This is a genomic window from Parasaccharibacter apium (assembly GCF_002917995.1).
Classification (GTDB): Bacteria; Pseudomonadota; Alphaproteobacteria; order Acetobacterales; family Acetobacteraceae; genus Bombella; species Bombella apis.
Map to the genome: position 1 here is coordinate 173,015 of NZ_LMYH01000012.1, position 56,856 is coordinate 229,870.

Below are 56,856 nucleotides of genomic sequence, written 5' to 3' on the forward strand. Positions count from 1 at the left end.
GGACCCTGGATACCGCCTCGTCCGGGCCGCACAGGCAGAAAATATCGCCATCACGTCCCTGCCCGGTGCCAATGCTGCCGTCACGGCTCTGACACTCTCCGGCCTGCCTCCCATTCCCTTCATGTTTCTGGGTTTTCCTCCCCGGGGAGAGGCCCGCCGACACAGCTTTACCGCCCTGCGTGCTGCCGAACAGGCTGGTCTGGCTGCCACGCTCATCTGGTATGAATCACCGCACCGACTTCTGGAAACACTGAAAACACAGCAGCAGGTATTCGGCTCAGACCGCCCTGCGGCCGTAGGGCGTGAACTGACAAAACATTTTGAAGAAATGATCCGGGGCAGTCTTGCCGAACTCATTGCCCATTTTGAAGAAACAGCCCCACGGGGAGAGATCACCCTGCTTCTTGGTCCACCAGCCGCAGACGATACGGGAGCACAGGAACTCGACCAGGCCTTGCAGGATGCCCTGAAAACCCACTCCGTCAAGGATGCCGCAGCGCTGATAGCAGGGATCGTCAACCTGCCCAAGCGCACCGTCTATAACCGGGCACTTGAGCTGGCCAGACAGAAAAAGGGCGGTTAGTCCTCATCCTTTGGCAGGACAAAACTTGAAGACGGAACGCTGATGCCGGTCTGCACGCTGGAAAAATGCACGATCGTCCTGTGCCCTTGGGCATCCAGCACTGTCCAGCCTTTCAGACTGAGCGGACGGGTGGAGAAAAAGAGCGTCATCTCGCCTTCACCCGGATTTTCCGTCCGTGTCACCCGCAACTGGATCTCGCTATTCTGCTGTTCGTACCCCAGAATGGATACATCCCCCGAGAAACGGGGATCCGGCCGCAGAAGAAGACCCAATGGCGTATGATCCAGAGGGATTGTCGTGATCTGACCGATGCTGCGGTCCTGAAACACGACCTTGCCTTCATTGGCCACAAGCAGAAGCGGGCTGGGAGGATCGTAAGAAAACCGCATCTTTCCCGGCCGCTCCAGCAGAACTGTCCCGGTGGATGTCCCGTCATGCTCGGTCACCTGCTCAAACCGGGCCTGAAATGTCTTCGTCGCCGCAAGGCTGGACTCAATTCTGTGAACCCATCCCTGCTGGGCCTGGGTCAGGGAAACGCCTGCCGCCAGTGCCGGATTCCCCAGCAGACCCATCCCCCCCACAGCAAAAGCCACGCCGCAGGCCATGACAAGACGCCGCACCACCATCACCACGCTTCCTTTCCTCACAAGGAAATATCCGCTTCCCGGAAAATGTGCCGGACATCACCCTGCCAGACATCATGGTACCGCTCCAGCCACCGCTCCGCCTGTGTTTTGGCACCATCAGCAATCTCATAGAGCGGAGCAAGATAATACTCCTCCCCATGGCCCCGTTTCTGAAGTCCCTGCTCGGCCAGTGTCAGAATACGCTTTGCCAGATGACGCAGCCCGCCCGGGAAAGGAGCATCCATGGCCTGTTCGACAACAAGCTCCGCCAGAGACTGATAATGCAGCCAAGACTGCTCCTTCACCACCCGTTCGGCTTCAGCCAGCACATCTTCGTCATATAGCAGCCCCACCCAGAACGCAGACTGGGCCACCATCATGTCTGGCCGTCCAGCATCGGCACCACGCATCTCAAGAAACTGCTTGAGCCGAACATCAGGGAACAGTGTCGTCAGATGGTCTTCAAAATCCCCGACCGTTGGGCGCAGGCCTGCCAACGGCTCCTGCTCGACACCATCGAGCCATTTACGGAACGAACAGCCTGCGGCATCAATATTCCGCCCTTCACGATTGACGAAATACATAGGGACATCCAGCGCCCAGTCCACGTAGCGCTCAAACCCGAAGCCTTCCTCAAAAAAGAACGTCGGCTGACCACTGCGCTGATTGTCCGTATCCAGCCAGATATAGGCCCGGTTGGACAGACGCCCTGTCGGCCTGCCATCAGCAAACGGCGAATTGGCCATCAGGGCCGTGATGAGAGGCTGGAGAGCGAGCGACACCCGCATTTTGCGGGCCATGTCTGCCTCGCTGGAAAAATCCAGATTCACCTGCACGGTGCAGGTCCGTGTCATCATGTCCAGCCCACGACGCCCGACCTCTGGCATGTAGCGGCGCATGATGGCATACCGGCTCTTGGGCATCCACGGCATGGCCTCCCGGGGCCAGAGAGGCTGAAAACCAAGAGGCGCAAAACCAAGGCCCAGCTCCTGCGCAGGCCCGGTGATCTGCCTGAAATGGGCAATCATCTCCTGTTCGGTTTCCTGCACCGTCCTGACAGGCGCACCGGAGAGCTCAAACTGTCCCGCAGGTTCCAGAGAGATGGACCGCCCCTTGTGCGGGCCCGCACCTTTCAGGCCTATCAAATGGCCATCATCACGGATGGCCTGCCAGTCCGGCCCTTCCAGAGCGCCAAGCAGGGCACCGATGCCATCCGGCTCATACGCTGGTGGCGCAAACGGCTTTAGCTCTCCTCTGGCCCGTTCTGGCAGACGGAACCCGAACTTTTCATGTTCTGTTCCAATACGCCATTCAGCCTTCGGCTTGCAGCCACGAGCCAGAACCTCGACAAGCTGCGCCCTGCTCTCGATCAGTGTCGTATTGCTTTCACCTGGATTGGACATGCACAAACCCTTATCGGCTAAAATTCACCACGCTATGCCGCAGGACGCTCAGACTGTCCGTAAGCCAGATACCCCCTATACTAGGGGGCATATTTACCTTCATTCAAGAGAACCGACACATATTCGAGCAGCCTCGGGCCGTTCATGCCTGCCGGTTGGCTGCTCCGATCTGGGCCAAGGCAGCACAGGCTGCCGTATCTGCCCGCAATATCCGGGGGCCGAGCGAAAAAGACTGTATGGCCTCATGCCGGGAAAGCCGTTGGACCTCTTCCTCCGCAAAGCCTCCTTCTGGCCCGATGAGCAATGCATCACAGCCAGCGGGAGGCCCTCCCTGCCCATGGCGCTCCAGCGCCACGGCAAGCCTGCGCCGAACCGGCCAGCGGGCCAGAACAGCCGCCAGAGGCTCCAGCGGCATGAGGGTCGGGACATCCAGCCGCTCACACTGTTCGGCAGCTTCCTGTGCGATCAGCCCCAACCGCTCAAGATTCAGGCGATGTGTGTTTGTCCGGGCTGTCAGGACGGGGCGAAAGCGTGTCACACCCAGCTCTGTCCCCATGCGGATGAGCAGCTCCGTCGCATCCCTCTTGAGTGGCGCAAAAAGAAGCTCCACCCCTTCTGTATCCTGCTGGGGCCGCAGACAGGACGTAACGCGCACCGTGGCCTGATTTTTTTTCAGCCCCTCGACAGTCGCCTGCCACTCGCCATCCCGGCCATTGAACAGCACCACACCATCGCCCGGCTGAAGACGCATGACCTTGCCCAGATAATGGGCCTGACCGGCAGACAGGGACACCGTCTCCCCTTCCTGCCAGGGAGACTCTGCATCAACAATAAAAAGGCGTGGATCGGTACGGCTCATGTTTCGGGCATACCGCTTTCCCCACTCACTTTCCAGCATCTGCGATAAAATATTGACCTCATCCTGTTTCTGGCCAATCACTCATCCCATGTCCCAGACCCATCTTCATACCGATATCCGCAGCAATGGCCTGATCGGCCGGCTGCCAGACCCTTGGCGATCCTATGCACTGCTTGCCCGGCTGGACCGTCCCGTTGGTACATGGCTGCTGCTGCTGCCCGGCGTGTTCGGCATCTTTCTTGCCCCACAAGGGCCCCCTCTGGAACGCCGGCTCTTCTATACGGCGCTCTTCGCCATCGGATCGCTGCTCATGCGTTCGGCGGGCTGTGTCATCAACGACATCTGGGATCGCAAAATTGATGCCCAGGTTTCACGTACGGCAGGCAGGCCCCTGGCCAGCGGCGCACTCAACCTGACACAGGGGCTGGCTCTGCTGGCAGTGTTGCTACTCGGAGGGCTGGCCGTATTGCTCGCCCTGCCGCCCATCTGCTGGATGCTGGCACCTCTGGCGCTGATCCTTGTCGCCTTCTACCCGGCCGCAAAAAGACTGACATGGTGGCCCCAGCTTGTCATGGGATTCACCTTCGGCTTCGGCGCTCCCATGGGCTATGCGGCCAGCCAGAACACTCTGGACCTGCCGGGCCTGCTGCTCTACGGCGGCGTCATCATCTGGCAGCTGGGATTCGATACCATCTATGGTTTTCAGGATATGGAGGATGATGCCCGTATCGGGGTCAAATCCACCTCCCGCCTGATGCTGAACCATGCCCGCCTCTTCGTAGGCAGCTGTTACGCCCTAGCCCTCTGCCTGTTTGCACTCTCGGCTCTACAGGCCGGGTTGCACCCACTCTTCTGGCTGCCTTTCCTGCTGGCCTGCCTCCTGCTGGGCCGTCAGACTGTCCGGCTTTCGCCCTATGATGCTCCTCTCTGTCTGCACTTCTTCCGGCAGAACGTCGCAATAGGCTTCGTCCTGGCAGCCGCCTTCATCCTGGGGGCCAGCCCGACATTCTGGCACTAAACCTGATCTGCTCCATGAGCGTGAGAGGGCCGACATGAAAAATCCCCGGGGCAGAACCAGCACCCCGGGGATTTTTCATACAACAGACTGACCTGTATCGAGCGACCTGCTCAGGTCGTACGCCTTCTGAAAAGCGTCCGCCCTGCACTCAATGCTGCTCCACAGAAAGCCACGGCAGCGGCGGCTCCGAGACAGATGAACGCAGGATGAGGGAACAGGGTGAACAGCCCGGCGACCAGCAATGCCCCTGTCGTCTGCCCTGAAAGACGGGCCACGGAGAGCATCCCGCTTGCACCACCCTCCCGGCCGGGAGGGGCTGTCACCATGATGGCCCGGTTGTTCGGTGGCTGGAAAAAGCCAAACCCCATGCCAGCCAGAAGCGTCCGCCAGGCAATGGCCGTGTTATCGGCATCCAACGGCAGGGTACAGAGAAGCACAAAGCCAAGACATGTCACCAGCAGCCCAATGGAAGACAGAAGAGCTGCCGGAAAACGGTCGGCAATCTTTCCGACAATAAAAGACATCACCGCCACGCCCACAGCCCACGGTGCAATCAACAGACCGACTGTGGCCGGATTTTTATGAAAAGCCACTGCCAGCGTGAAAGGCATGGCCACAATATACAGGTTCGAAGCCACAAACCCACAGAAACTGACCAGACAGGCCAGCAGAAAGGGCACACGCTTCAGCAGGTCCAGCGGCACAATAGGCTCCTGCCGCTTTTTCTGCCAGCGCAGGAGAAGCCACCAGCTGACAAGGCTCCAGCCCGTCAACCCGGCACCCCAGCCCAGATCACCATGCATGAGGCTGTCCAGCCCGATCCCCAGCAGCGCGAAAGAGGCCACCGTGAGCAAGGAACCAGGGATATCGACCTTCACGTCGCTCCGCGGCGTTTTGGGCAGAGCCTTGCTGGCTAGAAGGATGGCAATGCCACCCAGCGGCAGATTCACCCAGAAAATCCAGGGCCAGGAGGCAATGGAGAGGATGAAGGAGCCGATGGTCGGCCCCAGCGCCACACCCAGGCCGATGAACAGCCCGTTGAGCGCAATCCCCTTGCCTATGAGCTTGTGCGGATAAATGAAGCGCACAAGCGCAATATTCACACTCATGATGCAGGAGCTGCCAACACCCTGAAGAGCCCGGGCAAGCGTCAGCTCCAGCATGTTCTGCGACATGGCACAGGCCACAGACGCAATGAGAAACAGGACAATTCCCAGCTGGCTCATCCGCCCGAAACCAACCCTGGCCCCAATGGCGGCCAATGGCAGGAGACAGGCCAGATTGGCCAGCTGGTAGGCATTGATGACCCAGATCGCCTGCGAAGCAGAAGAGTGGAGATCCGTTGCGATGGTGGGCAGGGCCACATTCGCAACGGAATAATCCAGGATCGAAAGCATCAATGCCAGAATGACAGATGACATCGCCTTGAAGCGTTGCATCCCGTAAAGGCCTGCGTGCCTCTCCGGGTCGTATTCTCCCTCAAGGCTAGGATCTGCCATCTTACTGCCCATTACCCTCTGGTTCTCCCAATTTACGCAGGGGCACCCCTGCAAAAAGATTCGCTTCGATCCGCTCCAGCGAAGCACCCTTCGTCTCCGGGACAAAACCCAGAGTAATCAGCACGAACAGGCCATTGAACGCTGCAAACAGGATGAAGGTCCAAGACGCACCCATCGCCAGCATCATCAGCGGGAAAATGCTGGAAACAACCCAGTTGGCCACCCAGTTTGTCACCGTGGAACAGCCGATACCAAAGTCACGGCCACGTGTCGGCTGAACCTCGGAGCACAGGGCCCAGACAAGCGGTCCCTCACCAATGGCAAAACCGGCCACAAAGACAAGAATCAGAGCGCAGAGCAGGATGGAAGCGGCCAGGCTGCCACCACCAAAAGCCAGCACTGCACCGACACCAACCAGCGAAGCACCAACGATGACACAGCTCGTCAACAGCAGCGGACGACGGCCCCACCTGTCGGCGTATCGGATGGCCACACCTGTGAAAACCATGTTGGTCAGCCCGACCAGTGTCGTGGCCCACACGGCAGCATTGGTCCCGAAATGGGCAGCTTCGAACACGCGCGGTGCGTAGTAAAGCAGGGCGTTGATTCCGCTCAGCTGCTGCATGATCTGGAGGGTGATACCCAGAAACACGGAACGACGGAAGTTCGGATTGCTGCGAAACAGCCCATATCCGGCATCACTGCTCTTGGAGAGGCGGTCGTTGATATCGGCCAGCTCTGCTTCCGCCACTTCCTCGTCAGAACGCAGCATACGCAGCACCTTGCGGGCACGCTCCGTATCACCACGCATCATCAACCAGCGAGGGCTGTGCGGCAGAATCAGCACTACACCGAGGAACAGGGCCGCCGGAACGCCCATGATCCCGAGCATCCAGCGCCAGTGCCCACCTTCGGACAGGATGCTATCGGACACGAATGCCAGAAAAATCCCGAGCGTAACCATCAGCTGATAGAAAGAAATCATGGCACCACGGGCCGATTCGACCGTGATCTCAGAAATGTAGAGCGGCGCTGCAAATGCTGCCACGCCAACAGCCAGACCAAGCAGGACACGCCCTGTGATGAGCAGGGCCACCCCGGGAGCAAACGCACAGAAAAGCGTACCAACCAGAAAAAGGATCCCAGCGCCCAGCATGGCACCCGGGCGACCAAAAGAAACGGAAATGCGACCAGCAAATGTAGCACCAACAGCAGCACCAGCCATCATGGACGACACGATCCACCCCTGCATGGCAGCACCAGCATGGAAATCAGTCGCAATGAACGGCAAAGCACCAGCGACAACGCCTGTATCCAACCCAAACATCAACCCAGAAAGGGCCGCAAGAATGCCAAGAAACGTAGCACGCCCTGTCGTCTTCTGAGACGAAGAGGCACCGCCCCCACTCCTGGCTGCCGGCGTTACTCCTACCATGATAACTCCTCATTCATAAAGGTCACACACCCCTCCGGCATCGGGGCGTGCGGCGATTATGGACGTTATTGCTCCAAATTCAATAAATTATCGCTCATCCTGCTTCACGAATGGATTACGGCTCCCCCGCAGCAGAAGCCGGATCGGCGTGCCGGGAAGATGGAAGGTCTCCCGCAACCCATTTATGAGGTATCTTTTGTAACTGTCCGGCAGCTGCTCCGCCCTTGTGCCAAACAGCACAAAGGTTGGCGGGCGGCTTTTGGCCTGTGTCATGTAGCGTAACTTCAGTCGGCGCCCATCCACCAGCGGCGGCTGATGACGTTCCACCGCCTCCTCAAACCAGCGGTTAAGATCGCTCGTGCCCACACGGGCGTTCCAGACCTCGCTGGCCCTTCGGACGGCCGGCAGAAGGCGGTGCAGCCCCTCGCCTGTCAGAGCCGAGAATGTCACAACCTCGATCCCACGCATCTGCGCCAGTGAAATTTCGATACGATCAGAAATCGCCTTGCGTGTTGCCTGACGCTCCTTGACGGCATCCCACTTGTTGAGAGCAAGAACACAGGCTCTCCCCTCCCGCTCAATCAGACGGGCAATCTGGAGGTCCTGCTCATCAACACCACGATCTGCATCCAGAACCAGCACAACCACTTCAGCCATTTTCATGGCCTCAATAGAGGCGGAAACAGAGACACGCTCCAGCCCTTCCTGAACACGGGCACGCTTCCGCATTCCAGCCGTGTCAACGATTTCGATCGGCCCGGCCTCGTCCTCGAGCATGACACTGACAGCATCACGTGTCAGGCCAGCTTCTGGCCCCGTGATCATCCTCTCCTCGCCCAGAAGGCTGTTCAGAAGCGTTGATTTTCCAGCATTCGGACGGCCAATGATGGCAAGGCGCAGCGGTTTCTCTCCATCCTGCTCGGCGAGTGTCTCCTCATCCGGCAGAAGGCTGACGATCTCGCTCATCAGGTCGGCCAGTCCCTCACCATGTTCAGCAGACATGGCAAGCGGGGTTCCCAGCCCAAGAGAGAAGGCCTCCATGGCTGCTTCTGCACCGGCCCGGCCTTCGGCCTTGTTGGCAACGAGGAGGACAGGCCGGTTCTGCCGCCGCAACCAGTTGGCAAAATGTGCATCAGCAGGTGTGATGCCAGACCGTGCATCCACGCAGAAAACAACCAGATCAGCCTGTGCGATCCCCTGCTCGGACGAAGCCCGCATACGGCCAAACAACGTCTCGGGAGCTGCTTCCTCCAGCCCTGCCGTATCCACGAGCCGCACACGGCGACCACGCAGCATGGCCACGCCGTCCTTGCGATCCCGCGTCACACCGGGCTCGTCCGACACGATCGCCTGACGCCTCCCGACAAGCCGGTTGAAGATGGTAGACTTCCCCACATTGGGGCGCCCTGCGATAACGACGACAGGCAGCCTGCCTGTCCCAGCGGGATCAACCATAAGCGCGCAGAACACCATCTTCACTCAGAACGAGCAGCTGTCCATCACAGACAATCGGCTGTACCTGGCAGGATGACGGTGTTTCTATCTTTCCTTCTTCCTGGCCCGTCCTGGCATTCACGATCACCATGCCACCACGGTTCATGCTGGAAAGACAGACAAGCCTGTTGTTCAGCATGATCGGTCCCATCCACTGGATGGGACCCTTCTCATGCTCCGGTTTTTTGAAACGGGGCAACTGTTTGACCCACCGTACCTGTCCCGTCACACGGTCCAGGCAGGCCAGCTGCTGGTCCAGGGAGATGAGATACAGCCATTCGCCACAAACACAGAGCGGCGACTGACCACTGACCTCCCGCTCCCACAGACGACGCCCCGAGCGCATGTCGATGGCCACAAGCACACGAGACAAAGATATGGCATAAGCTGTCCCGCCAACAACGACAGGCCCCCCACGCACGCAGGCGAAATCCAACATGGCGCCCAGCCCGTTGCCTCCGCCAAGGCTGTCACTCCAGACAACCTCGCCAGAAGCTGCACGCAGGGCCACCAGATCACCACTGCCGAAACCAGCCACCACAATGTCATTGACAATGGCCGGAGCCCCAGCCCCGAAGAGGGTCGTGCTGACATCGGTCGCCTGATAGGTCCAGCGCTGCTGGCCCGTTGCCGCATCCAGAGCGTACAGGCGGGCATCAATGGTCGTGAAAACCATCAGACCACCGACAACAGTCGGGGCGGAGCGCCCCGGCGTCCCGATATCCACGGCCCATTTCTGTCGACCCGTGGCAGCATCCAGCGCCAGGGCCTGCGCCACGCCATCAACGACATAAAGCGTATTCCCCACCAGGGCGAGGCCACCGCCAATATTGGTAGAACGGGTCTTGCGGGCTGGCTGGAGGTGCCAGAGCTGCCTGCGCTCCGGCCAGCTCCAGGCCCGGATGACGCCCTGGGCATCCACCGTGAACATGCGACCATCGCCAATCACGGGCGGGGACTGCAAGGCCCCTTTGCGATTGGGGACAAACGCCACCATGGAAAGCCAGCCAACCCGATTGACACCGGAGCCAACCGACTCACTCCATAGCTGTCGCGTACCATTCCAGACTGCATTGACCGCTTCATGCGACGCTGTCCGCCCTTCCTGCATCCATGCAGTGACGGGCTGTACGGCAGGCAGGGTGATGGGGGCTGTATCATGCGTGTCCACGGCCAGACCTGCCCCGGTTGACAGAACGTCAATCCGTCTGCCCGGCAGAACCGTTTTCTTCGGATCGTCCGAGAAGGCACCACAACCCGCCAGCCCCGTCATGGCAGCAAATGAACAGGCGCCCTTGAGAATAGAACGACGGGAAGCCTTTACGCCCCCCATCCCCGGCAGTGAAGAAAAATGGCGGTTCATCCAGCCTCTCCCAAAGTCTGCAACAATAATCCGGCCCGACGCCGTAAATCATCCGTGCTGTCCGCTGATGTCTGAACCTCCAGCAGCAGGCGGCGTGCCTCTGCCCGTTCCTCCGGTTTGGCATCGTCCCTCAGGTCCAGCACGGCCAACCCTTCCTTCGCCAGAGGGACCCAGCTTCCCCCTGTCTGAACGAGCGCCTGATAACCACGCCTCAGCTCATCCCTGGGAGCGATACCCATCCGGGCATTCAGGAGGCGATACTGCGCCATCAACGCCAGAGACCTTTCGGAAGCTCGATCATCCACCACCTGCTGCCACAGCTTCAACGCTGTGGAACGGTCATGATCCTGCTCTTTCAGCTCGGCCAGATACATGGCGGCATAGCTGCGTACACCCTGCGGGGCGGACTGGGCCAGATCCGAGAAAATGCCTTCGGCCTTCTGTCGTGCATCACTTTCAGCAGACGGCAGAGCATTCAGATCACCAAGAAGCTTCATGGCCTCGAAATAGCGGTCCGACGCCACGGCCTGAGCCGTATGGAGCCGGTGCTGCTGCCATCCCCATACACCACCGGCAACACCAGCCAGCACCAGAAGAACCACCAGCACGCCGCCCACACGGAGGGCCATGGATCTGAGCCGCAGGAGACGCTGCTCTTCTTCCACTTCCTTAATCAAATCGTCTGACACGCCATATCCTTGCTGGACCAATCATGATAATTCTGACACTCCTATAGCATGACGGACCAGCGGCAAACATCCTCCCCGACAAAAATTACCGCTCCAACCCGCCCCCCCATCGTCAAGGTCATGATGATGCAGAAGGATGAGGGGCCCCGCCTTGCCCGCTGGCTGACCCATTATGCCTGCCTCTTCGGCATGGAAAATCTTCTCATCTTTGATAACGGATCGGAAGAGGTCACCACTCTGGCCCTGCTGGATGAAGCCGAACGATACGGCGCCCATGTCCGGCGGGATCTGGATACGGCGTTTGATTTCCAGAACAAGGGCGGGCATTTCACGAACGTCATACGCTCCCTGAATCAGGATGCAGAGTATGATTTCGCCCTGCCGGTAGATTGCGATGAACTGCTCTGCGTTTTTACGGAGACCGGGCTTTCTCTAGGAAAGGCAGACATTCTGGCCGAGTTTGCACGCCTGAAGCCTTGGGGCTGCCCCTTCCGCATCGAGCTGAGCCTGTTCAACCTGCCTGGGGACGGACATGAAGGCTGGTACGCCCCCAACCGTCATTTTCACAAAGGCTTCGTGCCCGCCTACCACGACGCCACCATCGACAATGGGCACCATGCCCCTGCTCTGGCCAACACCACGGATGTGAAAATGACACGTTTTGTCTATCTCCACAGCCACAACCGGCCCTATCAGGAAATGATCGACCTCTCCCGGGCAAAACTGATGCCCGAAATGGAGAGCCCTGACGATGTATTTGACCGGCAGAAGATTCTTGCTCACCTCTCCAGACCACACTGCCCGGGCAGTCATCTCTGCCACATGCTTCTCCGCTCCCATGACGAGTATGAGACTCTCTACCGGGATGAGGTTCACATCTATTTTCGTGAGGGCCTGCCCCTGATCCGTTCCCGGTCTGGCAGGCTTCATGTCTGGAACAGCCACGCCTATCTGGCCCGTCACCCTGATGTGGCAGGCTATGAATCAGGACCACTGGCCCATTATCTGATGTATGGCTTTCCCGAAGGACGCAGCCTCCACTAACCGGAAAGGGGCCCTCCCGCCGGAAGAGCCCCTCTTTTCTCCCCTCAGGGCTGGAAGCTGATGGGACGCCCCACATTGCTGGTGACGATCTCATCATCCTGCATCACGACCTGCCCCCGGACGATGGTCCCCACGGGCCAGCCCGTGACGGTCTTTCCGTCATAAGGTGTCCAGCCTGCGGGAGAGGCGATCCAGTCATTGGTGATGGTCCGCTGCTTCTTCATGTCCACAAGGGTGATGTCACCATCGAACCCGACGGCCAGACGGCCCTTGTTCGGCAGCCCATAGACCCGGGCCGGACCAGCGGCCATAACGTCCACGAGCCGGGTCAGGCTCAGACGCCCTGCATTGACGTGATCCAGCATCAGCGGAACGATCGTCTGCACGCCCGTCAGGCCGGATGGACATTCCAGCCACGGCAGTTCCTTGGCCTCTTTGGGGTGCGGCGCATGGTCGGAAGACACCACATCCACCCGTCCATCCCGCAGGGCGGCCCAGCCTGCCTCAAAATGACGCCGCTCATTCCGCAGCGGAGGGTTCATCACAGCCTTGCCACCCAGACGCTCATAACAGCCCGGCCCTTCGTTGGTCAGATGATTGACCAGAACCTCCACCGTGGCATGACGGCGGTTTTCGCCCAGAAGAATGAACTCTTCTTCCGTTGAGACATGCAGGATATGGATGGGCCGCCCCGTCTTGCGGGACAGGGCCAGGATACGCTGCGTACCCCGAATGGCACATTCCGCATCCCGCCACTCGGCATGACAGTGGTAGGGCTGCCCCGGCTCGAACAGCTTCCGCCGCTCCCGCAGGCGGTATTCATCCTCCGAGTGGAAGGACACACGGCGATGGCCGGAGCGCAGGACCGCCTCGATCCCCTCATCATCCTCGATCATGAGATCGCCGGTCGAAGACCCCGCAAAAACCTTGACGCCACAGACACCCTCTTCCTGCTCGAACTCGGCCAGAAGGGGCGTGTTCTCCCGGGTCGCACCAATATACATGGCGACGTCAATATTCGCCGTCTCCACGATATGCTGACGCTTCCAGTCCAGCATCTTCCTGTCCGTGATGGTCGGGTTGGTGTTCGGCATGTCAAACACAGCCGTGATGCCACCCAGAGCCGCCGCCCGGGTGCCTGTCTCCAGCGTTTCCGCCTCCGGCTTGCCGGGATCACGCAGATGCACGTGAGAGTCGATCAGCCCGGGCAGGACATGCAGGCCCGTGGCATCAATGACACGGTCAGCCTCATCACTGGCGGAAACAGACAGGGAAGCGATCCGCTGATCACGGATGCCGATGTCGGCCTGTGCCTCACCCCATGGAAATACGCACCGTCCATTACGGATTATGAGATCAAAATGCATGATGTCTCCCTGAAAAATCTGTCATCGTTTCATCACAGTGATGACCGGTTCTTACCCCTCTCTGGACCATTCATAAAGAGAGAGGGCGGCCTGACAGACATCTTCAGCCTTCAGGCCCTCCATGTTTCCGGCACCGGGCGGGCCGGGAGCCTCAACCACAGCCGTCCAGCGGCCAGAAGGCGCATATTCTGCGGCACGGCTGGGACCGAACAGGCCCAGCGTTGGCACGTCCAGAGCTGCTGACAGGTGCATCAGCCCTGAATCACTCCCGACAAACAGGCAGCAGCGGACCAGCAGGGCTGCAACCTGCGCCAGTGAATATGTCCCGCCAAGGTCCAGAGCCTCCGGCATGGCAGCCCGGGCCGGAGCGGCCAGCCTCGCCTCCCGCTCTCCCGGACCGTAGAACAGGACAGGACGCATCCCCTCTGCCCCCAGCCGGTCTGCAAGAGCCGCAAAAGATGAGGCAGGCCAGAGTTTCGTCTCCGTTCCTGCTGTCGGAGCCAGAGCCAGCCAGCGGATGTCACCGGGCAGGAGGCGGGCGGCCATGTCCTGCTCCTCCGGTCCCAGCCAGACATGCGGACGGAAGGGCTGCCTGAAGCCCAGCGACCGGGCCTGCTGCTCCAGCTTCAGCCCTGTCCGCCTGCCCCCCCTGACGACATGACGGGAACGGCTCCATACTCCATAGGCCAGAGGCGATGAACGGAGATCCACCACCACTTCCCAGCGATGGCGCACAACCTGCCACCACAGGGCCAGCCAGTGCCTGTTATGAGGCTTCTTCTCCACCACGATGATCCGCTCGCAGCGGGGCATGTACCGGAACAGGTCCTGCACGGCCGGACCGCAGGCGATGGTGAATCGGGTCTGAGGATGACGCTCCATCATGCCTGCCAGCGCCCCCATGGCAATCACGGCATCACCAAGACGATGCGCCGTGATGAAGAGGATGCGTTTCACTCCTGCAACCAGATCGGGTCTGACAGGGTTGCGAGAAATTCGGCATGACGGGCCAGAGTGGCCTCATCCGGTGGTGGCATGGGGCGGGCCTTGCGACCCGTCACGACCCTGCGCTTCCCCGCCCCACCCGGGCCGGCAGACTGCTGCCGGTCACTGCCCAGACCAAGGCCACGCTGCCGCCCCCCGATCAGCTCCACATACACGTCGGCCAGCAGGCGGCAGTCCAGCAGGGCATTGTGGGTGCCACGCTCGGAGAGGTCGATCCCGAAACGGCGGCAGAGGGCGTCCAGATTGGCAGGCATCCCGGGGAATTTCTTCCGGGCCATGATGACGGTATCAATGGCCCGACTGTCATAATCCAGCACGGGACGTCCGGCCCGCTTCAGCTCCGCATTGATGAACTTGAAGTCGAACGGTGCATTATGGGCGATCATCTTCCCGTCACCGATGAACTCCAGAAACTCATCAGCAATGTCAGCGAAAAGAGGTTTCCCTTCCAGGTCCGCCAGCGTGAAACCATGCACCTTCGTGGCCTCGGGGGGAATGTCCCGTTCGGGATTCACCAGCACATGGAAATAATTCCCCGTCCGCAGGTCATTCACCAGCTCCAGGGCGGCAATTTCGATCACCCTGTCCCCGGTATCCGGGTCCAGCCCTGTCGTCTCGGTATCAAAAAGAATGGAACGGGTCATGTCATCGTCTTTCACGCATCTGCCACAGGGAGGCCAGAATGGCACGGACCTGACGGGCCGCACAGGCACGGGAGAGGCCCGTCCTTATCACGATATCGGCCCGGCGTCGCCGCTCCCTGTCCGGCATCTGCCGGGCCAGCAGGGCTTTCGCATCCGCCTCGCTCATCTGCCCACCCCTCCTGTAACGCCGCCGGATGCGGGACAGACGGACAGACAGCGGAGCCGACACCACCATGACGAGCGTACAGTCCCGATCCGCCCCCGTTTCCCACAGAAGGGGAATGTCCAGAACACAGAACGGCACCTGACGGGACCGGCAACGCCTCAGAAAAGCCTGTCTCTCCTGCCGGACCATCGGATGGATGATGGCTTCCAGCCGGGGCAGGACGGTTGGATCCGCCGCTATGAGACGGCGCAGGGCTGCCCTGTCCAGCACGCCATCATGCACGATGCCGGGAAACGCCTTCTGCAGGGCAGGAACCGCCCGCCCATGAGGGGCCTGAAGCTGACGGACGCAGGCATCGGCATCAAAAACAGGCACACCCGCCCTGCGGAAGAGAGATGCCACCGTACTCTTCCCGGCGGCCATGCCACCCGTCAGCCCCAGAACCTTCACGAACAGGCCCCGACCATCACCATGTCAGGAAAGGCCATGCCGGGCGAGGTCCTGCGCCAGAATGTCAAAACTGGCTTCATCGGCTTCCGGCAGTACACCGAACCATTCCTGAAACCCGGCCCGTGCCTGACAGATCAGCATGCCCAGCCCGTCCACGGTGCGGAAGCCACGCTCCTGCGCTGCCTTCAGCAGAGGTGTCTGCCGAGGCGTATAGACGATGTCCGCCACGCTCAGCCCCTCCTGCCCCTTCTGCAGCAGGCTGGACCATGCCGTGTCATCACGTCCTCCCATGCCCAGTGATGTCGCATTGACGAGCAGATTCATCTCTCCCAGCCTGCTGGGCCAGTCTGTCCAGTCCAGCACGGTTCCAGCCCCCAGGGCCTGCACCAGAGCCTCGGCCCGGGAAGCTGTACGGTTGGAAATGAAGACCTCACAGCCACGATCCTGCAACGCTGCCGCCACGGCCCGGGCGGCTCCCCCCGCCCCGAGGATGAGAGCACGCCCTTCCAGCCTCACGCCATGAGCCAGAAGATTGTCGCAGAAGCCGGTGCCATCAGTGCAGTCGCCAATGACCCGCCCCTCCACAAAACGCAGCGTATTGGCTGCCCCGGCCCGGCGGGCCGTTTCTGTCAGTTCGTCACAGAGGCGGAAAGCCTCCTCCTTGTGTGGAATCGTGACATTCACCCCACGGAACCCCGCTGCCGCCAGCCCCTTCAGAGCCATTTCCAGCTGTCCCGGCTTGACCGGCAGCGGCACATAGGCCCCGTTGACCTGATGCACCCGGCACCAGTGGTTATGCAGCATGGGAGACCGGGAATGATCGACCGGCCAGCCTATCACGCCAGCCAGTCTGGTCCTGCCATCAATCGTCACGCCATCTCCTTCCGTCTTTCCCAGAAGCGGGGCAGCAGACGGGCCAGACGCTCCGCCCATAGCTTCTGCCCCACTTCATCACTGATGAGGTCCTGCCTTATCTCAATCTCAAGGGCTGGCAGATTCCGCCGTCCGGCGTGATAGGGCCCGCTGTATTCATTCTGGCTGTTCAGCACATAGGGCTGGTTGTCCCCCACATGGAGGCCGCCTTCCTCCTCCAGCAATGTCCGCATCAGGCGGGCTGAGTGAGGGTCATGATCGTGCAGCAGCCCGATGTCCCACGGGCGTCTCCGCCCATCCTGCATGGCAGGAGTGAAACTGTGCAGGGACACGAACAACGTCGTTTCCGGCTTCCGTCGGGCCAGATGGCGTTCTATCTCATCGTGATAGGCATGAAGAATGGCCTCTTCCCGCTGCCGTCTCTCCACAGCTGACAGGCCCTGATTCCCCGGCACGGGCGCACCGTCACTGACGGGAGGAATGGAGGTCGGATGCCCGGCGGCCCGGTTGCAGTCGATCACGAGGCGGGAATAGACCTGCTCCACAAGCAGGCAGCCGAGAGCCTGCTGGAGGTGCCTCCCCACTTCCCGGATGCCAATATCATAGGCGATGTGCCTGTCCCATTCATCCACGGGCAGGCCAAGATCACCCAGCCTTTCTGGTACGGCACGGCCCGCATGGTCGCTGATCATGACGAAAGGACTGTCCGTCACCGCTGCATGGACATGATAAGGGCGGGCCTCACTCTCCCCCAGAAGGGGCATGGCCTCAGTCTGCCTGTTCATCACGCCCAGCCTCACTCAACCTGATGAAGAAGGGAGCGGACCGTGCTGGCCGCAGCGGCGTCCTTCCACTCCACGCCGCCATCAGAAATGGCCCGCACCTGCCCCTGGGCATCAATCAGCAGCGTCATGGGCAGCCCGGGCTCCCGAAGACTCTTCAGGAACGGATCCACAGCCTGACGCTCCGCCGTCCAGACGGGCAGGCCCTCGGCATGGAGACGGGGCAGGGCTGCCTGAACACGCTCCGGTGAACCACTGTCCAGAGCAACGGGGATCACGGGCAGATCGGGATTTCTGTCCAGAAAAGCGGCCAGCTGGGGCAGCTCTTCCCGACAGGGTGTGCACCATGTGGCCCAGAGATGCAGCATGTACGGCTTCCCCGCCTTCATGGGCAGGCTTGCCTTCGTGCCGCCCAGCCCCGCAATGGCCAGCGTGACCGGGGCTGACAGGGCCGGTTCCGGCTCCAGCTCCTGCAAACTCTGCAACGCTTCAGCCCGCACACAATTGTGCCACAGGCCCGCAGCCGCTACACTCAGCCAGCCCGCCAGAACGGCGCATGTACGAATCTTTTTCCAGTTTCTGATCATATCGGTCCTCATGACGCACAATAATACCAGCAACGTCTCCCCTGCAAACAGACCCGCCAGCACGGACGCTGCCAACCCCCAGTGGGGTGGCCGTTTCGCCAGCGGTCCGGCAGCCATCATGGAGGAGATCAACGCCTCCATCGGGTTCGACAGAATTCTCTGGCGGCAGGATATCCGTGGCTCCCTCGCCCATGCTGCCATGCTCCGCAAGGTTGGCCTGCTGACAGAACAGGAAGAAGCCGAAATCCAGCAGGGTCTGGCCGATATTGCCACGGAAATCGAAGAAGGCCGCTTCGCTTTCTCCCCGGCACTGGAAGATATTCACATGAATATCGAGTCCCGCCTGTCCGAGCGGATCGGGGAAGCCGGAAAGCGGCTGCACACCGCCCGTTCCCGCAATGACCAGATTGCCACGGACTTCCGCCTCTGGGTCCGGGATTCCATCGACGGCATCGTGGAACAGACGGAAGCCCTGATGCGCACCCTCGCCCGCCGTGCACTGGAATATCATGACACCCCCATGCCGGGTTTCACCCATCTTCAGGTCGCCCAGCCCGTCACCTTCGGTCATCATCTGCTGGCTTATGTGGAAATGCTGGCCCGTGATGCCTCCCGCCTGCGTGATGCCCGCCGCCGGATGAATGAATGCCCGCTGGGGTCTGCCGCCCTGGCAGGCACGTCCTTCCCCATCGACCGGGACATGACGGCGCAGGCCCTCGGTTTCGACCGCCCGACGTCAAACTCGCTGGACGCCGTGTCCGACCGCGACTTTGCGCTGGAATATCTGTCTGTCCTCTCCATGGAGGCCATGCATCTTTCCCGCCTTTCGGAAGAGATCGTGCAGTGGGCCTCTGCGGCCTTCAATTTCGTCCATCTGTCCGACGCCTTCACCACCGGCTCCTCCATCATGCCACAGAAGCGCAACCCGGATGCTGCCGAGCTGGTCCGTGCCAAGGTGGGCCGCATCACCGGCGATCTGATCGGGCTGCTGACGGTCATGAAAGGTCTGCCACTGGCCTATGCGAAGGACACGCAGGAAGACAAGGAACCCGTCTTTGACGCCACGACGGCCATCACCCTGTCCTTGGCCGCCATGGAAGGGATGATCCGGGACCTCAAACCAAACAAGGAACGGATGCGGGAGCTGGCAGGTGCAGGCTTCTCCACCGCCACGGACCTTGCCGACTGGCTGGTGCGGGAGCTGCGTCTGCCCTTCCGCACGGCCCATCATGTCACAGGGCGTCTTGTCAGTCTGGCCGAGCAGAAAGGCTGCGATCTGGCCGACCTTTCACTCGAAGACATGCAGGCCGTGGAATCAGGCATCAACAGGTCCATCTATGACGTCCTGACCGTGGACTCCTCCCTCGCCTCCCGCACCAGCCACGGCGGCACGGCACCAGCCAATGTGCAGGCACAGGCCAAGGGGTGGCTGGAACGGCTTGGACAGGCCTGAACGGAGAGATGATCATGCATCGGCTTCATTCCTCTTTCATGACGCGGGCCGTTCTGGCCCTCATGGGTGGCATTTTCCTGCTGGGACTGAGCGCCTGCGGCCGACCGGGGGCTCCCAAGCCTCCCGGCCCGTCTGAGAAAGTGACGTATCCGCAGATATATCCACCAGAATGAAATGACGTGATTCTTCAGAAATTATGCGAGAGATTATCAAGAAAGGTGAAAGTGGGAGTTCCTGCTTTCACCTTTTCTCATGATTACAGGGCATTGACCGCAAAAACTGGCTATTTACCAATAAGCATGAATGATAACAGATAAAAGATTTTCCTTTCTTCACGCTTTATCAAGATGACCTTCCTAGAGTGACCCTGCAATCTGCCTTGTTCAGGATGGAGTGGTCATGATGGTAACGCTGACAGAAATCATTCTGAAGGATCCAGCCCGTTATGAGTACATGCGGGCTGGCAACACGACTCCCTTCTGGGTCTCTCCTGCCATGAAAACAGAACTTCGCCTGCTCGGCCCGACAGGCAACGTCATACCCTGCCAACACCACCACAGGGGATGGTTCAACTTCCTTCTCCCCGCTGAAACACCTCATGTCTTCCTGGACATGACGGCCACTACCCTGCTGGATCAGACCATCAGAGACGTGATCCTGTTCATGGGGGCTCAGGAATGGTCTCTACCCGTTCCTTCTGCTCTCACCCGTTCTCCCAGACAGAGCAACCAGGCCAGAACTGCCTGGGTCGGCCTCCCTCCCATGCCCCGCTGGGTACGGGGGCTCTTCTGCGTGCATCTTGAACCTGTGGTTCTTGAACGGGACAGATTGAACGCTGCCTGACAGGCAGTCTCCCCCAGTCAGAGGGTCAGGACCAGGCCATCCCGGGCTGGGCGGACGTCTTCGGGCAGGCTTTCGCAGAGCTGGCCGTAATCCATGTCCGGCCCCATGTGGGTCAGGACCGTATGCCGGGGCCGGAACTGCTGCCGCCATTCCATGACACGCCCCAACCAGCCATGAGATGGATGTGCCTCCCGCTGGAAGCACCCGACGACCCAGCAGGACAGGTCATGCAGAACGGCCTGTGATTCTGTGGGGAAACTCTCAACATCCGTGCAGTAGGCAAACGACCCAAGACGCAGGCCGAGACTTGTCGTCCAGCCATGCTTCTGCGGGAAGATGCAGCCTTCCAGCGGGCCGACCTTCAGCGGGCCATGGGTGGGAATTTCCTGCACGTCAAAAGCAGGACGATAGAAGGTGCCTCCCTCCCACGGCCGGAAAGCGTAGTCGAAACGCTGCCGCAGCTCGGCCAGAACCTCTGCCGTGGCCAGAAGCTGGATCGGCCGACCGATCACACGATTGACAGCCCTCAATTCATCCAGCCCACCGATATGGTCACTGTGAGCGTGCGTGTAGAACACGGCATCAATATGGGTCAGCCCGTTTGCCAGCATCTGCTGCCGCAGGTCTGGCCCACTGTCGACCAGAAGACGGAACCCCTCATGCTCGATCACGATGGATGAACGCAGACGGCGATTCCGCCTGTCTGTCGGATCGCACGTACCCCAGAGGCCCGTTCCGGCCCCTTCCTCACCCCCGATCATGGGGACGCCAGCGGAGCCACCACAACCGAGAATCGTGATCTTCATACGGCTACCCGTGTGAAGAGACGCCGTGTGTTGGCTTGCGTAATCTCCACCAGCCGCTCACCCGTCAGACCACGTTCTTCGGCCAGACGAGCCGCCGTATGCACGACATAGCCCGGCGTGTTCGGCTTGCCCCGCTTGGGAACGGGGGCCAGAAAAGGACTGTCTGTTTCCACGAGGATACGGTCCTCCGGCGCATGACGGGCCACGTCCCGGATTTCTTCACACTTCTTGAAGGTCAGAAGCCCGGAAAAGCTCAGGTACCCCCCCAGCTCCAGAGCGGCTCCGGCCAGCTTCGGACCGGAGGCAAAGCAATGGATCAGAAAAGGGAAAGCCCCCTTCTCATGCTCATCCCGCAGAATGGCGATGGTGTCATCATCCGCCTGTCTCGTATGGATGACCAGCGGCAGACCCGTCACACGGGCTGCCTCGATATGACGGCGGAAGGATGCATGCTGGACTGGTTTCACCTCCTCCGTGCCATGAAAATAATCAAGGCCAGACTCTCCGATGGCCGCTACCTGCGGAGTCTCAAGCTCTGCCAGCATGTCATCAAGACTGGGAAGAACCTCCTCATGGGCATGATCGGGATGTGTGCCCAACGCACACCAGATACGCAGGTCCGGACTGTCATGCTCCGTCAGGGCCTTCTGCCTGGCCCGTTCTGACCAGCGTGTCCCGATCGTGACCATTCCCGCCAGACCAGCCTGCCGGGCAAAATCCAGACTGGCAGGGAGGTCTTCCAGACGGTCCAGATGGCAGTGCGTGTCAATCAGCCCCTTCATGCGTCCTTCTCTTCCTCCACGAAACGGGGGAACAGACCTTGTGGCTTGGGCAGGGTACGCCCACCGGGCAGTGGTGTTTCCAGCGCAGCGATATGACGCTCGCCCTTCTCCACACCCAGCTGGTCCAGCATCTTCTCCATCGTATCTGGCATATAGGGCTGGAGGAGCGTCGCCACGGTACGGATCACATCCACCAGAACCCGCAGCACATCCGCCATGCGGGCCGGATTTTCCTTCTTCAGCACCCAGGGGGCCTGCCGGTCGATATAGGCATTGGCCTCCCGGATGAGCTTCCAGATATCTTCCAGCGCATCACTGATGGCCAGACGCTCGATATGCGTGCGTGTGAGAGACGGCAGCAGGGTGGCCTGGGCCAGAATCTTCTCATCATCCTCTGTCAGGGCACCACGTTCCGGCAGGACACCCTGAAGATTGCGGGCCACCTGACTGAGCGTCCGCTGGGCAAGATTGCCAAGGTCGTTGGCCAGTTCGACATTCATCCGTGTGATGAGGGAACGGCGGCTGAAATTGGAATCCCCACCAAAGGGCACTTCCCGCATCAGGAAGAAGCGCAGCTGGTCCAGCCCGAACTCATCGGCCAGAGCCTTGGGGTCCAGCACGTTGCCGAGAGACTTGCTCATCTTCTCACCCTCGACCGTCCACCAGCCATGAGCGAAAACCCGTTTCGGCAGCGGCAGACCGGCCGCCATAAGGAAGGCCGGCCAGTAGATGCAGTGGAAGCGGATGATCTCCTTGCCCACCACATGCACGTCGGCGGGCCAGTGAACATGCCGGGGATCCTTCATGTCCGGGTAACCAACGGCTGTCAGATAATTCGCCAGCGCATCGAACCAGACATACATGACATGGTCCGGGTCACCCGGCACCTCCACGCCCCAGCGGAAGCTGGTCCGGCTGATGGAGAGGTCCCGCAGCCCCTGCTTCACGAAGCTGACCACCTCCCGTTTCGGACCATGCGGGCCGATGAAATCGGGATTTTCTTCATACAGCTTCAGCAGCCTGTCCTGAAAATCGGAAAGGCGGAAAAAGTAGGATGGTTCCCGCACCCACTCCAGCGGCGCACCGGAAGGTGCCGTCCGGCTGCCGTCGGGATGCCGGGTGATCTCATCCTCACCGACAAACATCTCATCCCGGGTGGAGTACCAGCCTTCATAGGCATCGAGATAGATATGACCATTTTCGGCAACCTTCTCCCAAAGGGTCTGGGCTGCCTTCTTGTGTCGGGCTTCTGTCGTGCGGATGAACTCATCCGTCTGGACCGCCATGTCCTTCTGCATCTGGCGGAAGCTCTGGGAGATGCGGTCCGCAAAATCCTGCGGAGGAACATTCTGCGCCTTTGCGCTCTGCTCCACCTTCTGTCCATGCTCGTCCGTCCCGCTGACGAACAGAACATCGTTGCCATCCAGCCGATGGAAACGGGCGATCACATCACAGGCGATGGAGGTATAAGCGTGGCCGATATGCGGCGCACCATTCACATAGAAAATGGGAGTCGTGATGGTGAAATGCCGCTTCATGATCTATCTGTCCTGTCGTCCAAATTTTACCAAAACCCACAACCGGGCCTGCTACCCCTGGCGGGCCAGAGCAAGGACTTCCCGGATGGCCTCGGCCCTGTCAAGGCTGAAGCGCTCACTCTGCATCCGCATCTGCCCCAACCGCCCGGCCCGATCCGCCATGAGAGCTGCCCGGGGCAGATCTCCCGCAAAGGCGGCATCCCGTGCCTGACCGGCCAGTGCCTCGCCTAGCAGATCGCACACTAACGCAAAACCCTCTGCTTCACGAGCGATCTGGCTGACGATCACCCAATTTTCATGATCCAGCTCTTCACCAGCCAGTGCCCGCTCCACCAGCCCGGCACAGATGCCGTCCCGGTCCTGTGCCAGAAACAGGGCACGACCGGGAGACCCATGGGCACGATGCAGGACATCATCCGGCACGTCAGGCAGAACGGCCTTCATGTCAGCCTCATCCAGCCCGGCCAGGGCCAGCACACGGCAACGGCTCCGCAATGTCGGCAGCAATGTGCCCGGTGAAGAGGTCGTCAGGAAGAGAGCGGTCTTCGGCGGAGGTTCCTCAAGAATCTTCAGCAGCGCATTGGCGGCAAAACGGTTCAGACTTTCCAGCCCGTCCACGACCACGACCCGCCAGCCACCCTCCGTGGCCGTGTGATGCAGAAAATTCTGGATGGGCTGGACATCAGCAACCGTGATCTCCCCCTTCAGCTGTCCCTTGCGGGGGTCCATCTTCCGGGCAATCGTCAACAGATCTCCATGCGTCCCCGCAGAGATGCGCCGTCCAGCAGGACTTTCCAGATCGCTGCCCCCCAGCAGCCTGCGGGCCAGATGGAACGCCAATGTCACCTTGCCTACACCGGACGGGCCAGAAATCAGCCACGCATGATGCAGCCTGCCAGACGCAAAAGACTCTTCAAACTGCTGTATGGCTGCCTGATGCCCATACACATGGGCTGCCAGACGTGGTTCAGGCGGAGGCCCCCTCACGCAGCGCCCTCTCCAGCCATATGCTGCCGCACGAGAGCGTATAGGTGCGCCTGCACCTCTTCCAGCGACTGGCTGGCATCAACCCGCCGGATGCGGGCAGGATCCTTCTCGGCAATATCCTGAAAACCAGCCCGCACACGCTGATGAAACTGCATCTGCTGTCCCTCGTACCGGTCCAGCTTTCCACCCCGCCGGGAAATACGCTGACGGGCCACTTCGCAGGGCAGGTCCAGCCATAACGTTACATCAGGCTCTCCTCCCACGACCTGCCGCAGGGAGCGGATATACTCCAGAACCTCTGCCCGGCCCTCTCCGATTCCATACCCTTGATAGGCCCATGTGGAATCATGGAACCGATCACAGAGGACGATTTTCCCTTCTGCCAGAGCCGGTCGGATTGCCTTGGCGAGGTGATCCGCCCGGGCCGCCATATGAAGCATGATCTCCGCCTGCCAGCAGAAACTCTCCTCCCCAAAAAGGAGCAGGTTCCGCAACGCCTCGGCTGCTGGCGTCCCACCGGGCTCTCTCGTCTGGAAAACCGGGAAACCAGCGCCTTCCAGCTGCTCGGAAAGGCGGGCCAGCTGCGTGCTTTTGCCCGCACCTTCCCCCCCTTCCAATGTAATGAACACTCCCCCGGTCTTACTGCGGAGCATGACCGAACCGTGACAGGATCCGCCCTGCAAAGCCAAGCTCACCGACCGGGGACACCGTATAAAGTGGTGAATAGACCCTAGGCTGACCTGGCAGGCCAACGGAAACATGACCAGACTTCTGCCCTGCTGCCACCGGTGCCGGAATGGGGGACGGATAATCCACGCTGATCTGCACTTTCGAGGACCAGCCGACAGGGATGGTCAGGCTGACATCCTCCGCAACAGCCAGACCAACCGTGCGATGCTCCCCATTCCACACGGCAGCGGCCGGCTCCACAACCTGCCCCTTGTGCAGCAACTGAACCGTCTCAAAACTGGAGAATGCCCAGCTCATCAGCCGTTCACCCTCATGAGCACGCTCATTGGTAGAGGCAGTCCCATTGATGACGACAATGACACGGTTGCCGTTCCGTTCTGAACTGGCACACAGGCCAAACCCCCCTGCATCGGTATGGCCAGTCTTCAGACCATCAGCCAGCCCCTTGTCGACCAGCACATTGCGGTTCCCCTGACGGATATGGTTGAAGGTGAATTCCTTCTCCCCGAAGAACCCGTAATAACGGGGGAAATCACGAATGAGATGCTGCGCCAGCATGGCCACATCCTGAGCGCACATGTAATGGCTGGCATCCGGCAGACCGGTCACGTTCATAAAATGAGAGTTGCGTAAGCCAATGCGCTGGGCTGCCTCGTTCATCAAGGCCACGAAACGCTCTTCAGACCCCGCAATCCCCTCCGCCAGCACGACACAGGCATCATTGCCGGACTGGATGAGCATGCCACGGATCAGATTCTCCACGCTGACAGAACTGCCAAGCGGGACAAACATGCGGGAACCTTCCATCTTCCAGGCCCTGGAGCTGACAGGGAATTCCTGCTCCAGCCGGATACGCCCGGAGGCCAGAAAAGCAAAAACGACATAGGCCGTCATCATCTTGGTAAGGGATGATGGCGGCATCCGCTCTTCCGCATTGCGACTCAGCAACACCGTCCCCGTCGTGCTGTCGAGAATATAGGCCCAACGGGCAGAGGTCGGCATGGGGCCCATTGGAGTCACGGCATCCCCCACGACCGAATCGGTGGCCGGACCTGCTTCCTTCACCTGCCCTGCCGGACGCCCCCGCCCCTGCCTGTGCAGCCCGGCGGCCTGCCCGGCCCGTGATGATGCCAGCAGGGAACATGCCGTAAAACCGGCAACTCCCCCCATGAGAGAACGTCTTGTCTGCACGTCAATCCCCGCACTGCATGCCCGCCATACCGGCGGGGCCTTCATGAAAAAACCTGCGATGCCCGCCATGCGGGCCACCCGGCACCATGCCGGACGGCGTGATTATCGGGTCATCCTATCGCCCAGAATCCCGACCGCCAATGCATAATAATCGGAAGGATTGTAGGCCCGTATCGCACGGAAATTATGATAAACGAGGAAGGCCTGTCCACCAGGTCCATCCGGCTGGAGCAGGCTGCCCGTGGCCTGCGGTGCCAGGAACCCGGAAGACTGGACCGGCCTCACCCCCATAGCCTGCCACGTGCTGACAGGATGCACGGGGGCATGGCGGGATTTCGTGGCAGCCAGAGCCGTGAACTGCCCATTGCTCCCCAGCGGGACCACAACCTCTTCTCCCCAGGGTTCACCACGCCGCCAGCCCGACCGTCCCAGGTAATTGGCAATGGAGGCAAAAACATCCGCTTCGGAACTCCAGATATTCGCCTTTCCATCACCATCACCATCCGCCGCAAAACGCAGATAGGCACTCGGCATGAACTGAGGCTGCCCCATGGCACCGGCATAGCTGCCCAGCATGCTGGCCGGACTGATGACCCCTTGAGCCAATATCTGCATGGCCTTGATCAGCTCGCTACGGAAAAAGGCAGCCCGCCTGCCATCAAAGGCCAGAGTGGCCAAGGCCTCGATGACATTAAAACGGCCCTGATGCTCTCCAAACCCTGATTCCAGCCCCCATATGCCCATGATGGCGTTGTCATCACAGCCCAGCGTCTGCCCCAAAGGCGACAGTGTCCCCCGCACCCTCTGCCAGGCCTGCCGCCCTTTTTCTTCCCGGGCAGACGAGATCACACGTGCACGGTACTGCGCCCATGTCAGGGTAAATTCCGGCTGGTGCCGGTCCAGCCGCAAAACCTCCTGATTGGGGGCCTGAGCCAGCGCAAGGGACTGCTCCACAATAGCCGACGGCACACCAGCCGACAGGGCCTGCTGCCGCACACCTCCCAGGAACGCTGCATAATCGGCCGTCCCCCGAGAGGCCACCGCCCGACCACCTGCCCAGGCAGGCAGACCGCCCATCATCAACCCTCCCGCCGTGGCAGCCAGAAAATGACGCCTCTTCATCATTCCACTTCCCATCACGCCTGATCTCCCCTTCATCATCCAAAGGAACGCCCCGATATACCCGGCACTGCCGATTGCGGACAGACGCATTTCATGGCACAGTCCCGCCAACCACAGCCAGGACCGTTCTTTGTGATCCGTATCAGCGCTATCATGGCGTCCCAGCCTGTCTGGCTGAAAGCCTTTTCTGTCATCCTTGGTACCTTTATCCTGGAAGATGTTGCAACCGTCCTGGCGGCCATTGCGTCCAAAGGAAACCAGATTTCCATCCCTCTGGCACTTGGCAGCCTTTATGCCGGGGTGGCCCTGGGTGACATGGGCCTTTATGCCCTCGGTCTGGCAGGAAGCCGATGGACGTTCCTGCGCCGTTTCCTGACCCTCCCCAGCGAGGAGCAGGCAAAACGGTGGTTCTCCCGCAACATCATAGGGGTTGTGGCCATTTCCCGCTTTGTTCCAGGCAGCCGCCTGCCGCTCTATACGGCCTGCGGTTTCTTCCGTGCGCCCTTTCTGGCCTTCGCCCTGACGGCCATCGGCGCAACGCTGGTCTGGACAAGCCTGCTCTTCCTGCTGGCACTGCATGTTGGCGGGTGGCTTCTGGCGCATCAGGGTGGCTGGCGCTGGGCGGGAATCATCGGCTTCATCCTCTGCATTTTCCTGATGGGACGTTTCATCAGCCACCTGCAACGTAGGAACACATAGTCCATGACAGCACCTTCCTCCCATCACAAGACGCTGTCCCTCTTCGAGTTCTGGCCCGACAGCATTTTCTATACCCCCATCGTCATCTACTGGATTCTCATGGGGTTACGTCATGGAGACCTCAGCATCTCCACGGCTGCCAATCCCCGTATCGAAACAGGTGGCCTCTGTGGCGAGAGCAAAAGCTCCATTCTGGACATGGCCGGCCCCACGGCCCGAGAGGCCATTGCCCCGTATCGGATCATTCATAACGGAGCTGATGCAGCCCGGGATGTGCTGGCCGCCATGAAGGAAATGGGGATCGACTTCCCGGTCGTGCTCAAGCCTGACATCGGCTGTAACGGTACGGGAGTGAGGCTGATCACCTCCCTGGCCATGCTCCACGAGGTGCTGCCACTCTTCCCGGCGGGTGTGGCCCTGATGGTGCAGCAGCTCATCACCTACCCGATGGAAGCAGGCATCTTCTATATCCGTCATCCTGATGAGCCTGTCGGCCGCATCACCTCCCTCACTTACAAGGAGGCCCCTGTCCTGACCGGCAATGGTCGCTCCACACTCAAGGAGCTCATCATGGCCGACCCCCGGATGCGACAGGTGCCACAGCTCTATCTGCCCCGTATCAGTGGCCGTGAAACCGAGATTCTGCCCGCCGGAGAAACGCTGTCACTGGTTTTTGCCGGAAATCACTGCAAGGGGTCCATCTTCCGGAATGGGAGGCCGGACATCACTCCGGCACTCACGGAACGCATCAACGCCATCATGCTGGACATACCGGACTTCCATTTCGGCCGGATCGACCTCAAGATGGCTTCACCAGAAGCTCTGAAGCGTGGGGAAGACTTCCAGATCATCGAGATCAATGGGGTCGGGTCAGAGGCCATCCATATCTGGGACCGGCGCACGACTCTGATAGAAGCCTACCGCACCCAGATCTACCATTACCGGCAGGCCTTCCTCATCGGTGCTGCAAAAAAGAAAGAAGGCTGGAAAAGTTCCGGCATTCTGGGGATGCTCCGCTCCTGGCTGAAGCAGCGGCGCCTGCTGGCGTCCTACCCGACCAACGACTGAGGCAGGCAACAACCGGGACAGACCCCGCCGGTCCTTTGCCGCCCGGCGGGAAAACACAGCCTAAAGCCTGCCCGCACCAAATATGTAATTGCTGATCTGCTGCTCCAGAGACAGCAGGGGGTGGGCATCCAGAATGGTGGCACCAGCCGGCAATGTCTGCCCTGCCTTGCCGGGCAGCAGCTGAAGGGCATTGTCCCCGCCAATGGTCGGTGCCGCAATGGCCACAGCCGTATCCTGCGGGAGCTTCAGATCATCCCGTACGGCAAACTGCACGTCCACGATGGCGGTTTCCGGATTCAGCGTGATGGAACGCACACGCCCCACGGTTACACCGCCAAGGTCCACGTCAGCCCCCTCATCCAGACCATTCGCGGAACTGAATGTCGCATGATAGCCTGTCATGTGGCGATCCGGCCCCTCCAGCAGGCCCAGCCCATAGGCAACGAACCCGCCGGCTGCCAGAAGAACACAGCTGCTGGCAATGAATGCTCCGCCACGCCCTTTAAGGATCGCCCACATAGATACCTCGAAATTCACGCCCCAGTCTGCTAGCCTTGCGACCGGAGAAGCTGATTTCATGAAAAACAACAGAACGTTACTGCTACCATAGATGGGACTTTCCCACCAGCATCCGTCACGGCTTTTCCTCAATCTCCCCCACCTCCAGACAGACCATGGTTCCGCATGACAGATCTCCAGGCCTTCATCCTCGCCATCATCCAGGGCATCACGGAACCCTTCCCTGTCAGCAGCCTTGGCCATGCCGTCCTTCTGCCCGGAATCCTTCACTGGTCGCTGGATGAACACAGCCCGACCTTCCTGCCCTTTCTGACCATGCTGCATGTCGGCACGCTGGTGGCTCTGGCGCATGTCTTCTGGGGGGACTGGCGGGCTATCCTGCTCGGCCTCTTCTCCCCCCGCAGGACAGCCAGAACCCGCAACAAGGCGATCCACCTGTGCAGCCTGCTTGTCGTGGCCACAATACCAGCCGTCATCATGGGCGGACTGTTTGAGCATCACCTGCGGCTCGTTTTTGCCAATCCGCTCATGGTGGCAGGATTCCTGACCCTCAACGGCCTGCTGCTCATCCTGACGGAGATCATGCGCCGCCGGGCCCTCCGGCATGAACAGGACAATGCCTACCAGACACAGGAACTCTCCTGGAAAGATGCCCTCATCATCGGCCTCTGGCAATGTCTAGCCCTGTTCCCCGGGCTATCACGCTCCGGTGCCACCATTAATGGTGGGCTGATGCGGGGACTGGACCATCTGACAGCGACACGCTTTTCCCTGCTCATGGCCCAGCCGATCATTCTGGCAGCCACGGCCAAAGAGGCCTGGCAGCTCCGCCATGTCCATCTCTCCAGCAGCATGATCACGCAGTCCCTCATTGGCGCTGTCGTGGCTGGCGTAACGGCCCTCATCTGCTCCCGGCTCCTGCTGCGCTTCTTCCATGATGACAACCGGCACACCCTGACAGGATTCGGCATTTACTGCATCCTTGCAGGCCTTGGCAGCGCCTGCCTTCTCCATTTTCACCCCTGAGCACAGAAAAACTCCGCAAGCATAATTTACAAAGGCTTTCCAAGGAGTCATGAATAAAAACATTCCGGTATCATACCGTTCCAGCCCCGTTATGCAGGAATCGTGACACTCATGCCCCAGCTGACCACGCCATGAACAAGGCGCGCCGCAAGACCCTCTCCCAGATACAGTCCGCTGGTGAACAGCATAACTTCAAGCGCAGCCTTGGCGCCACGCAGCTCCTGCTCATGGGCGTGGGGACCGCCATTGGAGCGGGCGTGTACGTCATCACGGGGACGGCGGCAGCAGAGTATGCCGGGCCTTCCGTCCTTCTCTCTTTCCTGATTGCCGCTGCGGCGTGCCTGTTCACGGCACTCTGTTATGGGGAGCTGGCCTCCACCTTCCCTGTCTCCGGGTCAGCCTATGCTTATGCCTATCTCTCCATGGGCGAGAAAATGGCATGGGTGACCGGCTGGCTGCTCATACTGGAATATGGCATTGCCGGTACCGCCGTGGCGGCCGGCTTTTCGGGCTACCTGACATCCCTGCTCAGTGGGTTCGGCATCCATCTTCCGGCTGTCATTTCCCAGACAACCTTTCAGTCCATCCCTCATTCAAGTACCGGCCTGCTGGCCTTTCATCCCAGCTTCAACCTGATCGGCCTGGTTGTCATGCTGTTCATCAGCCTGGTCCTGACCCGTGGGATTGAGGTCGCAGCACGGTTCAACACGGCCTTCGTCAGCATCAAGATCGGCGTGCTGGCACTGTTTGTCGGGGTGGGCCTGTTCTATCTCCATCCTGCCTACTGGCACCCATTCATCCCGCCTTCGGAAGGGAATTTCCATTTCGGCGTGGCTGGCATCTTCCGGGCTGCCTCGATCATCTTCTTTGCCTATGGTGGTTTCGAAACCGTCTCCACCGCAGCGGCAGAAGCCCGCAACCCCACCAGGGATGTGCCCATAGGCATCATCGGCAGTCTCATCATCTGTACGTTGGTTTATGTCACCGTGGCGGCCGTACTGCTGGGCATTGCGCCCTATCAGATGCTGGATGTGCCAGACCCTCTGGCCATCGCAACGGGCCTCATGAATCAGCCGTGGATGGCCTTTCTCATCAATGCAGGGGCCACGGTCGGGCTGTTCTCCGTTCTTATCGGTCTGCTTTATGCAATTTCCCGCATGGTCCACGCCATCAGCCATGACGGACTTCTACCGGGCATCTTCAGCGTCGTGCATCCACGCTTCAGGACACCATGGCTGGCCACGCTGCTGCTGGGCCTCATCCTGGGGCTGATGAGCGCCACCATGCCCATCGCACTGCTGGGGGATCTGCTCTGCATTGGCACCACACTGGCCTTCAGCATCGTCTGCTTCACTGTCATCTGGCAACGCAACAGGGCACCGGAGACACACCGGCCCTTCCAGGTGCCACTCGGAGGAATCCGCATCCGGGGGGTCTGGCTGGGCATCACGCCCATGCTGGGCATTTTCTTCTGCCTCTGCATGATTGTCCCCCTGGGGCTGAACATACTGCACGTCACCCTGCAGGGTAACATCATCCCGCTGGCCTTCTTCATCCTCTATACAGGGCTGGGTTTTGCGACCTATCTGTTCTATGGACGGCATAACTCGACCATGAAGCAGCCTCCATCCTGAAGGGCGCAGGCTGCTGCATGGTTTCCATTTCCGATTACGAGGCGAGGATGGCCGCAGGGGCAACCTGCCCATCCATCAAGTCCGCTGTCTATTTCTGGATGATCCACCCTCTTTATGCGTAAACGTTCCTCCTCCTCCGCCAGGCGTCGTGATCCACGGCGCAAGACCATGAGCCAGATCACGGCAGAAAATGATTCCGTCACGCTCAAAAGAAGTCTGACAGCCACGCAGCTTCTGCTCATGGGGGTCGGAACGACCGTTGGGGCGGGCGTCTATGTCATGACGGGTACGGCGGCGGCTGAATATGCCGGACCTGCCGTGCTGCTCTCCTTCCTTGTAGCGGCGGCAGCCTGTCTCTTCACGGCTTTCTGTTATGGGGAGCTCTCTTCCACCTTCCCGGTATCCGGCTCCTCCTACTCCTATGCCTACATCTCCATGGGAGAACGGGCAGCATGGAATGTCAGCTGGCTGATGCTGCTTGAATACGGCATATCCTGCACCGCTGTAGCGGCTGGTCTTTCGGGCTACATGAACTCCCTGCTGGGCATTTTCAACATCCATCTGCCAGTCTGGCTGACACAGACAAGCCTTCAGCCGGTGCCCGGCTCCGAAGGAACAGCGCTGACAGCCGGATTCCGGCTGGACCTGATCGGCTTCATCTCCGTGTTGCTGGTAACCGCCCTGCTGGCACGTGGTGTTGAAGAATCCGCCCGCTTCAACTCTCTCGTTGTCGCCCTGAAAATTGGTGTCCTGTTCCTCTTCCTCATCATCGGTGTCAGTTACATCACCCCGGCCAACTGGTTCCCCTTCATTCCACCGGCCCAGGCCCATTTCCACTTTGGTGTGGCTGGCATCTTCCGGGCAGCCTCCATCATATTCTTTGCCTATGGAGGGTTCGAAGCCGTTTCCACTGCTTCATCAGAGGCCCGCAATCCAACACGTGACATTCCCATCGGCATCATTGGCAGCCTGCTGATCTGCACGCTGATCTATGTTGCCGTAGCAGCCGTACTGCTGGGAATCGTGCCCTACAGCAAGCTGAATGTGGCTGACCCCCTGGCCGTTGCCACACAGGCCATGGGCAAACCGTGGCTGGCCCTGCTGGTGAATGGCGGCGCCACCATCGGCCTTTCCTCCGTCCTGCTGGGCCTGATGTATGGTCAGTCCCGCATCCTGCTGACCACCGGGCGGGACGGGCTCATCCCGTCCGTCTTTAGCAGGATCCACAAGCGCTACCGCACACCAGCCCGTGGGACATTCATCATGGGGACCATCATTGCCCTGATGACAGCCACCCTGCCCATCGACATCATCAGCGATCTCGTTTCCCTCGGGACAGCACTGGCCTTCGCCATGGTCTGCTTTACGGTCATCTGGCAGCGCAATTATGCTGCCGATACCCGGCGCCCCTTCAGCGTGCCACTGGGAGGAATCCGTATCCGGGGATTCTGGATTGGCCTTACGCCTGTTCTGGGGATCATTTTCTGCCTGATCATGATCCTGCCACTGATCTTCAACATGATCCACGCCCTGCTGGGCGGCAATCCTGTTCCCGTCATTCTGCTGGTCACCTACTTCCTGATCGGTGCGCTGACCTATCGCTTCTACGGGTATCACAACTCCCGCATGGCCAATCCGTCAGCCTCAGCAGAATAATACCGCCCCCATCAGTCCTGACTTGCCCGAGACTGATGGGGGACCCTCCTTCGCCACACTATCTGCGCCCATCGGCCCTGCTACCGGGCCCCATGTAACTGCCCGGTGGCGGGCGATGTACTGGAGGAGACAAAAGGGTATCCGGGTCTGTCACATCCAGTTTTGCCCCTGTTTCCGGCGAAACGAACGCAACACGCCGCCGTGGCAACGCCTGCGGGAACTCCGCCCGGATGCGGGCAATGGCTTTTTCCCGAATGTCACAACGCAGATCCCAGCTCTGCATGGCATTGCGGGCACTGGCAATGATACGGACCGACATGGCCTGATCTGTGCAGTCCGACACTTGGGCATCGAACACCTTGCCATCCCAGAGCGGGCAGCTTCGCACGATCTCCCTCAGCATATCCCGGATTTCATCCATTGGGGCATCATAATCAAGCCAGAGAAACACGACGCCGGTTATGGCGGCCGAGTTGTGCGTCCAATTTTCAAAGCGATTTTCAAGAAAATAGGAAATGGGCACGATATGGCGTCGCCAGTCCCAGACACGCAGCACGACATACGTTGCCGTGATTTCCTCCACCCAACACCAGTCACCATTGATGACGACCAGATCCTCCATCCGGATGGGCTGGGTGATGGCGATCTGCACCCCCGCTATCAGGTTCGTCAGAAGTCCCCGCGCCGAGAGACCGACAATCAGCGAGGCCGCTCCGGCAGAAGCAAAAAGGGACACACCATACTGTTTGACAGACGGAAAAAGCATCAGGGCCGAAGCAACCGTCACAAGGCCAATGAGAATCTCTCCAAGCCGCCGCAGCACCTTGATCTGTGTCTGATGAGCACGGGCCATGATGTCATCCGCATAATCCAACCGTGCCAGACGATTCAGATATGCCTCTGACATCAGGCGGAACATGCTGATGAGAGAAAAGCCGAAAACCAGAATCAGCAGAAAGAAAAAGAACAGCCTGAGATTCTGCTCCTCCTCATATGAAAAGCCCGTGGCCGCTGGCAGCGCTGCCAGAAGGACCAGCAATGTAACCATGACCTGCATGGGCCGACGCAACACGCTGACGGTGTTGCGGATCATCGCCCCGCTGCGTGTACCAGGAATACGCAGGATCAGCGCACTCGCCCCATGTCCGGCATAAAACGCTGTCAGACCAACGATCACGAGCATCAGGATCGATACGATCGCAGGTGGCAACCAGGAAAGCGCATTGCTGAACGCAAAGAGGATGTTTGTGAAATGCTGGGACAAAAGGAAAAGCCCTCTGACTGAAGGTGTAACAGGCTGTCAGCGAAAAATGACAGCCTCGCCTCAGGAAGTGAATAGAAAAGAACAAAAAAACATGATGATAGCCCACCTCCCTGTTGACTTCCTCATCTGCCTGCCATAAAAGCACCTTCATCGGAAGGCAGATGCCTCCTGAAGGACATGATGGCGGCGTAGCTCAGCGGTAGAGCAGGGGAATCATAATCCCTTGGTCGGCGGTTCAAATCCGTCCGCCGCTACCATCTTCCCTTCTCCCATCCCCTGAAAATTTGTTGAATGAGCCGTTGCGGATGCCGTGCATCTGGTGCTGGCAGGTATCTTCCCCATAATTTCAGAACACTGACAGCCTCATAAAAAGAAAGCAGGTTGACCTGAGCCAACCCGCCCTCTCTTGGTGCCGTACGGTCGGGAAAGTGGCCTCAGTCCTCGCTGTCCTGCTCGGCCTCTTCATCACGCTTTTCAGCACGACGACGACGCTCGGACGGACGACGCTCACTCGCCGGGGCCGGAGCTGCCGCCTCGTCCTCATGCTCCTGACGTTCCCGGCGCTCCTGACGTGTCTGCTCATAATTGCGCTGCCGTTCGGCACGCTCCTGCTGGGCCGCCTGAGCTGCCTGATTCATGGCATTGAGCATACGGAAATAATGCTCGGCATGCTGGAAATAGGCTTCCGCCTGCACCCGGTCCCCGGTACCGGTGGCATCACGACCCAGCTGAAGATATTTTTCGAACAGCTGCTGGGCAGTGCCACGAATGCGCAGATCAGGCCCGTTGCTCTCAAAAACATGGTTCCGGTTCAGAGGAATCTGACCATTATTGCCACGGGATGCTCCTCCACCGCCGCCTGAACGATGATGACGGTTCCTCATTCGCTTCATATTTTCAAACCTGCAATCTTGTCACAATGGCGCCTTCAGCAGCCAATCTGCCGTTTCTTCCCATATTGTCCGAAGAAACATCACTCCCAGAGGAAACGACACTTTACCGCCTGACCGACAGCCATCACCGTAACGCTGTCCATCCCCTGTATCTTCCTGCGGCAATCTATCAGGCATCAGCCCATAAGCCAACTGCTTTCCTAAGAAAAGGCAAGCACCAGGGCACGCTCCACACCTCCCAGGTCCTTCCGGCACTCCAGCACCGCAAGTCCTTCCGCCTCGGCCAGTTCTGTGACAGCATCTGCCTGTCCCATCCCCAGCTCCAGCACGGCACACCCGTTCGGCATAAGCAGATGTGGCAGGCTCCGGCACAGGATGCGATAGGCCACCAAGCCATCATCTCCCCCATCCAGAGCCCGATGCGGTTCATATGCCGCAACATCAGGCATCAGATGGGCCATGTCCGCATGTTCAATATAGGGAGGATTGGACAACACGACATCAAAACGCCCTCCCACCGCAGCAGCCCAGTCTCCCGCCATAAAAGCCACCCGGTCCGACAGGCCATTGCGGCCTGCATTCCGTCGGGCAAGGGCGGCGGCGGCGGGAGCAATATCCACACCCAACCCCCAGGCTCGTGGATATTCACTCAGAGCAGACAGAAGCAGGCAGCCTGTGCCCGTTCCAAGGTCCAGAATGGATCTGACAGACTGACGATCCGGCTTATGGTCCAGCAGCGCTTCCAGCAGGGTCTCACTATCGCCCCGGGGGATCAATGTCTCCGGTGAGACGTGAAAATCCAGTGTCCAGAAGCCCTGCTCCCCGGTAATGAAGGCAACCGGCTCCCGCTGGCTGCGGCGCTGAATGGCACGCTGGAAGCGGTCCACACCCTCGGCCGGAATCCCGTCATGCTGCATCAGCTCCATCCGGGTCCACCCGCAGGCCCAGCAGAGCAGCAAGCGAGCCTCGAATGCTGCCTCTTCAATCCCGGCCTGAAAAAGCCTCTCCCCGGCCTGCTGCAAAAGGTCTATTTTACGCATGAATTTCATTCCCTGACCTGTTGCCTCCCATCATCCAGGAAAACCAGACGATGACCATAGCCCGTTTCCTGCGCTCCCTGCCTGTTTCACTCTGCCTCGGCATCCTGATGCTGCCAGCCGCAAAGGGTGAAACTGTCGGGCCCATGCCGGATGGACCAACGGGGGGCAGTTTCACCGTTCATGACGGACGTGCGCCCGATGAGGTGTCAGAGTCGACACGCCTCTATCTCAATGGTCATCTGGCAGCGATATTCCACCTTGACCTCGCCCATGCTGATGATAGTGCCGTGATCCCTCTGCCTCTGGGCCGTGTTGATATTCCCTATACTCTTTGCGGCACCGTTACCGTCATGCATGATGGCAAGGCCGAAACACGGGACGTGAGCGGAGATGGTGTCCTCCATAATCCGGACGGCCATTATTTCGAAGCCGTGGGTAGCGAAAATTTCCGAGATTTCTTCCTGATGGATGAAAACGATCCGGCTGCTACCGATCACCACAACGGCAACTCCTCCCGCTGCCTCTCCTCCAACAGCTGATCACCCTGCCCAGGGGACTTGTCAGGAACTGCCGATTTCCGCCGCCAGCAGGGCCATCTGCTCATGGTGGGTCAGGGCGCTGACAATCTCGTCAAACTCGCCACCCATGACCTGATCAATCTTGTACAGAGTAAGATTGATGCGGTGATCTGTCACCCGCCCCTGGGGGAAGTTGTAGGTTCTTATCCGTTCAGACCGGTCTCCTGTACCAACCTGGGATCTACGGTCGGCTGCCCTGCTGTCATGCGCCTTCTGCCGTTCCGCCTCATACAGGCGGGCCCGCAGAATCTGCATGGCCTTGGCCTTGTTGCGGTGCTGACTTTTTTCTTCCTGCATGGCCACGACAACACCTGTCGGCAGATGCGTGATACGGACAGCACTCTCCGTCTTGTTCACATGCTGTCCCCCTGCACCGGAGGCCCGGAACACATCAATCCGCAGGTCTTCTTCATTTACCTGCACATCAACCTCTTCCGCTTCCGGCAGCACAGCAACGGTAACGGTAGATGTATGGATGCGTCCCTGGCTTTCTGTCGCCGGGACACGCTGGACACGATGCACGCCGGACTCATATTTGAAACGGGCAAACACGCCTCGCCCTGTAATGGTGGCCATGCCTTCCCGGATGCCAGAAAGCTCACTTTCCGTCAGGGACATGACCTCGAAACGCCAGCCATTGCTCTCGGCAAACCGACGATAGGCCTCGAAGAGTTCTGCCGCAAACAGCGCTGCTTCATCCCCACCGGCAGCGGGGCGGACCTCCAGAATGGCGCTCCGTTCATCAGCATCATCCCGAGGCAGAAGCGCCAGCTGCATGGCCTGCTCCAGAGCGGGCATCACGGCCTCGACCTCTTCCAGCTCAAGCTGGGCAAGCTCCTTCATCTCCGGGTCCTGCACCAGAGCCTGCGCCTCTTTCTGACGCTTCTGAGCAGCCTGCCACGCCCGGATGGCTGCCACAGGTTTTTCCATGGCAGCATAGTCCCGGGAAAGACGGGCAAACTCGTCTCCACTGGCCTCACCGGAGGCCATCATTGCCTGCATTTCCTCAAAGCGGGCAATGATCTGCTCCAGCTTATGCTCCATAGCCGCACTCATGAGGCTCGGGCACGCTCCAGGATAACAAGGATGTCCGTCACGGGCACTTCTTCCTGTTCCCGTGATGCCAGATGACGCAGCTGCACGACATCCCGTGCCAGATCATCATCCCCCAGGAAGAGCGCATGTGTCGCCCCGGACTGCACAACACGGTCCATGCGTTTCTTCATGTTGCCCCGTGTCTCGATCGAGACAGCCAGACCACCATCCCGCAACGCCCGGGAAATGGAAGCGGCCTTGAGCAGGGCAGCTTCCCCCATCGGCAGGATGGCCACATCACTGACCTCCTCAGCCGGAGCATCAATCAGAGCGGCGAGACGTTCAACACCAGCGGCCCAGCCGATGCAGGGCACGGCAGGGCCGCCCATTTCTTCAACCAGCCCCTCATACCGGCCACCGGCCAGAACGGTCCCCTGCGCACCAAGCTTGTCCGTAACAAACTCGAATACGGTATGGCTGTAGTAATCCAGCCCACGAACAATTCGGGGATTCTCCACGAAAGAGACGCCGAAAGCCTCCAGACCAGCCTTCAGCTCCTCCCAGAATGTACGGGATTCCTCATTGAGATAGTCATCAAAAGCTGGTGCATCGGCCAGAAGGGCCCTGTCCTGCTCTGCCTTGCTGTCCAGAATCCGCAGCGGGTTGATTTCAAGCCGTGACCGGCTGTCCTCGGAAAGGCGATCCTCATGCTGGCGGAAATAGGCCACCAGAGCCTCCCGCCATGCCATGCGGCTGGCCTTGTCACCCAGCGTGTTCAGCTCCAGACGCAGATCATCCGCCAGACCAAGCGAGACCAGAAAGTCCCGGGCCATGGCGATGATCTCGGCATCACGGAAGGCACTTTCCGCACCGATCAGCTCCGCACCGATCTGATGGAACTGACGGAAGCGCCCTTTCTGCGGCCGTTCATAGCGGAACATTGGGCCCGTATAGAAAATCTTCTGTGGCAGGGCCTGTGTCAGCGCATTGGAAACCAGCGCACGAGCCACACCCGCCGTTCCCTCCGGACGCAGGGTCAGACTCTCCCCTCCCCGATCCTCGAACGTATACATTTCCTTGGAAACAACATCCGAGCTTTCCCCCAGAGAGCGGGCAAAAACATGGGTGTCCTCAAAAATGGGGGTGGCCCACTGGCTGAAACCATAACGGCGGAAGACCGTCCTGCCCGTACCAACAACATGCTGGTGGCGACGCATCTCCTCGCCCAGCAGATCCCTCGTCCCCCGTGGCGGCTGAAACCGTGCCATCAGTGCGCTGCCTTCTCGGCCGTTCCGGCCTCAATGGCAGCCACACGGGCTTCCACCAGCTCCACGATATGGTCGATCATGTTCTCAGCCGGCATGGTATGGTCCTGCTTGCCCGCTGCATAGACCATGTGCCGACCAGACCCGCCACCTGTCACACCGATGTCCGTCATCAGCGCCTCACCAGGCCCGTTAACCACACAACCGATGATGGAAAGTGTCAGCGGTGTCTTGATGTGCTGAAGACGGTCCTCCAGCGTCTGGACCGTATCCACCACATTGAAACCCTGACGGGCACAGGACGGACAGGAAATGATCTTCACACCACGGTGACGCAGGCCGAGCGATTTGAGAATGTCCCAGCCCACCAGCACCTCTTCTTCTGGAGGAGCAGAGAGGGAAACGCGCATCGTGTCACCTACACCAGCCCAGAGCAGATTGCCCAGCCCGAGGGCAGACTTCACCGTCCCCGCCCGCTTGGAGCCAGCCTCCGTAATGCCGATATGCAGCGGATGGTCACAGCATTCTGCCAGCTGCTTGTAGGCCGCCACGGCCATGAAAACGTCAGAAGCCTTCACGCTTATCTTGAATTCATGGAAGTCATGATCTTCCAGAATCTTCGCATGTTCCAGCGCACTTTCCACCAGTGCTTCCGGCTTCGGCTCGCCATATTTCTCCAGCAGATGCCGCTCCAGAGACCCAGCATTGACGCCAATACGGATGGAGCAGCCATGATCACGCGCTGCCTTGACGACCTCACGCACACGATCGGCACTGCCAATGTTACCCGGATTGATGCGCAGGCAGGCCGCACCGGCCGCCGCTGCCTCGATAGCCCGTTTGTAATGGAAGTGAATGTCCGCCACGATCGGCGCATTGACTTCTTCCACAATGGTTTTCAGGGCCTTCGTGCTGGCCTCATCGGGACAGGATACACGGACGATATCCACACCGGCCATTTCGGCCTTGCGGATCTGAGCAATCGTTCCTTCGATATCCGTTGTCAGCGTGTTGGTCATGGTCTGCACCGAAACAGGTGCATCGCCACCAACGGCAACATTACCAACATAGATCTTCCGTGATTTACGGCGTTCAATATGCTGATAGGGACGTAAACTGCTCATCAATAACCTCTCCGGGTCCTGACTGGACTGACCCATGATAAACGTGACCGCCTCATGGACGGTCACAGAATTTTATTGGCTGCGCTTGTCCGCCGGTCCCGGCACCTCACCGGCCCCGGTGGCCAGGGAACCGTAACCATAATGGCCCTGCTCCACAGATGCTGCATCGACCGTCACGTTACGGACAACCCTGCCACGCAGCCCTAGGGGAGCGCTTACAACATTCCCCGCCTGAAAAACAACACCCCCGGCATTGCCGCTCGTCACACGATAGGTTTCACCAGCAGTCCCCTGCCAGCTCTCTCCCTTCTTCAGCACACGAACCAGCAGAACCTTGCCAGAGGCATCCGTAACCTGCACCCAGCTGTCTTCCCGGGCCAGTATTGCAACTCTGTCAGCTGCTTCCTGACTCGGAGCAGGAGCCTGCTGCGCTGGCGTCGGCTGCGGGGACTGGGCCTTCGATGTCTCCATGGCAGACGGGGCATTCCCCGTCACACTGTCACCAGAAGACGAACCGGCCTGGTGATCACCCTCATTGCGGGGCACCTCATTACCCGCTGCATCAACAGTAGAAGGCATGGCCGTAGCAGCAGGAGAAACAGCCTCCGGCGCTGGCGGCAGATCAGGCGTATCTTTCGGAGTATCCCCTGCCCCCGTGGCCGCCCCTTGGGCACCAGAAGACAGAACCGGTGCTGTGGGCTGCGCCGTGGCAGACTGCCCGGCTGCTGGAGACGGAACAGTCGGCTGTGTGGCAACAGGCGGTACCGCAGCCGCTGGCGTTTCACCAGTCTCTGCCAGATGGGACGGCAGAACGGACGAAGCCAGCTGCCCATGGGAAGAGAAGTGATACCACCCGGCATATCCCCCGGCGATCACCACCAGACCAACAGCCAACAACACCCAGAGACCGGCTGAACGTCCTTCCTGGGGGCCGGGAAGAACCAGATGGACGCTCTGACGTGGCGGCGCAAGAGACGACAGCTCCTGCCTGGCCTGCTGCATGAACTCCTCGCTCTCCATCCCCAGGAGACGGGCATAGCTCTTGATGAAACCAAGGGCATAGACCTTGTCTGGCAGCTCGGCATAACGCCCGCCTTCAATGGCCTGAAGTGTTGCGAGCCTTACCTTCAGGTAAGCCTCGACATCCTCAAGCCTCCAGCCCAACTCCTTGCGTCGGGCCATCAGGCGAGCTCCCAGAGTGGCCGATGACTGACCGGCCATATTCTGCCCTGCTTTATCGTCCATCACGTCACCCCTCTTCCTCATCTGACCAGAGCTCCAGTCCGAACACAGCGCTGTCTGTCCAGTATCCTGCCGTTACCGTGCAACCGCCGCATGGAGGCGCTTCTCACGCTTCTGGAGGGCTTCTACAGCCTGATCCACCAGCGTGGTGATGATATCCGCTACCGGGCGGATCTCCTTGACCATGCCGACAGACTGCCCGGCCATCATGGATCCGTTTTCCACGTCACCTTCAATGACGGCCCGGCGCAGAGCCCCAGCCCAGAAATGTTCGATTTCCAGCTGGGCAGCTTCCCGCTCGATCTCTCCTTTGCGGAAACGCTCGATCACATCCGCCTGATGGGTCATGAAATGGCGCGTAGCTGCATTGGCCAAGCCACGCACGGGAATGACAGGAAAGCGCTCATCCAGCTGCACGGACATCACGGCATCACGGGCATTACCCCGACGGAAGGCCTCCTTGAAACGCTCATGGGCGATGCTTTCCCGGGAGGCTGCAAACACTGTCCCGAACTGGCCACCGGCTGCCCCCTGCTCCAGATAGGACAGGACGGCATCACCACGGCCAAGGCCACCCGCAACGAAAACGGGCACTTCCGTGATGTTGGGCAGGATTTCCTGCGCCAGAACATTCAGGGAAACCGGGCCGACATGACCGCCCGCCTCGGATCCCTCAATGACCAGAGCCTCAATCCCCAGCTTCACGAGCCGCTTGCCCAGAGCCAGCGCCGGAGCAAACCCCATGACCCTGGCGCCGCCATCCCGCACCCGGCGGATGGTCGCACCGGTCGGAACACCACCAGCCAGCACGACGTGGGTCACCTTGTGGGCCAGACAGACATCCACCAGCGCATCCAGCTTCGGATGCATGGTGATGAGATTGACGCCAAAAGGCTTGTCTGTCAGCGCCTGCGTGGCAACGATCTCTTCCTCAAGCCGCTCTGGCTCCATCGCACCGCAGGCAATCACACCAAAGCCGCCTGCGTTGGAAATGGCCGATACCAGATTCCGTTCACTGACCCAGGACATGGCCCCGCCCAGAATGGCATACCGACTGCCCAGGAAATCACATCCCGGTTTCCAGAGCTGGTCCAGCGTCTCGCGTGCGTTTGCTTCCCCGCTCATGCCTGTGCTCCCTCGGAGGCATCAAGCCCATAGGCGGTGTGCAGCGCCCGCATGGCCAGCTCCATATATTCTGCATCGATCAGAACGGAAATCTTGATCTCGCTGGTGGAAATGACCTGAATGTTGATCCCTTTCTCAGCGAGTGTCCGGAACATGGTGGTGGCCACGCCCGTATTGGACCGCATCCCCACGCCGACCACGCTGATCTTCACGACATTCTGGGATGTGCTCAACCCGCCAAAACCGATCTCGGCACGCATTGCCTCCAAAATCTGGCAGGCCCGGCTCTCATCCCCCTTGCTGACCGTGAAAGTCATGTTCGTGCTGCGATCCGCACCGATGCTCTGGACGATCATGTCCACATTCAGCCCTGCAGCGGAAAGAGGTTCGAAGATTCTTGCCGCAATGCCCGGCTCGTCAGGTACCTGTCGGATGGTGATCTTCGCATCATCCATGGAATACGCAATACCGGTCACCAGCTTCTTTTCCACGCTTTCGTCCTCATCCACTACAATGGTTCCGCTGCTGTCATCCGTCTCCACAAAAGAGGACAGGACACGCACATGCACCTTTTCCCGCATGGCCAGCCCCACGCTGCGGGTCTGGAGAACCTTGGCACCTACGGATGCCAGCTCCAGCATTTCCTCATAAGTGATCCGCTCGAGACGGCGGGCCTGCTTAACAATCCTTGGGTCGGTCGTGTAAATGCCATCCACATCCGTATAGATGTCACACTGGTCCGCCCTGATGGCAGCCGCCAGCGCAACGGCGGACGTATCGGAGCCACCACGGCCCAGTGTTGCAATACGGCCTCTGGCATCCACCCCCTGGAACCCGGCGATCACGGGCACGATACCTTCATCCATGCATTCCCGCAGGGCACGCCCATCTACATCCTCGATGGCGGCGCAGCCATGGGCTTCATCCGTCAGCAAGGGAATCTGCCACCCCTGGAAAGAACGGGCCGGCACACCCAGCGCCCCCAAAGCAATGGCAAGCAGACCGCTCGTCACCTGCTCGCCAGACGCCACAACAGCGTCATATTCCGCCGGATCAGCCTGTGCATCCAGCGAGCGGCAATAATCCACCATCTGGTTGGTCACGCCCGACATGGCAGAGACGACAACCGCAATGCGCTGTCCTCTGGCTCTCTCCTTCCGGACCTTCTCAGCCACGATGCGGATGCGCTCCAGATCCTTGACGGACGTCCCGCCAAATTTCATCACGACCGTGCGGGGCGCAGACCGTGTTACATCATCCGAACAGTCGTGTATGGACATCGGGGAGAAAGCTCCAACAATAAGGCTAGCATCACATAAATATCCGTTCCACATAGCTCTCCTGCCCTTTCGCGTCTAGCCACAACATGGCAGAAAAGCACCATGAAAGCCGGGAGGACCGCCAAGAATGTCTGTTTCATCACCATCATCATCCAACGGAGCAGGTAACGGAACATCATCTGTTATCAATGATGAAATAATTCAGTTCAGTGCACTGGCCAAAGACTGGTGGAACCCGAAAGGACCCATGGCCCCGCTCCATGCCATGAACCCTCTGCGCACCTCCTGGATTGTCCGGCATCTGCCTGCCTCGCTTTTCCATCTCCCCGAACTGCCAACCCTGCTGGATATTGGCTGCGGTGCCGGACTGGCGAGTGAGCGCTTCGCCACGCTTGGTTTTGATACTCTGGGCGTTGATGCCAGCGAAGACGGCATACAGGCCGCCCGGGCACACGTCGCCCTTCACCCCCTGCCGCCGCAGGCCGCCCCCCTGCACTACCTATGCAGCAGTGCCGAAACCCTTCTTGAGGAAGGTCGGCAATTTGACGTGATCTCTGCCCTGGAGATCATTGAACATGTACGGGACCCGCAAGTCTTTCTCTCCCTGCTATCAGGCCTGGCAAAGCCGGGCGGGTATGTCGCCATTTCCACCATGGACCGCAGTCTGCGCTCATTCCTCATGGCCAAGCTGGGGGCGGAATATGTGCTGCGCCTTCTCCCTGTCGGTACCCATGACTGGAAAAAATTCATCCGTCCGACAGAACTGGACAGCATGGCCCGGCAGGTCGGGCTACGCCTGCTGGACCTCAAGGGGCTGTCCTTCCGGCCGCCACACTGGCAGGAGAGCCACGATACCAGCATCAATTACATCGCCCTCTTCCAGAAAGACTGACACTACCAAAAGAAAAGGCGCCACAAACAGGCGCCTTTTCTACTCCACGAGGGAAGAGACCTCTCAGGAATCCGCCACCATGAAGGCAAACGTCGTCGGGCTGCCGACGGCGGTAAAGTGGTTCATGAAGACAGGCTTGCCGGTCTCACGATCCACACGGAAAGCCGTGACGGAGTCAGAGCGCTGGTTGGCACAGAACAGGAATGAGCCGCTCGGGTCGAACATCATGGCACGGCCATAGTCGGCATGCATCCAGACCTCATCCTCCAGCGTCAGCGTGCCATCCATGCCAACGGAGAAGACCGCCAGGGAGTCACCCAGACGGTTGGAAACATAGACAAACCGCCCGCTCTCAGCGATCAGGATTTCCGCAGCCAGCGTGGACCCGCGGAAGTGGGAGGTCACGGTGCTGACGGACTGAATCTGCGTGATGGCGCCTGTCTGCGGATCAAACTTGGACACCACGACCTTGGAGTTCTGCTCACAGAGGTTGTACAGCACACGGCCCGAATGATCGAACACGAAGTGACGGGGGGCAGAACCCGGTTCCATGTCGTAGAACGGCTTCTGTGCCGGGATGAGCTTGCCTGTGGCCAGGTCCAGCTTCCAGACATAGACACGGTCCAGCCCGGCATCATCCACCAGAACGAACGCACCGCTCGGATCGGTCGCAATCATGTGCGGATGGGCACTGGAATGATCGGAAATGGCAAAATTGCCTTCCGGATTGTCTGCCGCCCGTTCCGGCTGCTTCGGCCCGCTGTTGTGGACCACATCCGTAGCCTTGCCCAGTGACCCATCAGCATGGATGGGCAGGACAGCCACACTGCCACCCATGTAATTGGCAACGAGCAGATACTTCCCGGATGGATGGACACTCAGATGGGCCGGGACAGCACCACCGGAGCTGACAGTGTTGATCTTGGCCAGTGTCCCATTGCGGGTATCCACGGAGAATGCCGTCACAGAGCCACTGCCAGCCTTGTCGTAATCATTGATCTCGCTGAGAGCGTACAGGAACTTCCGGTTGCGGCTCAACGTAATGAAGGATGGGCTGGGAATGTCCATGAACGTGGCAACCGGTGTCAGAAACCCGGTATCACGGTCCATCTCGAAGACAGAGATTCCCTTGCCGTTACCAGCTCCCCCCGGAGGACCATGCTCCGTATAACCACCAACAAAGCACAGGATACGGGGCAACGGCCCCTTCTGGGCCTGGGCTGCCCGCAGAGGCGACAGGGCCGTGGCGGCCCCTAATCCAGCAAGCGCCAGAGTAAACCGGCGCCGGGAAAGACTCTGTGACATAACGTATTACTCTCCTTCAACTTTGCCCCTACGGGAAGAACGGGCCAACGCTACCAAAAAAGGCCTCTCTCCATAAGAGCCATTCATCATAGGAAGAAAAATGACTGGAAAATCAATCAGTTTATCTTCATGCGGCACTGCCTGCCGATCACCGGGGCCGCAATGCGGCTCCATGTCTGCGTTTCACCAAACAGACTCAGCCCTACATAGCCACGCAGCTTGAGAGTATCTCCCTTCCCCTGCCACATGATCGCCTGGTAGGTCCGCCCGCTCCTCGGGTCCAGAATCGTCCCATGCCACTGTCCATTCTTGCGGCGCTTCATGTTGCTGATGATCTCGAGCCCACATTCCGAACGTCCCCAGACATCCTTTTCCGGCTCGGCCTCCGTATAATCCATGCCCACCAGCCAGCCGCAGAGACGGCTGGCATCCGACGGACAGGGCGCAATACTGAAAATGCCGTCTTTTTCCTCTACCAGCCATGTCCCGACCAGACTGGATGCCGCCTGAGCCTGCGCACGGGATACCGTGACCATCACACCCCCAGCAAGAACAAGAACAGCGGCGAACAACGCCCTAGCCGCGGCCCAGCAAGGCATCAAGCTGTCCATCCTGCTCCAGCTGCATGAGCTCACTGCACCCTCCTACCGCTTTGCCGCCAATGAAAATCTGCGGCACTGTCGTCCCTCCTCCTGAACGTTCCCGGGCTGTTTCCCGCTCCGCAGAACCACGAGGGGCATGGATTTCCTCAAAGGGAACATCCTTGGACTGAAGCAGGCTGATGGCCCGGACACAGTAAGGGCACCCTGGCTGCGTGTAGATTTCAACTTTTGGCATGTAACAATCCTTTCTGGTCTCAAAGCCGGATGTCATGCCAGTGTCACCCGGGCTGCCACAAGAATATCCACGGAAAGGCAGCCATGCTCAAGCAATGCTTTTACACAGACCTCTGCCGTAGCCCCTGTTGTCAGGATATCATCAACCAGCACGACCCGGCGCCCACGCAACAAACTCCAGTAACGGGGCCGCAGCGTGACAGCTCCCGCCATCTGCCTCCGCCTCCCCTGCCGGGAGAGCCCTGCGAGAGATGCAGTCCTGAACCGCCGTTGCAGCGCATCTGGATAGCAGGCAAGCCCTTCCCGTCGGGCAAGGGCCATGGCCATCAGGGCCGCCTGATTATATCCACGCTGCCACAAACGCCCACGATGCACAGGAACAGGCACAAGCACCACATCCGGTCCTATCAGGTCCCCCCCTGCCCGAGCCATGAAATGGGCCAGAGCTGCAGCATGTTCTGTCCGGCTTCCATATTTCAGTCCCATGACAAGGCTGCGGGCCTGTCCTTCATACAGAAAAGCCGCCCGTGCCCTGTGCCATGGCGGTGGAGACCTTTCACAGTCTGCACAAAGCATCCCACGCTCGGCCATCTCCTCCTGCGTGATGGGCAGGGCACAGGCATCACAGAAGGGAGAATGGACAAACCGGAGCCCAGCAAAACAGCGCCCACACAGAAAGCCACCACCCGACGCCACTTCCTCCCCGCATGAAACGCAATTGGGCGGAATGAGCCAGTCCAGCACATTCCGCCCAAGCCATTTACTTCTGCAAAGCCAGTCCACCTTTTCTCAGAGCACCGCCATCCTCAGAAACGAGATGGCGGTGCTTCCCCCGAGGTCTCAGTGTCCGGCAGCGGCAGCGTCAAAATCCGGCGCCTGAAGCCCAGAGGCCTCCAGCTGACTGACAAACGCCTTCTTCAGGCGAGCCAGCCCCTCATGAGACTGCGCCTCAATACGCCCGACAAGAACCGCCTGCGTATTGGAAGCACGAAGCAGCCACCAGCCATCAGGCGTATTCACACGCACGCCATCCACGGAAGACACATCCGCCCCTTCCTTCTTCAGGCGCTCGGCCACTTCCTTGATGACATCAAACTTGCGGGTGTCATCACAAGGGAAGCGCAGCTCCGGCGTGTTGACCATCTGTGGCAGGGCCTCCCGCATGTCTGCCAGAGTGCCGGGCAGACGGGCGACGATCCCAAGAACACGGATCGCCCCATAGAGGGCATCATCGAATCCATACCACTTATCGGCAAAAAAGATATGCCCGGACATCTCACCCGCCAGAGGGGACGACGTCTCGGCCATCTTGCTCTTGATGAGGGAGTGCCCGGTCCGCCACATCAGAGGCTCACCACCAGCCTTGCCAACTTCATCAAACAGCACCTGACTGGCCTTGACGTCTGCAATGATGGTCGCTCCCGGGTGTTTCTTCAGCACGTCACGGGCCAGCAGAACGAGAATCTGATCCCCCCAGAGAATCTCTCCCTTGCCATCCACGACGCCAACCCGGTCGGCATCGCCATCAAAGGCCACGCCAATATCCGCTTTTTTCTCACGGACGGTCCTGATCAGATCCTGCAGGTTCCCCTCGACGGTCGGGTCTGGATGATGATTTGGAAAGGTCCCATCAATTTCAGGGTACAGGACCGTATGCTCACCAGGCAGCTTCTTCACCAGGCGGGTCAGCACCTCACCAGCAGCGGAGTTGCCATTGTCCCACACGACCTTCAGCGGCCGCTCCCCGTCATAATCCTTGAGAAGACGCTCAATATAGGCTTCAGAAGGATCAATCGTCTCGACCTTCCCTTCTGCCTTGGGCACGACGTCACCCGCTGCGGCCAGACGGCCAACCTCACGGATTTGCTCGCCAAAAAACGGCTTGCCCTTCAACATCATCTTGAAGCCATTATGATCCGGTGGATTGTGGCTGCCCGTCACCATGATGGCACCGTCAGACTCCCCCGTGACAGCCGCATAATACAGCATCGGGGTCGGCCCACGCCCGACACGGCGCACCGTCACACCGGAATCCACGGCACCACGGACCAGTGCCTCCTCCAGTTCCGGCGATGACAGGCGGCCATCATAGCCCACCGTCACCACGCTCCCACCGTCCCGGCGGATCATGCTCGCAAAAACACGGCCCAGCGCATAGGCATCCTCGGCATGAAGGGTTTTCCCCACAATGCCGCGAATATCGTATTCCCGCAGGCTGGTCGGCTCAAAATGATGCTTGAATCCCGTCATGAGCTCACATCCTCTCAGGCATATTTCTTCAGGAAGGCACGCACGTCATCTTCCAGATCTTCACGCTGGAGCGCCAGAGCAACCTGCGCCTCGAGGAAGCCCAGCTTGCTGCCACAGTCAAACCGCGTGCCTTCATAACGCAGACCATGGAACGGCACCTTGCCGATCATCTCGGCCATGGCATCCGTCAGCTGCACTTCACCACCCACGCCGGTTTTCAGAGCGGACAGTGGCTTGAGCACGTCAGCTGTCAGGACATACCGGCCAATGATGGCAAGATTGGAAGGAGCATCTGCCGGAGCGGGCTTTTCAACCAGTCCCTTGACCTCCACCTTGCGCCCATCATCCTCGCCAATTTTCAGAATACCGTAGCGGTCCGTCCACTCCCGGGGGACCTCATCCACAGCAACCACATTTCCCCCTGTCTGATGGTAGACATCAGCCAGCTGGGCCACACAGCTGCGCCCACCCTGGACGATGTCATCCGGCAGAAGAATGGCGAATGGGTCATTCCCGATGAAGTTGCGGGCGCACCAGATGGCATGACCAAGCCCCAGAGGATTCTGCTGGCGCACAGCCACCAGTGAACCAGCCTCCACACTGCTGCTTTCCAGAGCCTTGATGGCAGATATCTTCTTCCGCTCCCTCAGAGTGCTCTCAAGTTCGTAGGCAATATCAAAATAATCAATCAGATTGTCCTTGCCACGGGCCGTAACCAGACAGAACTCCTCAATGCCGGCAGCACGGGCCTCATCGATGGCATACTGGATAAGCGGCTTGTCCACGACGGGCAGCATCTCTTTCGGCATGGCCTTCGTCGCCGGCAGGAAGCGTGTTCCCAGACCTGCGACAGGCAGAACGGCTTTTTTCAATGGCTTGATCATCTCGGCTCTCTCTCGGTCTGTCTGCCCTGCCTTCCATAATCCGACAGAGCACTCATCCATCAATCTCGGCACAAGGCAGCTGCTCACAGGTAAACAGGCCGCCACGCAAGATGTAACCTAAAGTACATCTTCGATACAGGGGCCATCCCGATGCCAACAATCAGTTTTTCATGAAAAAGACGTAACACGGTGGAACCCATGTTACGGACCATATCCTCAAATTGCAGAAGAAATATGGTGCGGCCGAGAAGACTCGAACTTCCACGGGGTTTCCCCCACAAGCACCTCAAGCTTGCGCGTCTACCATTCCGCCACGGCCGCTCCGTGATCAGCAGTCCCGTTTTCCCTCGTCTGAGGCGTGACCGCTTCGGTGAAATGGCCTATAGCCCATCAGAACAGGGAGGGCAATGGTCATGACACGGTTTTATAAAGAAATTATCTGGCAGGCGGATAAAAAAATCTGCCCATATCCCGAAGCCCTGTCCTTCATGCGCCAGCAGGTAGAGGCCATCCACCATCAGCAGACCCCCCAACGTATCTGGCTGACAGAACACCCCCCCCTCTATACCGCCGGAACCTCTGCCAGGGCTGAAGACCTCATCAACTCTCAGGGCTATCCAACGTTCGAAGCCGGACGGGGTGGCCAGTGGACCTATCACGGTCCCGGACAACGCATCGCCTATGTCATGCTGGACCTCACGCAGCCGCACGGCCCCCTCCCCGCACGGGACATACGGGCCTTCGTCCAGCTGCTGGAACGCTGGCTCATCATGAGCCTTCAGGAGCTGGGAATTGACGCCTTCACCCGGGAAGGCCGTATCGGCGTCTGGTGTTTCGATAGGGAAAGCGGGCTGGAAACCAAGATCGCCGCTCTGGGAATCCGTGTCACACGCTGGGTCAGCTGGCACGGAATTTCACTGAATGTCTCGCCACGACTCAGTGACTTTGACGGGATCATCCCCTGCGGCATCCGGGACTATGGCGTGACCAGCCTGCAACGCTTCAACCCAGCCCTACAGATGGAAGATGCCGACAGGGCCCTGCTGAAAAGCTGGACGGCCCTGTTCGGCCCTGTGATCCATCCAGCTGCTACTCCGGCAGACTGAAGCTGCTTTCGGAAACAGGCTGGTTCTCCTGCACGTCGAACAGGGAGAGACCAAAATGATGGTGACGGGCATCCACCCCCTGTATGCCAACAAGGGTCAGATGGCCACGCACGTCAGAAAACTGGAGGGTCAGCAGCCCCTGGGAAGGATTGTCAGCCTCTGCCACGGAAAGCTGGAGCGATTCTGTCCCACGGGAGACATTCGTCACCTGAACATCCCTGTCAAAACTGACAGGATGACGGAGCAGAAGTCCGAGCGGATTCCGCTTGAGAGAGAGGTGCGTCACGGCACCATTATCAGCATTCCGGAGGACAAACCGACCATCACGGGCCACGGCCCTCATGGCATGAGGAACCTCATACACCATCTCGAACCGTCCGGGCACATAGGTGAAATGTCCATCCCCCTGCTGCTGGGCCGGGCCATCCTGCACAAATGACGCCTGAAGGGACGACAACCCGTTGAGATAGGTCTCCACCCGACGGATATCGTGCCTGTCATTCGTGACAAGATGATCATAGCCTGATGTGGCACACCCCGTGAGACCAGAAACAGCCAACGGAGCCGCCACCATGCCGGCCCAGAACAGCAGGCTGCCTGCCATCATGCGCTTCATGGCTGGCTCTCCCCTTCCAGAGACAGGGAGAGGGCATGAAGGCCCGTCTGGAACTCCCCGGCCAGCAGGTCATTCACAAGCCTGTGTCGGGCCAGGGTCTTCATCCCGTCAAACCGGCGGCTGACGACATGCAGATGATAATGCGTCTCGCCCACCTGCTCCGGCCCCCGGCTTTCCTGGGCCTGGGTACGCATGGCTGCATGATGCCGGTGGCGTGCACTGTCATCCCGTATCTCCAGTATGGACGGGCTCAGGGCCTCCTCCAGTACTGCCCTCATGCGGTCGACTCTTTTCATCGGTTTTCTTCCACGCTCATCCACGGAGTTACAGGTTCCATCTGTCCTGCCCATAACAGGAATCTTTCCCCACCAGGAAAAGGATGCTTGCATCCATGCCAGACCTCTCCCCATATCGTCCATCATGCAATGCAAACCATCCAGACACAAAGCCTTCGCACCGGACCCGGACGCCCCCCAGCAATGCTGCGACCACCCGGACTGTGACAGGCCGGCAGGGTACCGGGCCCCCCGGGGGCGGGACAACCTGCGCAGCTATTACTGGTTCTGCCTGGAGCATGTCCGCCAGTACAATGCCAGCTGGGACTATTACCGGGGCATGACGCCAGGGCAGATCGAACGCCACCTGCGGGAAGATACCTCCTGGCAGCGCCCTTCATGGAAGATGGGCACGCCAGGCAACGATTCGGCACGGGCTTCCTTCACACTGGATGATCTGCATGACCCCCTGGACATCCTGAACCGGCACCGTCGCCCTTCCCGGGCAACCGAAACGAGACGGCAGGCCCCGCCAGCCCTACGTGAGCCCCTGGCCCAGCTTGATCTTGAATGGCCGACCACGCTTGAAATCATCAAGACCCGCTACCGTGTCCTGGCCCGCCGTTATCACCCTGATGCCAACAGGGACGACCCAAGAGCGGAAGAACGCTTCAAGGTCATCGGAACGGCCTACGCCACATTGCGGGACCATTTTGCCAACAGCACTGAGCAGGCAACAGCCGGAGCCGGATAGCTGCCTTGCCTTCCCTGCATCTTTTCATGACCGGGTGATTGTGTAATCGTACCTGTAGAGTCCTTAATAGGATAGACACTCATTCGGTCTTCCATGTACCACCCTACTTAGTGACAGGAATCATGTCATGGCTCTCCCTTCAGCACAGTCCCTCTCCGAGACACTGCCCCAGACACCTGACAGCCTGAAATCCGCCCGGGAGCTGTTTGGGCTCGACCTTGATCTCGAAGTCCCTGTCTGGTCACAGAAGACAGACCATGTCCCCGAGATCGACTCCGCCTACCAGTTCGACCGGGACACGACCCGGGCCATTCTGGCCGGTTTCATGCATAACCGCCGTGTTCTGGTGCAGGGCTTTCACGGGACCGGAAAATCCTCCCATATCGACCAGATCGCCGCACGGCTGAACTGGCCCTGCGTCCGCATCAATCTCGACAGTCACATCTCCCGCATCGACCTCATCGGCAAGGACGCCATCACGCTGGAAGATGGCAAGCAGGTCACGGAATTCCGTGAAGGTCTGCTGCCATGGTGTCTCCAGAATCCATGCAGCCTGATCTTTGACGAATATGATGCCGGCCGGCCCGACGTGATGTTCGTCATCCAGCGCGTGCTGGAAGCCAACGGGGCCCTGACCCTGCTGGACCAGAACCGCGTCATCCACCCACATCCGTCTTTCCGCCTTTTCGCCACGGCCAACACGGTCGGGCTGGGCGATACAACAGGGCTGTATCACGGCACCCAGCAGATCAACCAGGGCCAGATGGACCGCTGGAACATTGTCACCTCCCTGAATTACCTGCCCAAGGAACAGGAAATCCGCATCATCAAGGCCAAGATGGGCGATGCTCTGGAAGAGACCCTCATCGGCCAGATGGTGGAACTGGCCGACCTGAGCCGTGCCGGTTTCATGAACGGAGACATCTCCACCGTCATCTCCCCCCGGACGGTCCTCTCCTGGGCAGAAAACATCACGATCTTCAATGATGTTCCCTTCGCGTTCCGCCTGAGTTTCCTCAACAAATGTGATGAAGCCGAACGCAGCATCGTGGCTGAATATTATCAGCGCTGCTTCAACGCCTCGCCGCTGGGTTAAGTCTCATGTCCGATCCGCACGAACTCTTCCGCAAGGCAACTTTTGCCACGCAGCGCGCCCTGAGTGGTCATCAGGATGTTCCCATGACACCCGCTCTGGCTTCTCTGGAGCGTGCGGCTCTCACTCCCGAGGACAAGACCTATATCCGGGGGGCCACCGATGCCGTGGCCCTGCGCCAGCGTCACCACGACCCGGAAAAACGCATCACCATCCCCGATGCCCAGACCCAGACCATCACCGATGGCATGGAGCAGGCCCGTTGTGAGGTCTATGGGGCCCGCCACATGGCCGGGGTGCAGGCCAATCTGGAAGACTATCTGGGGCGGCGGCTTCATGCCCTCAACAGCGCAAAAATGATTGTGCAGGACGACATGCCCATGCCGCTCGCACTGGAACTGCTGACACGGGAGGCCCTCTCTGGCCGCAAACTGCCGGAAAGCATGACCGGGCCGGCATTGGCCGCATGGCGCCAGTCCCTTACCCCCAGGGCCCGTGAGGCTCTGGCCCGTCTGGCTGACGTGCAGAACGACCAGACACTCTTCAATGAAGCCTCCCAGCGTTTCGTGCATGTTCTTACCTTGAAGGAGACAGACGAAGCCGAAGAAGAGCCGGACCCTTCAAAATCCCGTGGGCAGAGCCAGGACGACCAGACAGAAAGTGGCGAATCCTCTGCCCCTGACCCGGACGGGCAGGAAGAAGAAGACAGCACGGCTGAAGATGCCCCGGCAGCCCTGAGCGACGATTCCGACGAATCAGCAAACCCGGAAGGTCTGTCCTCTGATGAGATGGAAACCATCCTGACAGAGGGTGAAAATGGATACGAACAGCCAGCAGGTCCTTCTGCCCAGCCGGAAGAGGAACGGCCCTGTCCCGTAAAGGGGCTTGGGGGCTATCAGGCCTATACGCAGGAATTTGACGAAGAGGTCCATGCGAGCGATCTCTGCGACCCGGCCGAGCTGGACCTGCTCCGTGAAAGACTGGATGAGCAGCTCCAGCAGACGCAAGGTTTTGTTTCCCGTCTGGCCCATCGGCTGCAACGGAAGCTGCTGGCCCAGCAGCAGCGTCGCTGGCATTTCGATCAGGAAGACGGCATCCTTGATGCAGCCCGTCTGCCCCGCATCATCAGCAACCCCTCCCTGCCACTCTCCTACAAGCAGGAAGGCAAGATCGACTTCCGGGACACGACCGTCACACTGCTGATCGACAATTCAGGCTCCATGCGGGGCCGTCCCATCACGACAGCGGCCATCTGTGGGGACATTCTGGCCCGCACGCTGGAACGTTGCGGCATCAAGGTCGAGGTTCTCGGGTTCACCACACGGACATGGAAGGGCGGAGAAAGCCGTGTGAAATGGACACAGGACGGCAGGCCACCAAAACCGGGACGGTTGAATGATCTACGCCATATCATCTACAAATCGGCAGACACGCCATGGCGGCGGGCACGCCGCAACATCGGCCTCATGCTGCGGGAAGGCCTGCTGAAAGAGAACATCGACGGCGAGGCCCTTCTCTGGGCATGGAAACGCCTGAAACACCGTCCGGAACATCGTCGTATCCTCATGGTGATTTCCGATGGCGCACCAGTCGATGACAGTACCTCCTCCGCCAATGGGCCAGAATATCTGGACCTGCATCTGCACCGTGTCATCCATCAGCTGGAAAATGATCCATCCGGGGAACTGCTGGCCATTGGCATCGGTCATGACGTCACACGATATTACGCCAACAGCGTAACCATCAGTTCAGCCGAAGACCTGGGGGACACCATGGTAGCCCAGCTGACAGCCCTTTTTGCCCCACGCTCTGCCCGGCAGGGACGGAGAGGATAATTTTCCTCTCCCCCATTGTCAGGCGCCCCGGACTCCGCCACTCTCAAAAACATCATGCGACATCATCCTGCCCGTCCTTTCCGCACGCTGGCCGCTGCAGCCGGCCTCTCCCTGCTGGCATTGAGCAGCCAGTCCCTCCTGCCCACGGCAGCGGCCGATACGCTGCCGCACCTTTCGGCGGACTGTTTTACCTACTCTCCCGGCCAGGTCATCAGGACCGGCCATGGCGTAACCATCCAGGGCATGAAGGCCGAGCTGACAGG

Annotated in this window: 57 protein-coding genes and 2 tRNA genes (2 of these 59 only partly in view); 18 read left to right on the forward strand and 41 right to left on the reverse strand. The window is 59.7% G+C overall.

The window, feature by feature from the left end:
* Positions 1–583, forward strand: the 3' portion of a protein-coding gene (gene rsmI, locus ASO19_RS05455) for a 16S rRNA (cytidine(1402)-2'-O)-methyltransferase (RefSeq protein ID WP_181005206.1). The gene continues 317 nt to the left of window position 1, outside the view; the window shows 583 of its 900 coding nt (coding positions 318–900); its start codon lies off the left edge, out of view; the stop codon is at positions 581–583.
* Here rsmI and ASO19_RS05460 read toward each other — a convergent pair.
* From ASO19_RS05460 to ASO19_RS05470, 3 genes are all read right to left on the reverse strand, one after another.
* Positions 580–1,209 carry a LolA family protein gene (locus ASO19_RS05460; protein ID WP_103765568.1) on the reverse strand — a complete coding sequence of 210 codons (630 nt, stop codon included), beginning with the start codon at positions 1,207–1,209 and terminating at the stop codon, positions 580–582. The two genes, rsmI and ASO19_RS05460, sit on opposite strands and share 4 nt — an antisense overlap.
* Before the next feature lie 17 nt (positions 1,210–1,226).
* Positions 1,227–2,612: a glutamate--cysteine ligase gene (locus ASO19_RS05465; RefSeq protein ID WP_103765569.1), complete on the reverse strand. Its 1,386-nt coding sequence runs from the start codon at positions 2,610–2,612 to the stop codon at positions 1,227–1,229.
* A gap of 142 nt (positions 2,613–2,754) precedes the next feature.
* Entirely contained in the window at positions 2,755–3,471 is a 717-nt protein-coding gene (locus ASO19_RS05470) for a 16S rRNA (uracil(1498)-N(3))-methyltransferase (RefSeq protein ID WP_103765607.1), read from the reverse strand.
* 88 nt (positions 3,472–3,559) lie between these two features.
* Here ASO19_RS05470 and ubiA point away from each other — a divergent pair, with 88 nt between their 5' ends.
* Positions 3,560–4,489 (forward strand): 4-hydroxybenzoate octaprenyltransferase, encoded by a 930-nt coding sequence (gene ubiA / locus ASO19_RS05475; protein WP_081563198.1) that lies wholly within the window; start codon positions 3,560–3,562, stop codon positions 4,487–4,489.
* A 110-nt stretch (positions 4,490–4,599) separates the two neighbouring features.
* Here ubiA and ASO19_RS05480 read toward each other — a convergent pair whose 3' ends face one another.
* The 5 genes from ASO19_RS05480 to ASO19_RS05500 form a co-directional block, all read right to left on the reverse strand.
* Entirely contained in the window at positions 4,600–5,988 is a 1,389-nt protein-coding gene (locus ASO19_RS05480; RefSeq protein ID WP_043561164.1) for an MFS transporter, read from the reverse strand.
* 1 nt (position 5,989) lies between these two features.
* Positions 5,990–7,423, reverse strand: coding sequence for a sugar porter family MFS transporter (locus ASO19_RS05485; RefSeq protein ID WP_043560006.1), 1,434 nt, complete (start codon positions 7,421–7,423; stop codon positions 5,990–5,992).
* An 87-nt stretch (positions 7,424–7,510) separates the two neighbouring features.
* A complete protein-coding gene (der, locus tag ASO19_RS05490; protein WP_043560004.1) occupies positions 7,511–8,878 on the reverse strand; it encodes a ribosome biogenesis GTPase Der in 1,368 nt (455 codons plus the stop codon).
* On the reverse strand, positions 8,871–10,280 hold the full coding sequence (locus ASO19_RS05495) for a PQQ-binding-like beta-propeller repeat protein (RefSeq protein WP_258036093.1): 1,410 nt from the start codon (positions 10,278–10,280) through the stop codon (positions 8,871–8,873). The genes der and ASO19_RS05495 overlap by 8 nt, the downstream gene beginning before the upstream one ends.
* Positions 10,277–10,969, reverse strand: a complete 693-nt coding sequence (locus ASO19_RS05500; protein ID WP_143539930.1) for a tetratricopeptide repeat protein — start codon at positions 10,967–10,969, stop codon at positions 10,277–10,279. Before ASO19_RS05500 ends, ASO19_RS05495 begins: the two co-directional genes overlap by 4 nt.
* Positions 10,970–11,089: 120 nt before the next feature.
* On the opposite strand from ASO19_RS05500, the gene ASO19_RS05505 reads away from it, so the two are divergent.
* Entirely contained in the window at positions 11,090–12,013 is a 924-nt protein-coding gene (locus ASO19_RS05505; protein ID WP_181005207.1) for a glycosyltransferase family 2 protein, read from the forward strand.
* A gap of 44 nt (positions 12,014–12,057) precedes the next feature.
* Here ASO19_RS05505 and ASO19_RS05510 read toward each other — a convergent pair whose 3' ends face one another.
* From ASO19_RS05510 to ASO19_RS05540, 7 genes are read right to left on the reverse strand one after another with little or no spacing between them, the layout of a single operon-like run.
* On the reverse strand, positions 12,058–13,380 hold the full coding sequence (locus ASO19_RS05510; protein ID WP_081563482.1) for a dihydroorotase: 1,323 nt from the start codon (positions 13,378–13,380) through the stop codon (positions 12,058–12,060).
* Between the two features lie 51 nt (positions 13,381–13,431).
* Complete coding sequence (locus ASO19_RS05515) at positions 13,432–14,337, reverse strand: glycosyltransferase family 9 protein (RefSeq protein ID WP_258036094.1); 906 nt, start codon at positions 14,335–14,337, stop codon at positions 13,432–13,434.
* Positions 14,334–15,029 carry a DNA polymerase III subunit epsilon gene (dnaQ, locus tag ASO19_RS05520; RefSeq protein ID WP_103765571.1) on the reverse strand — a complete coding sequence of 232 codons (696 nt, stop codon included), beginning with the start codon at positions 15,027–15,029 and terminating at the stop codon, positions 14,334–14,336. The genes ASO19_RS05515 and dnaQ overlap by 4 nt, the downstream gene beginning before the upstream one ends.
* 1 nt (position 15,030) lies before the next feature.
* Entirely contained in the window at positions 15,031–15,645 is a 615-nt protein-coding gene (gene coaE, locus ASO19_RS05525; protein WP_081563202.1) for a dephospho-CoA kinase, read from the reverse strand.
* A 24-nt stretch (positions 15,646–15,669) separates the two neighbouring features.
* On the reverse strand, positions 15,670–16,578 hold the full coding sequence (locus tag ASO19_RS05530; protein WP_103765572.1) for a shikimate dehydrogenase: 909 nt from the start codon (positions 16,576–16,578) through the stop codon (positions 15,670–15,672).
* A complete protein-coding gene (locus tag ASO19_RS05535) occupies positions 16,515–17,303 on the reverse strand; it encodes an N-formylglutamate amidohydrolase (RefSeq protein WP_181005208.1) in 789 nt (262 codons plus the stop codon). Before ASO19_RS05535 ends, ASO19_RS05530 begins: the two co-directional genes overlap by 64 nt.
* Positions 17,304–17,314: 11 nt before the next feature.
* Positions 17,315–17,899, reverse strand: coding sequence for a TlpA disulfide reductase family protein (locus ASO19_RS05540; RefSeq protein WP_181005209.1), 585 nt, complete (start codon positions 17,897–17,899; stop codon positions 17,315–17,317).
* Here ASO19_RS05540 and argH point away from each other — a divergent pair.
* Together argH and ASO19_RS05550 are read left to right on the forward strand one after the other, a co-directional pair.
* Positions 17,898–19,340 (forward strand): argininosuccinate lyase, encoded by a 1,443-nt coding sequence (argH, locus tag ASO19_RS05545; RefSeq protein WP_103765612.1) that lies wholly within the window; start codon positions 17,898–17,900, stop codon positions 19,338–19,340. The two genes, ASO19_RS05540 and argH, sit on opposite strands and share 2 nt — an antisense overlap.
* A 399-nt stretch (positions 19,341–19,739) precedes the next feature.
* Positions 19,740–20,183, forward strand: coding sequence for a hypothetical protein (locus ASO19_RS05550; protein WP_043559988.1), 444 nt, complete (start codon positions 19,740–19,742; stop codon positions 20,181–20,183).
* Between the two features lie 17 nt (positions 20,184–20,200).
* Here ASO19_RS05550 and ASO19_RS05555 read toward each other — a convergent pair whose 3' ends face one another.
* The 7 genes from ASO19_RS05555 to ASO19_RS05585 are packed head-to-tail and all read right to left on the reverse strand — an operon-like array spanning position 20,201 to position 27,302.
* A complete protein-coding gene (locus ASO19_RS05555; RefSeq protein ID WP_043559986.1) occupies positions 20,201–20,989 on the reverse strand; it encodes an MBL fold metallo-hydrolase in 789 nt (262 codons plus the stop codon).
* Positions 20,986–21,771: a TatD family hydrolase gene (locus tag ASO19_RS05560; RefSeq protein WP_103765573.1), complete on the reverse strand. Its 786-nt coding sequence runs from the start codon at positions 21,769–21,771 to the stop codon at positions 20,986–20,988. Before ASO19_RS05560 ends, ASO19_RS05555 begins: the two co-directional genes overlap by 4 nt.
* A complete protein-coding gene (gene metG, locus ASO19_RS05565; protein WP_043559982.1) occupies positions 21,768–23,309 on the reverse strand; it encodes a methionine--tRNA ligase in 1,542 nt (513 codons plus the stop codon). Before metG ends, ASO19_RS05560 begins: the two co-directional genes overlap by 4 nt.
* Positions 23,310–23,360: 51 nt before the next feature.
* On the reverse strand, positions 23,361–24,296 hold the full coding sequence (locus ASO19_RS05570; RefSeq protein ID WP_181005210.1) for a DNA polymerase III subunit delta': 936 nt from the start codon (positions 24,294–24,296) through the stop codon (positions 23,361–23,363).
* Positions 24,293–24,949, reverse strand: a complete 657-nt coding sequence (gene tmk, locus ASO19_RS05575) for a dTMP kinase (protein WP_043559977.1) — start codon at positions 24,947–24,949, stop codon at positions 24,293–24,295. Before tmk ends, ASO19_RS05570 begins: the two co-directional genes overlap by 4 nt.
* Positions 24,936–26,222 (reverse strand): D-alanyl-D-alanine carboxypeptidase family protein, encoded by a 1,287-nt coding sequence (locus ASO19_RS05580; RefSeq protein ID WP_043561153.1) that lies wholly within the window; start codon positions 26,220–26,222, stop codon positions 24,936–24,938. The genes tmk and ASO19_RS05580 overlap by 14 nt, the downstream gene beginning before the upstream one ends.
* A gap of 57 nt (positions 26,223–26,279) precedes the next feature.
* Positions 26,280–27,302: a lytic murein transglycosylase gene (locus tag ASO19_RS05585; protein WP_043559976.1), complete on the reverse strand. Its 1,023-nt coding sequence runs from the start codon at positions 27,300–27,302 to the stop codon at positions 26,280–26,282.
* Between the two features lie 150 nt (positions 27,303–27,452).
* On the opposite strand from ASO19_RS05585, the gene ASO19_RS05590 reads away from it, so the two are divergent.
* Together ASO19_RS05590 and ASO19_RS05595 are read left to right on the forward strand one after the other, a co-directional pair.
* Entirely contained in the window at positions 27,453–27,998 is a 546-nt protein-coding gene (locus ASO19_RS05590; protein ID WP_086431524.1) for a DedA family protein, read from the forward strand.
* Positions 27,999–28,001: 3 nt separating this feature from the next.
* A complete protein-coding gene (locus ASO19_RS05595; protein ID WP_103765574.1) occupies positions 28,002–29,066 on the forward strand; it encodes an ATP-grasp domain-containing protein in 1,065 nt (354 codons plus the stop codon).
* Between the two features lie 60 nt (positions 29,067–29,126).
* On the opposite strand, the gene ASO19_RS05600 is transcribed toward ASO19_RS05595, so the two are convergent.
* Positions 29,127–29,585 (reverse strand): MlaD family protein, encoded by a 459-nt coding sequence (locus ASO19_RS05600; protein ID WP_043559972.1) that lies wholly within the window; start codon positions 29,583–29,585, stop codon positions 29,127–29,129.
* A gap of 165 nt (positions 29,586–29,750) precedes the next feature.
* On the opposite strand from ASO19_RS05600, the gene ASO19_RS05605 reads away from it, so the two are divergent.
* The 3 genes from ASO19_RS05605 to ASO19_RS05615 all read left to right on the forward strand — a co-directional run bounded on the left by ASO19_RS05605 (position 29,751) and on the right by ASO19_RS05615 (position 33,901).
* Entirely contained in the window at positions 29,751–30,611 is an 861-nt protein-coding gene (locus ASO19_RS05605) for an undecaprenyl-diphosphate phosphatase (protein ID WP_043559970.1), read from the forward strand.
* 131 nt (positions 30,612–30,742) lie between these two features.
* Positions 30,743–32,245, forward strand: a complete 1,503-nt coding sequence (locus ASO19_RS05610; RefSeq protein ID WP_086431440.1) for an APC family permease — start codon at positions 30,743–30,745, stop codon at positions 32,243–32,245.
* Positions 32,246–32,359: 114 nt separating this feature from the next.
* Positions 32,360–33,901: an APC family permease gene (locus ASO19_RS05615; RefSeq protein ID WP_081563209.1), complete on the forward strand. Its 1,542-nt coding sequence runs from the start codon at positions 32,360–32,362 to the stop codon at positions 33,899–33,901.
* Between the two features lie 58 nt (positions 33,902–33,959).
* On the opposite strand, the gene ASO19_RS05620 is transcribed toward ASO19_RS05615, so the two are convergent.
* Positions 33,960–35,165, reverse strand: a complete 1,206-nt coding sequence (locus ASO19_RS05620; protein WP_103765575.1) for a mechanosensitive ion channel family protein — start codon at positions 35,163–35,165, stop codon at positions 33,960–33,962.
* Positions 35,166–35,347: 182 nt separating this feature from the next.
* Between ASO19_RS05620 and ASO19_RS05625 the strand changes: the two genes are divergently transcribed.
* Positions 35,348–35,422, forward strand: a tRNA-Met gene (locus tag ASO19_RS05625).
* A 177-nt stretch (positions 35,423–35,599) separates the two neighbouring features.
* Here ASO19_RS05625 and ASO19_RS05630 read toward each other — a convergent pair.
* Both ASO19_RS05630 and prmC read right to left on the reverse strand, forming a co-directional pair.
* Positions 35,600–36,058, reverse strand: coding sequence for a DUF4167 domain-containing protein (locus ASO19_RS05630; RefSeq protein WP_043559964.1), 459 nt, complete (start codon positions 36,056–36,058; stop codon positions 35,600–35,602).
* A 200-nt stretch (positions 36,059–36,258) separates the two neighbouring features.
* Positions 36,259–37,098: a peptide chain release factor N(5)-glutamine methyltransferase gene (gene prmC / locus ASO19_RS05635; protein WP_052349186.1), complete on the reverse strand. Its 840-nt coding sequence runs from the start codon at positions 37,096–37,098 to the stop codon at positions 36,259–36,261.
* Between the two features lie 50 nt (positions 37,099–37,148).
* Here prmC and ASO19_RS05640 point away from each other — a divergent pair, with 50 nt between their 5' ends.
* The gene (locus ASO19_RS05640) at positions 37,149–37,637 is read left to right on the forward strand and encodes a hypothetical protein (RefSeq protein ID WP_081563212.1); all 489 of its coding nucleotides are present in this window, start codon (positions 37,149–37,151) and stop codon (positions 37,635–37,637) included.
* 21 nt (positions 37,638–37,658) lie between these two features.
* On the opposite strand, the gene prfA is transcribed toward ASO19_RS05640, so the two are convergent.
* The 6 genes from prfA to ASO19_RS05670 all read right to left on the reverse strand — a co-directional run bounded on the left by prfA (position 37,659) and on the right by ASO19_RS05670 (position 44,747).
* The gene (gene prfA, locus ASO19_RS05645) at positions 37,659–38,732 is read right to left on the reverse strand and encodes a peptide chain release factor 1 (RefSeq protein ID WP_043559958.1); all 1,074 of its coding nucleotides are present in this window, start codon (positions 38,730–38,732) and stop codon (positions 37,659–37,661) included.
* Positions 38,729–39,979 carry a histidine--tRNA ligase gene (gene hisS, locus ASO19_RS05650; RefSeq protein WP_043559956.1) on the reverse strand — a complete coding sequence of 417 codons (1,251 nt, stop codon included), beginning with the start codon at positions 39,977–39,979 and terminating at the stop codon, positions 38,729–38,731. The genes prfA and hisS overlap by 4 nt, the downstream gene beginning before the upstream one ends.
* A complete protein-coding gene (gene ispG, locus ASO19_RS05655) occupies positions 39,979–41,100 on the reverse strand; it encodes a flavodoxin-dependent (E)-4-hydroxy-3-methylbut-2-enyl-diphosphate synthase (protein WP_043559955.1) in 1,122 nt (373 codons plus the stop codon). Before ispG ends, hisS begins: the two co-directional genes overlap by 1 nt.
* Before the next feature lie 72 nt (positions 41,101–41,172).
* Positions 41,173–42,345, reverse strand: a complete 1,173-nt coding sequence (locus tag ASO19_RS05660; protein WP_043559953.1) for a helix-turn-helix domain-containing protein — start codon at positions 42,343–42,345, stop codon at positions 41,173–41,175.
* 72 nt (positions 42,346–42,417) lie between these two features.
* Positions 42,418–43,467 (reverse strand): NAD(P)H-dependent flavin oxidoreductase, encoded by a 1,050-nt coding sequence (locus ASO19_RS05665; protein ID WP_043559951.1) that lies wholly within the window; start codon positions 43,465–43,467, stop codon positions 42,418–42,420.
* The gene (locus ASO19_RS05670) at positions 43,464–44,747 is read right to left on the reverse strand and encodes an aspartate kinase (protein WP_043559949.1); all 1,284 of its coding nucleotides are present in this window, start codon (positions 44,745–44,747) and stop codon (positions 43,464–43,466) included. The genes ASO19_RS05665 and ASO19_RS05670 overlap by 4 nt, the downstream gene beginning before the upstream one ends.
* A 127-nt stretch (positions 44,748–44,874) precedes the next feature.
* On the opposite strand from ASO19_RS05670, the gene ubiG reads away from it, so the two are divergent.
* On the forward strand, positions 44,875–45,639 hold the full coding sequence (gene ubiG, locus ASO19_RS05675) for a bifunctional 2-polyprenyl-6-hydroxyphenol methylase/3-demethylubiquinol 3-O-methyltransferase UbiG (protein ID WP_043559948.1): 765 nt from the start codon (positions 44,875–44,877) through the stop codon (positions 45,637–45,639).
* Between the two features lie 63 nt (positions 45,640–45,702).
* On the opposite strand, the gene ASO19_RS05680 is transcribed toward ubiG, so the two are convergent.
* The 7 genes from ASO19_RS05680 to ASO19_RS05710 all read right to left on the reverse strand — a co-directional run bounded on the left by ASO19_RS05680 (position 45,703) and on the right by ASO19_RS05710 (position 51,235).
* Positions 45,703–46,944 carry a lactonase family protein gene (locus ASO19_RS05680; RefSeq protein ID WP_043559946.1) on the reverse strand — a complete coding sequence of 414 codons (1,242 nt, stop codon included), beginning with the start codon at positions 46,942–46,944 and terminating at the stop codon, positions 45,703–45,705.
* Positions 46,945–47,060: 116 nt separating this feature from the next.
* Positions 47,061–47,543, reverse strand: a complete 483-nt coding sequence (locus ASO19_RS05685; protein WP_166651602.1) for a DUF2147 domain-containing protein — start codon at positions 47,541–47,543, stop codon at positions 47,061–47,063.
* Positions 47,521–47,781 carry a glutaredoxin 3 gene (gene grxC, locus ASO19_RS05690; protein WP_081563490.1) on the reverse strand — a complete coding sequence of 87 codons (261 nt, stop codon included), beginning with the start codon at positions 47,779–47,781 and terminating at the stop codon, positions 47,521–47,523. Before grxC ends, ASO19_RS05685 begins: the two co-directional genes overlap by 23 nt.
* A 32-nt stretch (positions 47,782–47,813) precedes the next feature.
* Positions 47,814–48,563: a ComF family protein gene (locus ASO19_RS05695; RefSeq protein ID WP_086431446.1), complete on the reverse strand. Its 750-nt coding sequence runs from the start codon at positions 48,561–48,563 to the stop codon at positions 47,814–47,816.
* 57 nt (positions 48,564–48,620) lie between these two features.
* Entirely contained in the window at positions 48,621–50,030 is a 1,410-nt protein-coding gene (gene pgmG, locus ASO19_RS05700; protein WP_043559940.1) for a phosphoglucomutase/phosphomannomutase PgmG, read from the reverse strand.
* Between the two features lie 14 nt (positions 50,031–50,044).
* On the reverse strand, positions 50,045–50,914 hold the full coding sequence (galU, locus tag ASO19_RS05705) for a UTP--glucose-1-phosphate uridylyltransferase GalU (protein WP_081563219.1): 870 nt from the start codon (positions 50,912–50,914) through the stop codon (positions 50,045–50,047).
* Between the two features lie 235 nt (positions 50,915–51,149).
* Positions 51,150–51,235, reverse strand: a tRNA-Leu gene (locus ASO19_RS05710).
* A 92-nt stretch (positions 51,236–51,327) separates the two neighbouring features.
* Here ASO19_RS05710 and lipB point away from each other — a divergent pair.
* On the forward strand, positions 51,328–52,020 hold the full coding sequence (lipB, locus tag ASO19_RS05715) for a lipoyl(octanoyl) transferase LipB (RefSeq protein WP_103765614.1): 693 nt from the start codon (positions 51,328–51,330) through the stop codon (positions 52,018–52,020).
* Here lipB and ASO19_RS05720 read toward each other — a convergent pair.
* The gene (locus ASO19_RS05720) at positions 52,004–52,636 is read right to left on the reverse strand and encodes a LolA family protein (protein ID WP_227449710.1); all 633 of its coding nucleotides are present in this window, start codon (positions 52,634–52,636) and stop codon (positions 52,004–52,006) included. The genes lipB and ASO19_RS05720 overlap by 17 nt on opposite strands.
* The gene (locus tag ASO19_RS05725; protein ID WP_227431452.1) at positions 52,633–52,914 is read right to left on the reverse strand and encodes a BolA family protein; all 282 of its coding nucleotides are present in this window, start codon (positions 52,912–52,914) and stop codon (positions 52,633–52,635) included. Before ASO19_RS05725 ends, ASO19_RS05720 begins: the two co-directional genes overlap by 4 nt.
* Before the next feature lie 142 nt (positions 52,915–53,056).
* On the opposite strand from ASO19_RS05725, the gene ASO19_RS05730 reads away from it, so the two are divergent.
* The 4 genes from ASO19_RS05730 to ASO19_RS05745 all read left to right on the forward strand — a co-directional run.
* Positions 53,057–53,665, forward strand: a complete 609-nt coding sequence (locus ASO19_RS05730) for a J domain-containing protein (protein WP_043561138.1) — start codon at positions 53,057–53,059, stop codon at positions 53,663–53,665.
* A gap of 127 nt (positions 53,666–53,792) precedes the next feature.
* Positions 53,793–54,761 carry an AAA family ATPase gene (locus tag ASO19_RS05735; RefSeq protein WP_043559934.1) on the forward strand — a complete coding sequence of 323 codons (969 nt, stop codon included), beginning with the start codon at positions 53,793–53,795 and terminating at the stop codon, positions 54,759–54,761.
* 5 nt (positions 54,762–54,766) lie between these two features.
* Complete coding sequence (locus ASO19_RS05740; RefSeq protein WP_103765576.1) at positions 54,767–56,593, forward strand: cobaltochelatase CobT-related protein; 1,827 nt, start codon at positions 54,767–54,769, stop codon at positions 56,591–56,593.
* Between the two features lie 54 nt (positions 56,594–56,647).
* Positions 56,648–56,856: the start of a hypothetical protein gene (locus ASO19_RS05745; RefSeq protein WP_103791304.1), read on the forward strand. Its footprint extends 688 nt past the window's final position; the window shows 209 of its 897 coding nt (coding positions 1–209); the start codon lies at positions 56,648–56,650; the stop codon falls past the right edge of the window.

Coding starts and splice junctions, on each gene's coding strand:
- ASO19_RS05460 (WP_103765568.1), bottom strand. CDS start 1,209: ATGGTGGTGCGGCGTCTTGTCATGGCCTGCGGCGTGGCTTTTGCTGTG.
- ASO19_RS05465 (WP_103765569.1), bottom strand. CDS start 2,612: ATGTCCAATCCAGGTGAAAGCAATACGACACTGATCGAGAGCAGGGCG.
- ASO19_RS05470 (WP_103765607.1), bottom strand. CDS start 3,471: ATGAGCCGTACCGATCCACGCCTTTTTATTGTTGATGCAGAGTCTCCC.
- ubiA (WP_081563198.1), top strand. CDS start 3,560: ATGTCCCAGACCCATCTTCATACCGATATCCGCAGCAATGGCCTGATC.
- ASO19_RS05480 (WP_043561164.1), bottom strand. CDS start 5,988: ATGGCAGATCCTAGCCTTGAGGGAGAATACGACCCGGAGAGGCACGCA.
- ASO19_RS05485 (WP_043560006.1), bottom strand. CDS start 7,423: ATGGTAGGAGTAACGCCGGCAGCCAGGAGTGGGGGCGGTGCCTCTTCG.
- der (WP_043560004.1), bottom strand. CDS start 8,878: ATGGTTGATCCCGCTGGGACAGGCAGGCTGCCTGTCGTCGTTATCGCA.
- ASO19_RS05495 (WP_258036093.1), bottom strand. CDS start 10,280: ATGAACCGCCATTTTTCTTCACTGCCGGGGATGGGGGGCGTAAAGGCT.
- ASO19_RS05505 (WP_181005207.1), top strand. CDS start 11,090: ATGATGATGCAGAAGGATGAGGGGCCCCGCCTTGCCCGCTGGCTGACC.
- ASO19_RS05510 (WP_081563482.1), bottom strand. CDS start 13,380: ATGCATTTTGATCTCATAATCCGTAATGGACGGTGCGTATTTCCATGG.
- dnaQ (WP_103765571.1), bottom strand. CDS start 15,029: ATGACCCGTTCCATTCTTTTTGATACCGAGACGACAGGGCTGGACCCG.
- ASO19_RS05530 (WP_103765572.1), bottom strand. CDS start 16,578: ATGGGCGGAGCGTCTGGCCCGTCTGCTGCCCCGCTTCTGGGAAAGACG.
- ASO19_RS05535 (WP_181005208.1), bottom strand. CDS start 17,303: ATGAACAGGCAGACTGAGGCCATGCCCCTTCTGGGGGAGAGTGAGGCC.
- argH (WP_103765612.1), top strand. CDS start 17,898: ATGACGCACAATAATACCAGCAACGTCTCCCCTGCAAACAGACCCGCC.
- ASO19_RS05540 (WP_181005209.1), bottom strand. CDS start 17,899: ATGAGGACCGATATGATCAGAAACTGGAAAAAGATTCGTACATGCGCC.
- ASO19_RS05550 (WP_043559988.1), top strand. CDS start 19,740: ATGATGGTAACGCTGACAGAAATCATTCTGAAGGATCCAGCCCGTTAT.
- ASO19_RS05555 (WP_043559986.1), bottom strand. CDS start 20,989: ATGAAGATCACGATTCTCGGTTGTGGTGGCTCCGCTGGCGTCCCCATG.
- ASO19_RS05560 (WP_103765573.1), bottom strand. CDS start 21,771: ATGAAGGGGCTGATTGACACGCACTGCCATCTGGACCGTCTGGAAGAC.
- metG (WP_043559982.1), bottom strand. CDS start 23,309: ATGAAGCGGCATTTCACCATCACGACTCCCATTTTCTATGTGAATGGT.
- tmk (WP_043559977.1), bottom strand. CDS start 24,949: ATGCTCCGCAGTAAGACCGGGGGAGTGTTCATTACATTGGAAGGGGGG.
- ASO19_RS05580 (WP_043561153.1), bottom strand. CDS start 26,222: ATGAAGGCCCCGCCGGTATGGCGGGCATGCAGTGCGGGGATTGACGTG.
- ASO19_RS05585 (WP_043559976.1), bottom strand. CDS start 27,302: ATGATGAAGAGGCGTCATTTTCTGGCTGCCACGGCGGGAGGGTTGATG.
- ASO19_RS05590 (WP_086431524.1), top strand. CDS start 27,453: ATGGCGTCCCAGCCTGTCTGGCTGAAAGCCTTTTCTGTCATCCTTGGT.
- ASO19_RS05595 (WP_103765574.1), top strand. CDS start 28,002: ATGACAGCACCTTCCTCCCATCACAAGACGCTGTCCCTCTTCGAGTTC.
- ASO19_RS05600 (WP_043559972.1), bottom strand. CDS start 29,585: ATGTGGGCGATCCTTAAAGGGCGTGGCGGAGCATTCATTGCCAGCAGC.
- ASO19_RS05605 (WP_043559970.1), top strand. CDS start 29,751: ATGACAGATCTCCAGGCCTTCATCCTCGCCATCATCCAGGGCATCACG.
- ASO19_RS05610 (WP_086431440.1), top strand. CDS start 30,743: ATGAACAAGGCGCGCCGCAAGACCCTCTCCCAGATACAGTCCGCTGGT.
- ASO19_RS05615 (WP_081563209.1), top strand. CDS start 32,360: ATGCGTAAACGTTCCTCCTCCTCCGCCAGGCGTCGTGATCCACGGCGC.
- ASO19_RS05630 (WP_043559964.1), bottom strand. CDS start 36,058: ATGAAGCGAATGAGGAACCGTCATCATCGTTCAGGCGGCGGTGGAGGA.
- prmC (WP_052349186.1), bottom strand. CDS start 37,098: ATGCGTAAAATAGACCTTTTGCAGCAGGCCGGGGAGAGGCTTTTTCAG.
- ASO19_RS05640 (WP_081563212.1), top strand. CDS start 37,149: ATGACCATAGCCCGTTTCCTGCGCTCCCTGCCTGTTTCACTCTGCCTC.
- prfA (WP_043559958.1), bottom strand. CDS start 38,732: ATGAGTGCGGCTATGGAGCATAAGCTGGAGCAGATCATTGCCCGCTTT.
- hisS (WP_043559956.1), bottom strand. CDS start 39,979: ATGGCACGGTTTCAGCCGCCACGGGGGACGAGGGATCTGCTGGGCGAG.
- ispG (WP_043559955.1), bottom strand. CDS start 41,100: ATGAGCAGTTTACGTCCCTATCAGCATATTGAACGCCGTAAATCACGG.
- ASO19_RS05660 (WP_043559953.1), bottom strand. CDS start 42,345: ATGGACGATAAAGCAGGGCAGAATATGGCCGGTCAGTCATCGGCCACT.
- ASO19_RS05665 (WP_043559951.1), bottom strand. CDS start 43,467: ATGAGCGGGGAAGCAAACGCACGCGAGACGCTGGACCAGCTCTGGAAA.
- ASO19_RS05670 (WP_043559949.1), bottom strand. CDS start 44,747: ATGTCCATACACGACTGTTCGGATGATGTAACACGGTCTGCGCCCCGC.
- ubiG (WP_043559948.1), top strand. CDS start 44,875: ATGTCTGTTTCATCACCATCATCATCCAACGGAGCAGGTAACGGAACA.
- ASO19_RS05680 (WP_043559946.1), bottom strand. CDS start 46,944: ATGTCACAGAGTCTTTCCCGGCGCCGGTTTACTCTGGCGCTTGCTGGA.
- ASO19_RS05685 (WP_166651602.1), bottom strand. CDS start 47,543: ATGCCTTGCTGGGCCGCGGCTAGGGCGTTGTTCGCCGCTGTTCTTGTT.
- grxC (WP_081563490.1), bottom strand. CDS start 47,781: ATGCCAAAAGTTGAAATCTACACGCAGCCAGGGTGCCCTTACTGTGTC.
- pgmG (WP_043559940.1), bottom strand. CDS start 50,030: ATGACGGGATTCAAGCATCATTTTGAGCCGACCAGCCTGCGGGAATAC.
- galU (WP_081563219.1), bottom strand. CDS start 50,914: ATGATCAAGCCATTGAAAAAAGCCGTTCTGCCTGTCGCAGGTCTGGGA.
- lipB (WP_103765614.1), top strand. CDS start 51,328: ATGACACGGTTTTATAAAGAAATTATCTGGCAGGCGGATAAAAAAATC.
- ASO19_RS05720 (WP_227449710.1), bottom strand. CDS start 52,636: ATGAAGCGCATGATGGCAGGCAGCCTGCTGTTCTGGGCCGGCATGGTG.
- ASO19_RS05725 (WP_227431452.1), bottom strand. CDS start 52,914: ATGAGGGCAGTACTGGAGGAGGCCCTGAGCCCGTCCATACTGGAGATA.
- ASO19_RS05730 (WP_043561138.1), top strand. CDS start 53,057: ATGCAATGCAAACCATCCAGACACAAAGCCTTCGCACCGGACCCGGAC.
- ASO19_RS05735 (WP_043559934.1), top strand. CDS start 53,793: ATGGCTCTCCCTTCAGCACAGTCCCTCTCCGAGACACTGCCCCAGACA.
- ASO19_RS05740 (WP_103765576.1), top strand. CDS start 54,767: ATGTCCGATCCGCACGAACTCTTCCGCAAGGCAACTTTTGCCACGCAG.